The organism is Pseudomonas sp. NFPP24, from assembly GCF_900112095.1.
In the GTDB taxonomy this organism is placed as follows: Bacteria; Pseudomonadota; Gammaproteobacteria; order Pseudomonadales; family Pseudomonadaceae; genus Aquipseudomonas; species Aquipseudomonas extremorientalis.
The window spans coordinates 55668-111289 of the sequence record NZ_FOKD01000011.1 but is presented as its reverse complement, the minus strand read 5'-3'; the positions used below and the strand labels follow the sequence as shown (position 1 = coordinate 111289).

The 55622-nt window shown below is 60.4% G+C and carries 58 protein-coding genes and 1 pseudogene (2 of these 59 cut by a window edge); 26 read left to right on the top strand and 33 right to left on the bottom strand.

Annotated elements, in window-relative coordinates:
• From BM026_RS22430 to sdhC, 5 genes are all read right to left on the bottom strand, one after another.
• On the bottom strand, window positions 1–1524 hold the 5' portion of the coding sequence (locus BM026_RS22430; protein WP_092247832.1) for a 2-oxoglutarate dehydrogenase E1 component. Its footprint begins 1308 nt before the window's first position; 1524 of the gene's 2832 nt are visible here — the first part of the coding sequence; its start codon is at window positions 1522–1524; the stop codon falls past the left edge of the window.
• Window positions 1525–1786: 262 nt separating this feature from the next.
• Entirely contained in the window at window positions 1787–2491 is a 705-nt protein-coding gene (locus BM026_RS22425; RefSeq protein WP_003172807.1) for a succinate dehydrogenase iron-sulfur subunit, read from the bottom strand.
• Between the two features lie 11 nt (window positions 2492–2502).
• Window positions 2503–4275 (bottom strand): succinate dehydrogenase flavoprotein subunit, encoded by a 1773-nt coding sequence (sdhA, locus tag BM026_RS22420; protein ID WP_010211741.1) that lies wholly within the window; start codon window positions 4273–4275, stop codon window positions 2503–2505.
• Window positions 4276–4278: 3 nt separating this feature from the next.
• Window positions 4279–4647: a succinate dehydrogenase, hydrophobic membrane anchor protein gene (gene sdhD / locus BM026_RS22415; RefSeq protein ID WP_003172805.1), complete on the bottom strand. Its 369-nt coding sequence runs from the start codon at window positions 4645–4647 to the stop codon at window positions 4279–4281.
• Complete coding sequence (sdhC, locus tag BM026_RS22410) at window positions 4641–5015, bottom strand: succinate dehydrogenase, cytochrome b556 subunit (protein WP_003172804.1); 375 nt, start codon at window positions 5013–5015, stop codon at window positions 4641–4643. Before sdhC ends, sdhD begins: the two co-directional genes overlap by 7 nt.
• A 365-nt stretch (window positions 5016–5380) precedes the next feature.
• Here sdhC and gltA point away from each other — a divergent pair, with 365 nt between their 5' ends.
• The gene (gltA, locus tag BM026_RS22405) at window positions 5381–6670 is read left to right on the top strand and encodes a citrate synthase (RefSeq protein WP_092247829.1); all 1290 of its coding nucleotides are present in this window, start codon (window positions 5381–5383) and stop codon (window positions 6668–6670) included.
• 253 nt (window positions 6671–6923) lie between these two features.
• Here gltA and BM026_RS22400 read toward each other — a convergent pair whose 3' ends face one another.
• The 3 genes from BM026_RS22400 to BM026_RS22390 form a co-directional block, all read right to left on the bottom strand.
• Window positions 6924–8582, bottom strand: a complete 1659-nt coding sequence (locus tag BM026_RS22400) for a cation acetate symporter (protein WP_071489586.1) — start codon at window positions 8580–8582, stop codon at window positions 6924–6926.
• On the bottom strand, window positions 8579–8890 hold the full coding sequence (locus tag BM026_RS22395) for a DUF485 domain-containing protein (RefSeq protein WP_016972153.1): 312 nt from the start codon (window positions 8888–8890) through the stop codon (window positions 8579–8581). The genes BM026_RS22400 and BM026_RS22395 overlap by 4 nt, the downstream gene beginning before the upstream one ends.
• Window positions 8891–9145: 255 nt before the next feature.
• Window positions 9146–9997 carry a glycine betaine ABC transporter substrate-binding protein gene (locus BM026_RS22390; RefSeq protein ID WP_025857941.1) on the bottom strand — a complete coding sequence of 284 codons (852 nt, stop codon included), beginning with the start codon at window positions 9995–9997 and terminating at the stop codon, window positions 9146–9148.
• 331 nt (window positions 9998–10328) lie between these two features.
• On the opposite strand from BM026_RS22390, the gene BM026_RS22385 reads away from it, so the two are divergent.
• On the top strand, window positions 10329–11882 hold the full coding sequence (locus tag BM026_RS22385; RefSeq protein WP_093530108.1) for a glycoside hydrolase family 17 protein: 1554 nt from the start codon (window positions 10329–10331) through the stop codon (window positions 11880–11882).
• A gap of 80 nt (window positions 11883–11962) precedes the next feature.
• On the opposite strand, the gene BM026_RS22380 is transcribed toward BM026_RS22385, so the two are convergent.
• Window positions 11963–12331 carry a hypothetical protein gene (locus BM026_RS22380; RefSeq protein WP_093123166.1) on the bottom strand — a complete coding sequence of 123 codons (369 nt, stop codon included), beginning with the start codon at window positions 12329–12331 and terminating at the stop codon, window positions 11963–11965.
• Between the two features lie 236 nt (window positions 12332–12567).
• Between BM026_RS22380 and BM026_RS22375 the strand changes: the two genes are divergently transcribed.
• From BM026_RS22375 to BM026_RS22365, 4 genes are all read left to right on the top strand, one after another.
• Window positions 12568–13866 (top strand): serine/threonine protein kinase, encoded by a 1299-nt coding sequence (locus BM026_RS22375; RefSeq protein WP_071488466.1) that lies wholly within the window; start codon window positions 12568–12570, stop codon window positions 13864–13866.
• Window positions 13859–14647: an MlaA family lipoprotein gene (locus tag BM026_RS22370; RefSeq protein WP_092247818.1), complete on the top strand. Its 789-nt coding sequence runs from the start codon at window positions 13859–13861 to the stop codon at window positions 14645–14647. Before BM026_RS22375 ends, BM026_RS22370 begins: the two co-directional genes overlap by 8 nt.
• A gap of 125 nt (window positions 14648–14772) precedes the next feature.
• Window positions 14773–15366, top strand: a complete 594-nt coding sequence (locus BM026_RS29010) for a hypothetical protein (RefSeq protein WP_139217572.1) — start codon at window positions 14773–14775, stop codon at window positions 15364–15366.
• 310 nt (window positions 15367–15676) lie between these two features.
• Entirely contained in the window at window positions 15677–16555 is an 879-nt protein-coding gene (locus BM026_RS22365; RefSeq protein ID WP_093530106.1) for a hypothetical protein, read from the top strand.
• Between the two features lie 223 nt (window positions 16556–16778).
• Here BM026_RS22365 and BM026_RS22360 read toward each other — a convergent pair whose 3' ends face one another.
• On the bottom strand, window positions 16779–17693 hold the full coding sequence (locus BM026_RS22360; RefSeq protein WP_093514422.1) for a DUF808 domain-containing protein: 915 nt from the start codon (window positions 17691–17693) through the stop codon (window positions 16779–16781).
• Window positions 17694–17827: 134 nt separating this feature from the next.
• On the opposite strand from BM026_RS22360, the gene BM026_RS22355 reads away from it, so the two are divergent.
• Window positions 17828–18433, top strand: coding sequence for a TetR/AcrR family transcriptional regulator (locus tag BM026_RS22355; protein ID WP_093530104.1), 606 nt, complete (start codon window positions 17828–17830; stop codon window positions 18431–18433).
• A gap of 45 nt (window positions 18434–18478) precedes the next feature.
• Here the strand turns inward: BM026_RS22355 and BM026_RS22350 are convergent, their stop codons facing one another.
• Window positions 18479–18919, bottom strand: coding sequence for a GlcG/HbpS family heme-binding protein (locus BM026_RS22350; RefSeq protein WP_092247807.1), 441 nt, complete (start codon window positions 18917–18919; stop codon window positions 18479–18481).
• A gap of 256 nt (window positions 18920–19175) precedes the next feature.
• On the opposite strand from BM026_RS22350, the gene gcl reads away from it, so the two are divergent.
• The 8 genes from gcl (at window position 19176) to BM026_RS22310 (ending at window position 28415) form a co-directional block, all read left to right on the top strand.
• Entirely contained in the window at window positions 19176–20951 is a 1776-nt protein-coding gene (gcl, locus tag BM026_RS22345) for a glyoxylate carboligase (protein WP_093514421.1), read from the top strand.
• A 10-nt stretch (window positions 20952–20961) separates the two neighbouring features.
• Window positions 20962–21744 (top strand): hydroxypyruvate isomerase, encoded by a 783-nt coding sequence (gene hyi / locus BM026_RS22340; RefSeq protein ID WP_071488471.1) that lies wholly within the window; start codon window positions 20962–20964, stop codon window positions 21742–21744.
• 18 nt (window positions 21745–21762) lie between these two features.
• The gene (locus BM026_RS22335; protein ID WP_071488472.1) at window positions 21763–22653 is read left to right on the top strand and encodes a 2-hydroxy-3-oxopropionate reductase; all 891 of its coding nucleotides are present in this window, start codon (window positions 21763–21765) and stop codon (window positions 22651–22653) included.
• 116 nt (window positions 22654–22769) lie between these two features.
• Entirely contained in the window at window positions 22770–24050 is a 1281-nt protein-coding gene (locus BM026_RS22330) for a glycerate kinase type-2 family protein (protein ID WP_093530102.1), read from the top strand.
• Window positions 24040–25455 carry a pyruvate kinase gene (gene pyk, locus BM026_RS22325; RefSeq protein WP_093514418.1) on the top strand — a complete coding sequence of 472 codons (1416 nt, stop codon included), beginning with the start codon at window positions 24040–24042 and terminating at the stop codon, window positions 25453–25455. Before BM026_RS22330 ends, pyk begins: the two co-directional genes overlap by 11 nt.
• 118 nt (window positions 25456–25573) lie before the next feature.
• Window positions 25574–26449, top strand: a complete 876-nt coding sequence (locus tag BM026_RS22320; RefSeq protein WP_093530100.1) for an urea transporter — start codon at window positions 25574–25576, stop codon at window positions 26447–26449.
• Window positions 26450–26480: 31 nt separating this feature from the next.
• Window positions 26481–27305 (top strand): ion transporter, encoded by an 825-nt coding sequence (locus BM026_RS22315; protein ID WP_092247791.1) that lies wholly within the window; start codon window positions 26481–26483, stop codon window positions 27303–27305.
• Between the two features lie 105 nt (window positions 27306–27410).
• The gene (locus BM026_RS22310) at window positions 27411–28415 is read left to right on the top strand and encodes a sulfate ABC transporter substrate-binding protein (RefSeq protein WP_093530098.1); all 1005 of its coding nucleotides are present in this window, start codon (window positions 27411–27413) and stop codon (window positions 28413–28415) included.
• A gap of 53 nt (window positions 28416–28468) precedes the next feature.
• Here BM026_RS22310 and BM026_RS22305 read toward each other — a convergent pair whose 3' ends face one another.
• Window positions 28469–29083 (bottom strand): DUF5666 domain-containing protein, encoded by a 615-nt coding sequence (locus BM026_RS22305; protein WP_093530096.1) that lies wholly within the window; start codon window positions 29081–29083, stop codon window positions 28469–28471.
• A 175-nt stretch (window positions 29084–29258) separates the two neighbouring features.
• On the opposite strand from BM026_RS22305, the gene BM026_RS22300 reads away from it, so the two are divergent.
• Complete coding sequence (locus BM026_RS22300; RefSeq protein WP_093123209.1) at window positions 29259–30455, top strand: MFS transporter; 1197 nt, start codon at window positions 29259–29261, stop codon at window positions 30453–30455.
• A 96-nt stretch (window positions 30456–30551) separates the two neighbouring features.
• On the opposite strand, the gene BM026_RS22295 is transcribed toward BM026_RS22300, so the two are convergent.
• From BM026_RS22295 to BM026_RS22280, 4 genes and pseudogenes are all read right to left on the bottom strand, one after another.
• Window positions 30552–32216, bottom strand: coding sequence for a M10 family metallopeptidase C-terminal domain-containing protein (locus BM026_RS22295; protein ID WP_093530094.1), 1665 nt, complete (start codon window positions 32214–32216; stop codon window positions 30552–30554).
• 262 nt (window positions 32217–32478) lie between these two features.
• Window positions 32479–34008, bottom strand: a complete 1530-nt coding sequence (locus BM026_RS22290) for a M10 family metallopeptidase C-terminal domain-containing protein (RefSeq protein ID WP_256575543.1) — start codon at window positions 34006–34008, stop codon at window positions 32479–32481.
• A 373-nt stretch (window positions 34009–34381) separates the two neighbouring features.
• Window positions 34382–34786: a type II toxin-antitoxin system HicB family antitoxin gene (locus BM026_RS22285; RefSeq protein ID WP_092247779.1), complete on the bottom strand. Its 405-nt coding sequence runs from the start codon at window positions 34784–34786 to the stop codon at window positions 34382–34384.
• Window positions 34787–34806: 20 nt separating this feature from the next.
• A pseudogene (locus BM026_RS22280) lies at window positions 34807–34986 on the bottom strand (type II toxin-antitoxin system HicA family toxin); the annotation flags it as partial.
• Between the two features lie 190 nt (window positions 34987–35176).
• On the opposite strand from BM026_RS22280, the gene BM026_RS22275 reads away from it, so the two are divergent.
• On the top strand, window positions 35177–36055 hold the full coding sequence (locus BM026_RS22275; protein ID WP_092247774.1) for a LysR family transcriptional regulator: 879 nt from the start codon (window positions 35177–35179) through the stop codon (window positions 36053–36055).
• Between the two features lie 29 nt (window positions 36056–36084).
• Here BM026_RS22275 and phnN read toward each other — a convergent pair whose 3' ends face one another.
• The 11 genes from phnN to ccmA all read right to left on the bottom strand — a co-directional run bounded on the left by phnN (window position 36085) and on the right by ccmA (window position 44391).
• Entirely contained in the window at window positions 36085–36657 is a 573-nt protein-coding gene (gene phnN / locus BM026_RS22270; protein ID WP_092247771.1) for a phosphonate metabolism protein/1,5-bisphosphokinase (PRPP-forming) PhnN, read from the bottom strand.
• Between the two features lie 389 nt (window positions 36658–37046).
• A complete protein-coding gene (locus tag BM026_RS22265; RefSeq protein ID WP_071488485.1) occupies window positions 37047–37439 on the bottom strand; it encodes a hypothetical protein in 393 nt (130 codons plus the stop codon).
• A gap of 15 nt (window positions 37440–37454) precedes the next feature.
• Window positions 37455–38639, bottom strand: a complete 1185-nt coding sequence (gene ccmI / locus BM026_RS22260; protein ID WP_092247768.1) for a c-type cytochrome biogenesis protein CcmI — start codon at window positions 38637–38639, stop codon at window positions 37455–37457.
• Window positions 38632–39105 (bottom strand): cytochrome c-type biogenesis protein, encoded by a 474-nt coding sequence (locus BM026_RS22255; RefSeq protein WP_071488487.1) that lies wholly within the window; start codon window positions 39103–39105, stop codon window positions 38632–38634. The genes ccmI and BM026_RS22255 overlap by 8 nt, the downstream gene beginning before the upstream one ends.
• A complete protein-coding gene (locus tag BM026_RS22250) occupies window positions 39102–39638 on the bottom strand; it encodes a DsbE family thiol:disulfide interchange protein (RefSeq protein WP_071488488.1) in 537 nt (178 codons plus the stop codon). Before BM026_RS22250 ends, BM026_RS22255 begins: the two co-directional genes overlap by 4 nt.
• On the bottom strand, window positions 39635–41623 hold the full coding sequence (locus BM026_RS22245) for a heme lyase CcmF/NrfE family subunit (protein ID WP_093123229.1): 1989 nt from the start codon (window positions 41621–41623) through the stop codon (window positions 39635–39637). The genes BM026_RS22250 and BM026_RS22245 overlap by 4 nt, the downstream gene beginning before the upstream one ends.
• A 3-nt stretch (window positions 41624–41626) precedes the next feature.
• Window positions 41627–42082 carry a cytochrome c maturation protein CcmE gene (gene ccmE / locus BM026_RS22240; RefSeq protein WP_092247762.1) on the bottom strand — a complete coding sequence of 152 codons (456 nt, stop codon included), beginning with the start codon at window positions 42080–42082 and terminating at the stop codon, window positions 41627–41629.
• A complete protein-coding gene (ccmD, locus tag BM026_RS22235; protein ID WP_061435869.1) occupies window positions 42079–42255 on the bottom strand; it encodes a heme exporter protein CcmD in 177 nt (58 codons plus the stop codon). The genes ccmE and ccmD overlap by 4 nt, the downstream gene beginning before the upstream one ends.
• Entirely contained in the window at window positions 42252–43007 is a 756-nt protein-coding gene (locus tag BM026_RS22230) for a heme ABC transporter permease (protein ID WP_071488491.1), read from the bottom strand. Before BM026_RS22230 ends, ccmD begins: the two co-directional genes overlap by 4 nt.
• An 83-nt stretch (window positions 43008–43090) precedes the next feature.
• Window positions 43091–43759 (bottom strand): heme exporter protein CcmB, encoded by a 669-nt coding sequence (gene ccmB / locus BM026_RS22225; protein WP_092247759.1) that lies wholly within the window; start codon window positions 43757–43759, stop codon window positions 43091–43093.
• Window positions 43756–44391, bottom strand: coding sequence for a cytochrome c biogenesis heme-transporting ATPase CcmA (gene ccmA / locus BM026_RS22220; protein WP_092247756.1), 636 nt, complete (start codon window positions 44389–44391; stop codon window positions 43756–43758). Before ccmA ends, ccmB begins: the two co-directional genes overlap by 4 nt.
• Before the next feature lie 200 nt (window positions 44392–44591).
• Between ccmA and BM026_RS22215 the strand changes: the two genes are divergently transcribed.
• The gene (locus BM026_RS22215) at window positions 44592–46169 is read left to right on the top strand and encodes a flagellar hook-length control protein FliK (RefSeq protein ID WP_093530092.1); all 1578 of its coding nucleotides are present in this window, start codon (window positions 44592–44594) and stop codon (window positions 46167–46169) included.
• The gene (locus BM026_RS22210; RefSeq protein WP_092247750.1) at window positions 46166–46495 is read left to right on the top strand and encodes an EscU/YscU/HrcU family type III secretion system export apparatus switch protein; all 330 of its coding nucleotides are present in this window, start codon (window positions 46166–46168) and stop codon (window positions 46493–46495) included. The genes BM026_RS22215 and BM026_RS22210 overlap by 4 nt, the downstream gene beginning before the upstream one ends.
• Window positions 46496–46512: 17 nt before the next feature.
• Here the strand turns inward: BM026_RS22210 and glp are convergent, their stop codons facing one another.
• Together glp and moaB are read right to left on the bottom strand one after the other, a co-directional pair.
• Window positions 46513–47739 (bottom strand): molybdopterin molybdotransferase MoeA, encoded by a 1227-nt coding sequence (gene glp / locus BM026_RS22205; RefSeq protein WP_093530090.1) that lies wholly within the window; start codon window positions 47737–47739, stop codon window positions 46513–46515.
• On the bottom strand, window positions 47723–48262 hold the full coding sequence (moaB, locus tag BM026_RS22200; protein WP_056857153.1) for a molybdenum cofactor biosynthesis protein B: 540 nt from the start codon (window positions 48260–48262) through the stop codon (window positions 47723–47725). The genes glp and moaB overlap by 17 nt, the downstream gene beginning before the upstream one ends.
• Window positions 48263–48338: 76 nt before the next feature.
• Between moaB and mobA the strand changes: the two genes are divergently transcribed.
• Together mobA and BM026_RS22190 are read left to right on the top strand one after the other, a co-directional pair.
• Window positions 48339–48941 (top strand): molybdenum cofactor guanylyltransferase MobA, encoded by a 603-nt coding sequence (gene mobA / locus BM026_RS22195; protein WP_093530088.1) that lies wholly within the window; start codon window positions 48339–48341, stop codon window positions 48939–48941.
• 79 nt (window positions 48942–49020) lie between these two features.
• Complete coding sequence (locus BM026_RS22190) at window positions 49021–49242, top strand: YgdI/YgdR family lipoprotein (RefSeq protein WP_010211805.1); 222 nt, start codon at window positions 49021–49023, stop codon at window positions 49240–49242.
• A 55-nt stretch (window positions 49243–49297) separates the two neighbouring features.
• Here the strand turns inward: BM026_RS22190 and BM026_RS22185 are convergent, their stop codons facing one another.
• From BM026_RS22185 to BM026_RS22175, 3 genes are all read right to left on the bottom strand, one after another.
• Complete coding sequence (locus tag BM026_RS22185) at window positions 49298–50188, bottom strand: pseudouridine synthase (RefSeq protein ID WP_092247741.1); 891 nt, start codon at window positions 50186–50188, stop codon at window positions 49298–49300.
• A gap of 71 nt (window positions 50189–50259) precedes the next feature.
• The gene (locus BM026_RS22180) at window positions 50260–50595 is read right to left on the bottom strand and encodes a hypothetical protein (RefSeq protein ID WP_010565034.1); all 336 of its coding nucleotides are present in this window, start codon (window positions 50593–50595) and stop codon (window positions 50260–50262) included.
• A 73-nt stretch (window positions 50596–50668) separates the two neighbouring features.
• Complete coding sequence (locus tag BM026_RS22175) at window positions 50669–50905, bottom strand: glutaredoxin family protein (protein WP_058427940.1); 237 nt, start codon at window positions 50903–50905, stop codon at window positions 50669–50671.
• 155 nt (window positions 50906–51060) lie between these two features.
• On the opposite strand from BM026_RS22175, the gene BM026_RS22170 reads away from it, so the two are divergent.
• Window positions 51061–52785 (top strand): cation:proton antiporter, encoded by a 1725-nt coding sequence (locus BM026_RS22170; protein ID WP_139217570.1) that lies wholly within the window; start codon window positions 51061–51063, stop codon window positions 52783–52785.
• Here BM026_RS22170 and BM026_RS22165 read toward each other — a convergent pair.
• On the bottom strand, window positions 52772–53980 hold the full coding sequence (locus BM026_RS22165) for an ammonium transporter (protein WP_071488501.1): 1209 nt from the start codon (window positions 53978–53980) through the stop codon (window positions 52772–52774). The genes BM026_RS22170 and BM026_RS22165 overlap by 14 nt on opposite strands.
• A 346-nt stretch (window positions 53981–54326) precedes the next feature.
• Between BM026_RS22165 and BM026_RS22155 the strand changes: the two genes are divergently transcribed.
• The 4 genes from BM026_RS22155 to BM026_RS22140 all read left to right on the top strand — a co-directional run.
• The gene (locus tag BM026_RS22155) at window positions 54327–54641 is read left to right on the top strand and encodes an ElaB/YgaM/YqjD family protein (protein WP_012723021.1); all 315 of its coding nucleotides are present in this window, start codon (window positions 54327–54329) and stop codon (window positions 54639–54641) included.
• A 2-nt stretch (window positions 54642–54643) separates the two neighbouring features.
• Entirely contained in the window at window positions 54644–55027 is a 384-nt protein-coding gene (locus BM026_RS22150) for a phage holin family protein (RefSeq protein ID WP_012723020.1), read from the top strand.
• Window positions 55024–55365 (top strand): hypothetical protein, encoded by a 342-nt coding sequence (locus tag BM026_RS22145; protein WP_092247738.1) that lies wholly within the window; start codon window positions 55024–55026, stop codon window positions 55363–55365. The genes BM026_RS22150 and BM026_RS22145 overlap by 4 nt, the downstream gene beginning before the upstream one ends.
• A 93-nt stretch (window positions 55366–55458) precedes the next feature.
• On the top strand, window positions 55459–55622 hold the 5' end (the start) of the coding sequence (locus BM026_RS22140) for an EAL domain-containing protein (protein WP_093530086.1). 1000 nt of this gene lie beyond the right edge of the window; only the first 164 of its 1164 coding nucleotides appear in the window; it begins with the start codon at window positions 55459–55461; its stop codon lies beyond the right edge, outside the window.

Sequence of the window (55622 nt, the reverse complement as noted above, 5' to 3'; positions counted from 1 at the left end):
AACACGCGCATCGTCAACCACACCGGCCTTGGTCAGGCTCTCGGCGTACAGTTCACGAGTGGTGCGCTGCTTGGTGATCTGCTGGTACATCAGCGGCTGGGTGCCGCTTGGTTCGTCGGCTTCGTTGTGACCGCGACGGCGGTAGCAAACCAGGTCGATCACCACGTCACGCTTGAACTGCATGCGGTAGTCGACAGCCAGTTGGGTCACGAACAGCACGGCTTCCGGATCATCCCCATTCACATGGAGGATCGGCGCCTGGATCATCTTGGCAACGTCGGTGGCGTACTCGGTGGAGCGCGCATCCAGCGGGTTGCTGATGGTAAAGCCAACCTGGTTGTTGATGACGATGTGAACGGTACCGCCGGTCTTGAAGCCGCGGGTCTGCGACATCTGGAAGGTTTCCAGGACCACGCCTTGACCGGCGAATGCCGCGTCACCGTGGATGGAAATCGGCAGGACCTTTTCACCCGTGGTGTCGTTGCGACGATCCTGGCGGGCACGCACCGACCCCTCGACCACTGGAGAAACGATTTCCAGGTGGGATGGGTTGAAGGCCATGGCCAGGTGAACTTCACCGCCGGTGGTCATCACGTTGGACGAGAACCCTTGGTGGTATTTAACGTCACCGGAGCCCAGCTCGACCTTCTTCTTGCCTTCGAACTCGTCGAACAGCTCACGCGGGTTCTTGCCGAAGGTGTTGACCAACACGTTCAGGCGACCACGGTGGGCCATGCCGATCACGATTTCCTTGGTGCCGTAGGAACCGGAACGCTGGATCAGCTCGTCGAGCATCGGGATCAGGCTTTCGCCGCCTTCCAGGCCGAAACGCTTGGTGCCCGGGTATTTGGTACCCAGGTATTTTTCCAGGCCTTCGGCAGCGGTGACGCGCTCGAGCAGGTGGCTGCGTACATCGGCGGACAGCACCGGACGGCCACGCACACCTTCCAGGCGATGCTGGAACCATTGGCGTTGCTCGGAATCGGTGATGTGCGTGAACTCAGCGCCGATGGTGCGGCAATATGTCTGCTGCAACGCTTCGTGAATTTCGCGTAGGCTCGCTTCCTCTTTGCCGATGAACAGGTCGCCGGCACGGAAGGTCGTATCAAGATCGGCATTGGTCAAGCCGTAATGATTGATCGACAGGTCTGCAGGTGCAGGACGCTGCCAGAGCCCCAGCGGGTCAAGCTGGGCCGCCTGGTGGCCGCGCATCCGGTAGGCCTGGATCAGTCGCAATACTTCAACTTGCTTCTTCTCGTGCTCACTGCTCACGCTGCCGGCGGAAACCGGTTGGGCGCGGCGCTGGTTCTTTGCCAGCAGCACAAACTGATCGCGAATTGTTGCGTGCGATACATCGGTGGCAGCGTTGCCGTCTGAAGACAACGTCTGAAATTTGGTGCGCCATTCTTCTGGCACAGCGTTAGGGTCGTGCAGGTAGAGCTCATAAAGCTCTTCCACATAGGCAGCGTTACCACCTGAAAGATAGCCGCTGTTCCACATGCGCTGCATCACGCTTTCTTGCATGCTTGGTCACCCTCGATTTGGGGACACCACCGGCGAAAACACCGAGTTTGCTTGCAAAAGGCCAAGTGCAGCGACCAAAACAAGCCACTTAGGATCACGCTGATAGTTCGGGTACCAACCCGAATGCCCCTGCTTGTCTCATTTCTTCAAAATAAGAGCCGCGGCTTTGTAAGTCGCTGCTCAAGTTAAAACTACGGCGCCGGTTGAAGCCTGCGCCGTAGCATTTACGGGCACAACGGTCCTGCTTTTACTACAACGTCAGTTACACGCCGCTCTGCAGCAGCATGTTACGGATGTGACCAATGGCCTTAGTCGGGTTCAGGCCTTTGGGACATACGTTGACGCAGTTCATGATCCCGCGGCAGCGGAATACGCTGAACGGGTCATCCAGCGAAGCCAGACGCTCGGACGTCTTGGTGTCACGGCTGTCTGCCAGGAAGCGGTACGCTTGCAGCAGGGCAGCTGGGCCCAGGAACTTGTCCGGGTTCCACCAGAAGGACGGGCACGACGTCGAGCAGCAAGCGCACAGGATGCACTCGTACAGACCGTCGAGCTTCTCGCGCTCTTCCGGGGACTGCAGACGCTCGATGGCCGGAGCCGGCGTGTCGTTCTGCAGGAACGGCTTAACTTTCTCGTATTGCTTGTAGAAGATGCTCATATCAACGACCAGGTCACGGATAACCGGCAAACCTGGCAGAGGACGAACGATCAGCTTGTTGCCTTTGACCACGGCGGACAGCGGCGTGATACACGCCAGGCCGTTTTTGCCGTTGATGTTCATGCCGTCGGAACCGCATACACCTTCACGGCAAGAGCGACGATAGGAGAAACCTTCGTCCTGCTCTTTGATCAGTGCCAGTACATCCAGCACCATCAGGTCTTTACCACCGGTATCGACCTGGAATTCCTGCATGAACGGCGCAGCGTCCTGATCAGGGTTGTAGCGATAAACACTGACTTTCAACATGGCAGCCACCCTTAGTAAGTCCGAATCTTCGGTTCAAACGTCGGAACCGTCTTCGGCGAGAAGTTCACGGCACGCTTGGTTACGCGCTTGTCACCCGGGAAGTACAGGGTGTGGCACAACCAGTTTTCGTCGTCGCGATCTTCAAAGTCTTCACGGGCGTGGGCACCACGGGATTCCTTGCGAACCTCGGCAGCGATGGCAGTCGCTTCGGCCACTTCCAGCAGGTTCTGCAGTTCAAGGGCTTCGATACGAGCAGTGTTGAACGCCTGGCTCTTATCGTTGATCTTGACGTTGGCGATGCGCTTGCGCAGATCGGCCAGTTGGGCAATACCCTTCTGCATGTATTCGCCGGTACGGAACACACCGAAGTAGTTCTGCATGCAGCTTTGCAGCTCGCGACGCAGGGTTGCCACGTCTTCGCCATCGGTACGCTCGTTCAGAGCGTTCAGGCGTGCCAGGGCAGCCTCGATGTTGGCGTCGGTCGCGTCATCGTATTCGATGCCGTCGGTCAGCGCTTTTTCCAGGTGCAGGCCGGCAGCACGGCCGAAGACCACCAGGTCGAGCAGCGAGTTGCCACCCAGGCGGTTGGCACCGTGAACCGATACGCACGCCACTTCGCCTACGGCGAACAGACCGTGGATGATCTCGTCCTCGCCTTCGGCATTCTGGGTGATCGCCTGGCCATGGATGTTGGTCGGCACGCCGCCCATCATATAGTGGCAAGTCGGGACAACCGGAACCGGAGCAACCACCGGGTCAACGTGAGCAAAGGTCTTGGACAGCTCGCAGATACCTGGCAGGCGGCTGTGCAGTACTTCTTCGCCCAGGTGATCGAGTTTCAGCAGTACGTGGTCGCCATTCGGGCCACAGCCGTTGCCGGCGATGATCTCTTTAACCATCGAACGGGCCACAACGTCACGACCAGCAAGGTCTTTCGCGTTCGGCGCATAACGCTCCATGAAACGCTCGCCGTGCTTGTTGATCAGGTAGCCACCTTCACCACGGCAACCTTCGGTCACCAGTACGCCGGCGCCGGCGATACCGGTCGGGTGGAACTGCCACATTTCGATGTCTTGTACCGGCACGCCCGCACGCAGTGCCATGCCGACGCCGTCACCGGTGTTGATCAGGGCATTGGTGGTGGACGCGTAGATACGACCTGCACCGCCGGTCGCCAGCACGGTAGCCTTGGCGCGGATGTAGGTGGTTTCACCGGTTTCGATGCAGATCGCGATCACACCGACGAACTCGCCTTGTGCGTTCTTGACCAGATCAACGGCGTAGTACTCGTTCAGGAACGTGGTACCGGCTTTCAGGTTGCCCTGGTAAAGGGTGTGCAGCAGCGCGTGACCGGTACGGTCGGACGCGGCGCAGGTACGGGCAGCCTGCCCGCCTTTGCCGTAATCCTTCGACTGGCCGCCGAACGGACGCTGGTAGATACGGCCTTGCTCGGTACGGGAGAACGGCAGACCCATGTGGTCCAGCTCGAACACTGCAGCCGGGCCTTCCTGACACATGTATTCGATCGCGTCCTGGTCACCGATGTAGTCGGAACCCTTGACGGTATCGTACATGTGCCAGCGCCAGTCATCGTTCGGGTCGGCGGAGGCGATGGCGCAGGTGATGCCACCCTGGGCCGATACAGTGTGGGAACGGGTCGGGAACACCTTGGTGATCACGGCAGTCTTGTGACCGCCCTGGGCCAGCTGCAGCGCAGCGCGCATGCCAGCGCCGCCGCCACCAATAATGATGGCGTCGAATGAAATAGTTGGAATGTTAGCCATGAATCAGATACCCCAAAGAATCTGCACACCCCAGACGAAGTAAGCGAACATCGCGACGCCGCAGACTGCCTGGAAGAGGAAACGTACTGCAGTCGCGGACTTGCCCAGCGCCATCGGCGTCAGGTAGTCGGTCGCGATGGTCCACATGCCTACCCAGGCGTGTGCGCCCAGGGCAACAAGGGCCAGCAGACTGAAGATTCGCATCGCATTGTGGGAAAACAGGCCGTGCCATTGCTCATAGCCAATGCCCGGATTTGCGACGAGGTATCCGATCAGGAAAATGAAATAAGCCGCGAGAACGACCGCAGACACACGCTGTGCCATCCAGTCATAGAGGCCCGAACGCGACAGATTCGTAACGCTGGTTACCATATCCAAACTCCTGCCAGAACGATCAGCACCACGGAAATGGCGATGATGATTTTCGAGCCCAGGCGGCCGCCTTCCAGCGTCTCACCGATGCCCATGTCCATGATCAAGTGGCGCACACCGGCTACCAGGTGATACAGCAGAGCGGACAGGAGGCCCCATGCTACGAACTTGGCCAGCGGGCTGGTCAAGCATGCCTTCACCTCGGCGTATCCTTCCTCGGAACCCAGGGATTTGCTCAATGCATAAAGCATGATGCCCAAGCCCAGGAACAGGATGATGCCGGAAACACGGTGCAGGAACGACGTAACGCCGGTGATGGGGAGTTTGATGGTCCTTAGGTCTAGGTTTACAGGTCGTTGGCTATTCACGGCTTTTTTTCACACTGAAGAGCCCCTAACAATCAGGGCAAAGTTGTTGGGGAGTGCGACTGGTCAGGTAAGCACCACCCAGGGAGTGCGACCCCCAATGAAAGCAAGCCCAAAAGCCCTTGGCGGTCGGTGGCCGAGTATAGACAGTTAGGTTACTAATGACAACGCGCACTCCTCACCCTAATAGCGGATTGCGCTGGGGGAATAAAAGGCGTAAATGGCAGGCAATTTCGAGGAAAAAGTACGGTTAAAGCCTTCTGGTGCAAGACTTTAGGCAAATTGACATCTGGATTTATATCAATATAGTGGTGCGGGCCCTGCGTGGGGGGTCTGTCTGATGATTTGAAGCATAAATAGGAGGCCACATGGCTGACAAAAAAGCGCAGTTGATCATCGAGGGCGCAGCCCCCGTCGAGCTGCCCATTTTAACCGGCACCGTTGGTCCCGATGTTATCGACGTACGGAACCTGACGGCCACGGGCCGTTTCACATTCGACCCAGGCTTCATGTCGACCGCCTCTTGCGAGTCGAAGATCACCTATATCGATGGCGACAATGGCATTTTGCTGCACCGCGGCTACCCGATCGAGCAACTGGCCGAGAAATCGGACTACCTGGAAACCTGCTACCTGCTGCTAAATGGCGAACTGCCAACAGCCGAGCAGAAAGCCCAGTTCGTCAGCACCGTGAAGAACCACACCATGGTTCACGAGCAGTTGAAGACCTTCTTCAACGGCTTCCGTCGCGACGCCCACCCGATGGCCGTCATGTGCGGTGTGGTCGGCGCCCTGTCGGCCTTCTATCACGACTCCCTCGACATCAATAACCCGCAGCATCGCGAAATCTCCGCGATCCGCCTGGTTGCCAAGATGCCGACCCTAGCCGCCATGGTCTACAAGTACTCCATGGGCCAACCCATGATGTATCCGCGCAACGACCTGACGTACGCGGAAAACTTCCTGCACATGATGTTCAACACGCCGTGCGAGATCAAACCGATCAGCCCGACGCTGGCCAAGGCCATGGACCGGATCTTCATCCTCCACGCCGACCACGAGCAGAACGCCTCTACCTCCACCGTACGCCTGGCCGGTTCTTCGGGTGCCAACCCGTTCGCCTGTATCGCCGCCGGTATCGCCGCACTGTGGGGCCCTGCCCACGGCGGTGCGAACGAAGCGGTATTGACCATGCTCGATGAAATCGGCGATGTGTCCAACATCGACAAGTTCATCGCAAAAGCCAAGGACAAGAACGATCCGTACAAGCTGATGGGCTTCGGTCACCGGGTCTACAAGAACCGCGACCCGCGCGCCACCGTGATGAAGCAGACCTGCGACGAAGTGTTGAAGGAACTGGGCATCAAGAACGACCCGCAACTCGAACTGGCCATACGCCTGGAAGAGATCGCCCTGACCGACCCGTACTTCATCGAACGCTCGCTGTACCCGAACGTCGACTTCTACTCGGGGATCATCCTCAAGGCGATCGGCATTCCAACCAGCATGTTCACCGTGATCTTCGCCCTGGCGCGGACCGTGGGCTGGATCTCCCACTGGAAAGAAATGCTCTCCAGCCCGTACAAGATTGGCCGTCCGCGCCAGCTGTACAGGGGCTACAAGTCGCGTGACATCACCCAGTTGGAAGATCGCAAGTAAGCATCGCTGAGTTGCACCGAAGACGGCCTCCCCTAGTGGAGGCCGTTTTTGTTTGTGCCGACTGGGCGACCGCTATCGGGGGCAAGCCCCCTCCCACACTGGGCTCGGTTTACACATGTCTATTTGTGAATACAGTCAAATGTGGGAGGGGGCTCCCCCCCCCGCCGATGACGCGGGTACCCATAACGCAGAACACCAGGTAAAAAAATGCCCCGGCCTTTCGACCGGGGCATTTCCTTATCGGGCTACAACCTTAGTGATTCACCGCCCCACTCGCCCCCAGGCCAGTCTGCGAACGCACAAACTGCGGGAAGTACAGCGCACGCTCTTTCTCTGCCGCCGCCGACTTGTCGGTGATGGAGAAGAACCAGATGCCGACGAACGCAATGATCATCGAGAACAGCGCCGGGTATTCGTAAGGGAAGATGGCTTTTTCGTGGTGCAGGATCGAGACCCAGATGGTCGGGCCAAGGATCATCAGACCAACCGCACTGACCAGGCCCAGCCAGCCGCCGATCATCGCGCCACGGGTGGTGAGGTTTTTCCAGTACATGGAAAGCAGCAACACCGGGAAGTTACAGCTGGCGGCAATGGAGAACGCCAGGCCGACCATGAACGCGATGTTCTGGCTTTCGAACAGGATACCCAGGCCGATCGCCAATACGCCCAACGCGATGGTGGTGATCTTCGAGACGCGAATCTCATCCTTGTCGTTGGCCTTGCCTTTCTTGATCACACTGGCGTACAGGTCATGGGACACCGCCGACGCACCAGCCAGGGTCAGGCCTGCAACCACCGCAAGGATGGTGGCAAAGGCCACGGCCGAGATGAAGCCCAGGAAGATACTGCCGCCCACCGCGTTGGCCAGGTGCACCGCCGCCATGTTGTTGCCGCCAAGCAAGGCACCAGCCGCATCCTTGAACGCCGGGTTGGTGCTCACCAGCAGGATCGCGCCGAAACCGATGATGAAGGTCAGGATGTAGAAGTAGCCGATAAAGCCAGTTGCATACAGCACGCTCTTGCGCGCTTCCTTGGCGTCGCTCACGGTGAAGAAACGCATCAGGATGTGCGGCAGGCCGGCGGTACCGAACATCAGTGCCAGGCCCAGGGAGAATGCCGAGATCGGGTCTTTCACCAGGCCGCCAGGGCTCATGATCGCTTCACCTTTAGGGTGAACCTTGATCGCCTCGGAGAACAACATATTGAAGTCGAAGTTGACGTGCTTCATCACCATCAGCGCCATGAACGAGGCACCGGACAGCAACAGCACCGCCTTGATGATCTGCACCCAGGTGGTCGCCAGCATGCCGCCGAACAGCACGTACATGCACATCAGGATCCCCACCAGGATCACCGCTACATGATAGTCCAAGCCGAACAGCAGCTGGATCAACTTGCCCGCGCCCACCATCTGCGCGATCAGGTAGAACGCCACCACCACCAGCGAGCCACAGGCCGAGAGGCTGCGGATCTGGGTCTGGCCCAGGCGATAGGACGCCACGTCGGCAAAGGTGTACTTGCCCAGGTTACGCAGGCGCTCGGCGATCAGGAACAGAATGATCGGCCAGCCCACCAGGAAGCCGATCGAGTAGATCAGACCGTCATAGCCGGAGGTGTAGACCAGTGCGGAAATCCCCAGGAAGGACGCCGCCGACATGTAGTCGCCGGCAATGGCCAGGCCGTTCTGGAAACCGGTGATCTTGCCGCCGGCCGCGTAGTAGTCGGCTGCCGATTTGTTGCGCTTGGAAGCCCAGTAGGTGATGCACAGGGTCGCACCGACAAACGCGATAAACATCACGATGGCCGATATGTTCAGGGGTTGCTTGTGCACTTCACCGGTCAATGCGTCTGCCGCCCAGACGGCCGGAGCAAAGAGCGAAGCGCCGAATATTGCCAGTAGACGACGGATCATTGCGCAGCCTCCTTGAGAATCGCATTGTTCAGGTCGTCAAACTCGCCATTGGCCCGGCGCACGTAGATGCCGGTCAGGATGAAGGCGGACACAATCAGCCCGACGCCCAGGGGAATGCCCCAGGTAATCGACGAACCAGGGCTGAGCTTGGCCCCCAGCACTTGTGGCCCGTAGGCGATCAACAGGATGAAAGCGGAGTAAAGCCCTAGCATGATCGCCGAGAGAATCCAGGCGAACCTTTCCCTTTTTCTCACCAGCTCCTTGAAACGCGGGCTGTTTTGAATCGAGAGGTAAATGCTGTCGTTCATTGTTTTTATCCTCGCAGCACAGCTTTTTTATTATTGGAACGTATCCACTGTATGCGGCTGCCGTAGAGGTTCCAGACGACCTTAGTCTTAGATCGAGTGTAGCGAGGGTTTGCGGGGGCGCAGGGAGATTTGCGGGAGGCAAAATTAATGTGGGAGGGGGCTTGCCCCGATAGCAGTGTGTCAGCCAGTACATCGATAGCTGACAGATCGCTATCGGGGGCAAGCCCCCCTCCCACAAGGGCATATCAGGGGCTGTTACTTACCGGTCCACTCGGCTACGCGCTCAGGGTGCTTGGCGACCCAATCCTTGGCCGCTGCATCAGGCTTGGCGCCTTCTTGGATAGCCAGCATGACTTCGCCGATTTCGTCCTTGGAGGCCCACTGGAATTTCTTCAGGAAGGCCGCGACTTCCGGCGCTTTCTTCTCCAGGCCCTTGCTGCCGATGCTGTTGACGGTTTCAGCAGCACCATAAATCCCTTTTGGATCGTCCAGGAAACGCAGTTTCCACTTGGCGAACATCCAGTGTGGCACCCAACCGGTGACCGCAATGGATTCCTGTTTGTCTTCGGCGCGGGTCAGCTCGGCGATCATCGCCGCACCCGAGCTGGCTTGCAGTTTGTAGTCGAGGCCGTACTGCTTGATGGCTTCGTCGGTCTTGAGCATCACGCCCGAGCCGGCGTCGATACCGACGATCTTGTTCTTGAAGGTGGTGTCGGTCTTGAGGTCTTCGATGGACTTGGCCTTGACGTACTCCGGCACGATCAGGCCGATCTTGGCATCCTTGAAGTTGGGGCCGTAGTCGACCACCTTGTCCTTGTTCTTGGCCCAATACTCACCGTGGGTCACCGGCAACCAGGCGGACAGCATGGCGTCGAGCTTGCCGGTGGCCACGCCCTGCCACATGATCCCGGTGGCTACCGCTTGCAGTTTCACGTCATAACCGAGCTTGGCCTTGATCACCTCTGCCGCCACGTGCGTGGTGGCAACGCTGTCGGACCAGCCGTCCACATAGCCGATGCTCAGGGTTTTGCTGTCGGCGCTGGCCAGTGTGGAGCTCATCGCAACTACCAGAGTGGCAGCTGCGCCCAAGAGTCGTCGCATCTTCATCGTACTTCCCCGAAAGTGCTGCGCCCGACGGATGCCGAGCGACGTCAACCTGTTGTTATGTGGTGCACCGCGCCCCCGTCACGCGCATCGATCCGGTGTCTGCGGCATCAGTGGAGTGCTGACAGTTCGATCATCAACCTGCCGCGCCCTTCGACCTGCTCTGTCAGCGACCTCATACAAGCAAGAAACGACATCACATAGCCAGCAGGGCATTTTGTAGGACTTGACGCCAAAATCCCGCCCGAACTTTGCATGTCAAAATTATGCGGCCCCACTGGGACGGCCCAAATCCGGGTAAGATGCGCGCCTTTGCTCTCCAGATAAGCCGACCATGCTCGCGACTGCCCGCTTCCCTGCCCTGCCCTATTTCTGCGCCCTGCTCCTCGGCCTGCTGGCCCTGATCGGCTACTGGTATGGCCTCGGCCGCCCCGTAGTGCTGCCCGATGTCGCCAGCGCCACGCACAAGATGCAGTGCGCGTCCTACACGCCGTTCGATAAAGACCAATCCCCGTTTGACCAGCCCTTCACACTGCGCCCGGAACGCATGGACGCCGACCTGGCCCTGCTGGCTACCCGCTTCGAATGCATTCGCACCTACTCCATGACCGGCCTGGAAGCCTTGCCGGAGATGGCACGCAAGCATGGACTGAAGGTGATGGCCGGCGCCTGGGTCAGCAGTGACCCGGTGGCGACCGAGAAAGAAATCGAAGAGTTGATCGCCGCAGCAAACGCCAACCCTGACGTAGTGACCTCGGTGATCGTCGGCAACGAAGCGCTGCTGCGTAAAGAAGTCACCGCCAAACAGCTGGTGACGCTGATCCAGACCGTGAAAAGCCGGATCAAGCAGCCGGTGACCTATGCGGATGTGTGGGAATTCTGGCTGCAACACCCGGAAATCGCGCCGGCGGTGGACTTCCTGACCATCCACCTGCTGCCGTACTGGGAAGATGACCCTTCCGGCATCGACCAGGCGCTCAAGCACGTGGGCGATGTGCGCCAGACGTTCGGCAACAAATTCGCGCCCAAGGACATCCTGATCGGTGAAACCGGCTGGCCCAGCGAAGGTCGCCAGCGCGAAACCGCCGTGCCGAGCCGGGTCAACGAAGCCAGGTTCATGCGGGGTTTCGTGGCCATGGCCGAGGCGAATGGCTGGCGCTACAACCTGATCGAGGCCTTTGACCAGCCGTGGAAGCGTGCGAGTGAAGGTGCCGTCGGTGGTTATTGGGGCCTGTTCGATGCCAATCGGCAGGACAAGGGCATCCTCGCGGGGCCCGTGACCAATGTGCCGTACTGGCCGCTGTGGCTCGGCGTGGGCGGGATCATCCTGCTGGGCACCCTGGTTCTGGGTGGCCGTGTGTGCAGCACGCGCACCGCGATCGCCCTGCCGTTGCTGGGCGCCGTGGCAGCCTGCTCCATCGGCACCTGGGCCGAGCTGACCCGCGTCACCGCGCGGTTCAACGATGAATGGGTGTGGGCAGGCTTGCTGGTGGTGTTGAACCTGCTGGTGCTGGCTCATGCCGCCCTGGCCTTGAGCGCACGGCAAGATTGGCGCGCACGCGCATTCAACTGGCTGGAGCAGCGCGCTGGCTGGCTGGTGGCGACTGCCGGTTTTGCGGGGGCGGTAATGATGCTGGCGCTGGTGTTTGACCCGCGCTACCGCAGCTTCCCGAGCGCCGCGCTGGTGTTGCCAGCCCTGGTGTACCTGGTGCGTCCGGTGACCGGACCGCGCCGGGAGATTGCCTTGCTGGCCTTCATCATCGGTGCGGGTATTGCGCCGCAGTTGTACCGTGAAGGGTTGTTGAACCAGCAGGCTTGGGGTTGGGCGGTAGTGAGCCTGCTCATGACGGCAGCCTTGTGGCGCTGCTTGCGAGTGCGCAAGGTCTAAAACCGCTATCGGGGGCAAGCTTCCTCCCACAGGTGAATGCATTACCAATGTGGGAGGGGGCTTGCCCCGATGAGGCCCTATCAGGCAACGCGGGGCTTCCTGACCAACCGCAACCCCGCGATTACCACCGCAAACACCGCAAACGTGGTGTTATACAACGCCAATGCCGGCAACCCGAACGTCATCCCCAGCACCGCCAACCCCCAGCCCACGCGGCCAGGCACAAAAAACGCCAGCACCGACGTGATCAGCGCGGTCCAGCCCAGCACCTTGAAGTGGATCATCAGGCCAAGGTTCGAACGCAATTGGCATTCCCAGCGGCTGGCTTCATCCACGCAAATGCCCACCCACTGGCCGTCCTCCATAAAGCCATAGCGCGCACCGTAACTGGCAGCCAACCATAGTGGCAGGGCAATAAGCAGCAAAATCAACGGTAAACGACGGGACATGGGCCACTCCGATAGGCAAAAACGGCGCTCAGCTTAATGCTCCGACAGCCGTTAGCAAGGCGCATACACACAATTAGTATTCATCAAAGCGCGGCAAAGTGTATCTTCTCGCTACTATTACCCCGATTCCGACGTTATTTACCGACTTTTCGTGCCGAGTGCTGGCACTTCGGCGACGACGCGGTGGTCATAGCCTGCGAACTTCATTAAGCACGTTTCCTCCTAGGGATTAAGTCATGCTCCGTTCCTTGCGCTGTGCTGCCCTGCTGGGCAGCCTATTTCTGAGTGCGTCAGCACTGGCCGTCGATATTGACCAGGCCAGCTATGGCTACCCTTTGACCAACCCGTTTGAAGCGACCATCGCCACCACACCGCCCGATCTTCGGCCAAAGTTGCCGAGCGATGACGAGATCAACCAATCCGACTACACCCTGAACATGCGCCCCGAGCGCGAGTTCAGCCTGCCGGACAACTTCTGGGCGGTGAAGAAACTCACCTACCGCATCGCCAAGCAGGACCGAGCGGCGCCGCTGATCTTCCTGATCGCCGGTACTGGCGCGCGGTTTGACAGCAGCCTCAACGAATACCTGAAGAAACTGTATTACCAGGCCGGCTACCATGTGGTGCAACTGTCGTCGCCCACCAGCTTCGACTTCATCAGCGCCGCCTCGCGCTTCGCCACCCCCGGTATCACCCAGGAAGACGCGGAAGACATGTACCGCGTGATGCAAGCCGTGCGCGCGCAGAACGCCTCGTTGCCGGTCACCGACTTCTACCTCACCGGCTACAGCCTGGGCGGCCTGGATGCGGCGTTTGTGGCCAAGCTCGACGAGACCCGTCGCAGCTTCAACTTCAAGAAAGTCTTGCTGCTGAACCCGCCCGTCAACCTCTATACCTCGATCACCAACCTCGACAAGCTGGTACAGACCGAGGTCAAGGGCATCAACAACACCACCACCTTCTATGAGCTGGTGCTGAACAAGCTGACCCGTTACTTTCAGCAAAAGGGCTACATCGACCTCAACGACGCCCTGCTGTACGACTTCCAGCAGTCCAAGCAGCACTTGACCAACGAACAGATGGCCATGCTGATCGGCACCTCGTTCCGTTTTTCAGCGGCCGACATCGCCTTTACTTCGGACCTGATCAACCGCCGTGGCCTGATCATCCCGCCGAAGTACCCGATCACCGAAGGCACCAGCCTTACGCCGTTCCTCAAGCGTGCGCTGCAATGCGACTTCGATTGCTACCTCACCGAACAAGTGATCCCGATGTGGCGCGCGCGCTCCGATGGCGGCAGCCTGTTGCAACTGGTCGACCAGGTCAGCCTGTACGCCCTCAAGGACTACCTGCACAACAGCCCGAAAATCGCCGTCATGCATAACGCGGACGATGTGATCCTCGGCCCTGGCGACCTCGGTTTCCTGCGTAAAACCTTCGGCGATCGCTTGACCGTCTACCCGCTGGGCGGCCACTGCGGCAACCTCAATTACCGCGTCAACGCCGACGCCATGCTGGAGTTCTTCCGTGGCTAAATATCTTCTGCTGCTTGCCGCCTTGATGTGCGCAGGCGTGGCCAATGCCGACAACAGCAAGGCCCATGAGCCGGTCAACGTGGATGCCGACGGTTTCAAGGAACCGCTGAGCAAGCTCAAGTTCAACCCAGGCCTGGACCAGAGGGAGTTCGAGCGCTCATCGCTCACCGCACTCAACGTGTATGACCCGCTGGAGTCGTGGAACCGCCGCGTGTACCACTTCAACTACCGCTTCGACCAATGGGTGTTCCTGCCGGTGGTCAACGGCTACACCTATGTGACCCCCAGCTTCCTGCGTACCGGCGTCAGCAACTTCTTCAATAACCTGGGCGACGTGCCCAACCTGTTGAACAGCCTGCTGCAACTCAAGGGCCACCGCTCCCTGGAAACCACCGGGCGCCTGCTGGTCAACACCACCCTCGGTATTGCCGGCCTGTGGGACCCGGCCACCGCCATGGGCCTGCCGCGCCAGAGCGAAGACTTCGGCCAGACCCTGGGCTTCTACGGCGTGCCTGGCGGGGCGTATCTGGTGCTGCCGATCTTCGGTCCATCCAACCTGCGCGATACCACTGGCCTGATCGTCGACTACGGCGCGGAAACCCAGATCAACTTCCTCAACGTGTCGGAAGTCAGCTCCAACCACCCGGAAATATGGGCGTTGCGTGCGGTGGATAAACGCTATCAGACCAGCTTCCGGTACGGGCAGATGAACTCGCCGTTTGAATATGAGAAAGTGCGGTATATATATACTGAGTCTCGAAAGTTACAAATAGCCGAATAACATAAATTCAGCAAATACAGGGCTACCCGGTTATTCGGGGAGCCCTTTTTTATTGCCAAAGAATTTCAACATAACCAGTAAAAACCTCGCCTCGCGCCGTGCTGTTTTCATGGAACCGCCCAGCCATGCAACGCACTAATACTGCGCAACCGATACATTTTTCGGTCTCGCCAGAAAAACAGAAAATATACTTAATCAAATGGAGTTGTTTATTTATGACCACTATTAGAAACGACCACAGCGCATCCAGTTTTACCCCTCCACCTCCGGCTACGATTTCAACAGCCCCAGTTCATCTCGGGCATGTGACCAGTCATGACCAAGACACATTCCATCTTCGTCTCCTTAAACAGGTCCTTGAACACCCTCTTTTTTCAACTCTAGACAAAAGCGGAAAACCAGAGGGGGCTCACTTCCTGGACCTTAATAAATTTTATAAACAATTGGGTGGCAATTGGAACGACAAATCTCTAAGTCCGCTTCAGCGATTAAGCCTTGCGTTCAAGGCACTGGTTGTGCTTGAAAGTATTGACAGCATGGGCGGCGCTCACTCCAAGCAAAACGACAATAAAATCGATGGCGTCATGCGCAATCGACAGACGTTAGAGTCTCGCTATATTTCCAATACCGTACACGCAAATTCGGAATTCATGCGTTTATTGGATTATTGCGAAAGGGGAGAAGAAGCGTTGTCGGGCGATATCGTTAACCGGCGATAAGACTTCGCGAAGCATAACTTACAGACGGTAGAGCAAACACTTCTTAGAAGGCCATTCGATTGAATGGCCTTTTTATTGCAAACAGAACACCCTACAACCAATACCTCTCACGCCTAATAGCTTTACATTCTTCCCACGACTGCAACGACACATTCCATACGAGGGAAAATGCCTTTCTTATAAATATTACAAACCATACACGTCAGGAACTGTCGCCGCCTCATCCACCAATCACTTTGCGAGGACAGCAAATGGACTCCAGCTTGACCTTCAATATCCGCTACATTCAAAATCACACAAGGATTATCACATGCCGTTTTCTATAGCCCCCGCCGCTCAAAAGTTTTTTTATACGGAACCCTCATTGCCTTCACAGCCTTCGAATCGTTGCGACCACGTAAAAAATGAGAAAGCAGAAAAAACCCCTTATCTTTCGTCTCTACGCCACGAACTCTCCTATCCCATCATTCACTTTGATCCGGTGACTAAAAAGTATGCGGTATCCAAACCCATCGACTTGTTAAAGAGGCAGGTAGGTGACTGGGATGATAAGAGTCGCAGCGTTGAAGAGAGGGAGACTTCCCGTCAGAAAGCCAACGAAACAATCAAACATTTTGATCAAAACGGTAATCAAAAAATCGACGGAGGTCGAACGTTTATTAACGCTGGGCCATATCACTTAGTGTCTGAATTGGCTAAACCGGGCTCTGAACTTGAAAAGTTCTATGAATACCTCACCTCCAAAGAACTACCAAAAGATCACCCACCCGCGACTGCCCCCAAAGAAAGACTCCGCAGCCCTGAACAAATAAAAAACGGGCCTTATTATTCGTCAATCAAGCACCGTATGAACGAGGAAATCGAGTACATAGATCCTCAAACAAAGAAATTAACAATAATTCGTTTAATCGACGCGATTAAGGCGCGAATAGGTGACTGGGACGCGACGGGGCTCAGCAAGAAGGCGCAGGCGAAAATATTGGACCGATTTGAAAAAGAGATTCTTATCCCAATCGATAAAAAAGGCGGAACGTCTTCTACCGCAGGTAACCAAGAAATCGACTTCCCTCCTCCGAATAGACTAATAGACAGAAAGATACGTCCCCACAGTATTGACGAACTGACCCTGCCGGGCTCAGAAGCAGATGTTCTTATGAGCTGGGCGATTTTTGGTGACCCTGTAAAGTAACGCCAGACGACTTCTTAACACCAATGGAGTTTTACTCTTTATTTGGCAGGTCCGGTTGTGAAGCTGAAAAACTCCTTGAATGGGTCCCCCACCAGGATTGAGCGCGTCCCGTCTTGATGAGTAGAAGCCTGCGCCAGCAACACCTGACGGGTTCAGCACGCCACTCAGAAAACCTGTCCGCCAGAAAGGCCATTCGATTGAATGGCCTTTTATTGCCCACGGATCAAGCCCTCGCGGCGTTCCAGAGCTTGCCCACTGCGCTGACCACCGCCAGCACCACCGCTCCCGCAACAATTCCCGCAATGCCGTTGAGCACCACCGGCACCAACCACGCCACCCCGCCCGCACCCTGGCTGACCGTTTCAATCCAGTGATGCACCACCGGCACGCCATGAGTAAGAATCCCACCGCCGACCAGGAACATCGCCGCCGTTCCGATCACCGACAGGCTTTTCATCATGTACGGTGCCGCTTGAAGGATGGCACCGCCGATACTGCGCGCCACCTGACCGGGCTTGCGGGTAAGCCACAGGCCCAGGTCATCCAGCTTGACGATACCGGCCACCAGTCCGTAGACGCCCACCGTCATGACGATGGCAATGCCGGACAGCACGATCACCTGCTGCATCAGCGGCGCATCGGCCACTGTGCCGAGGGTGATGGCGATGATTTCGGCGGAAAGGATGAAGTCGGTACGAATGGCACCCTTGATCTTGTCCTTTTCGAAGGCCACCAGGTCGGTTGCCGGATCGACCACGGCCTCGACCAACTGCGCATGTTCAGCCTGGTCCTGATCCTTGCTGTGCAGAAACTTGTGCGCGAGTTTCTCGAAACCTTCGAAACACAGGTAGGCACCGCCGAGCATCAATAAGGGCGTCACCGCCCACGGCGCGAACGCACTGATCAACAGCGCTGCGGGCACCAGGATCAACTTGTTGACGAAGGAGCCCTTGGCCACCGCCCACACCACGGGGATTTCCCGTTCGGCGCGCACGCCGGAGACCTGCTGGGCATTGAGCGCGAGGTCATCGCCCAGCACCCCGGCGGTCTTCTTCGCCGCCATCTTGGTCATCAGGGCAACGTCATCGAGTACCGCGGCGATATCGTCGATCAACACCAACAAGCTGCTTCCTGCCATGAATCGGGCTTCCGTAAGAGTGAGATGGCGCGAGCATAACGCGGCGCAAGGCCCGACGGGCAGATTGTTGAGGCGCGCGGATAGCCGGTGCTACCATGCGCAACCGCCAGTCTTGGCAAGGAAACTCCAGGTTTATGAGCACCATTCGCGAGCGCAACAAAGAAAAGATCCTGCGGGCGGCGAGCGAGGAGTTCGCCGACAAGGGCTTCGCCGCGACCAAAACCAGCGACATCGCCGCCAAGGCCGGCCTGCCCAAGCCCAACGTCTACTACTACTTCAAGTCCAAGGACAACCTCTACCGCGAGGTGCTCGAAAGCATCATCGAGCCGATCCTGGCCGCCTCCACGCCATTCAATCCGCAGGGCGACCCCAAGGAAGTCCTGAGCAACTACATCCGCTCGAAAATACGCATTTCCCGCGACCTGCCGTTTGCCTCCAAGGTGTTCGCCAGCGAAATCATGCACGGCGCGCCGCACCTGAGCGCTGATCAGGTCGAGCAACTGAATGCCCAGGCCAAACACAACATCGCGTGCATCCAGGATTGGGTGGATCGTGGCATGATCGCGGCGATTGACCCCAATCACTTGATGTTCAGCATCTGGGCGGCCACACAGACCTACGCGGATTTCGACTGGCAGATCTCGGCAGTGACCGGCAAGGCCAAGTTGGATGAAGCGGATTACGAGGCGGCGGCGCAGACCATTATCCGGTTGGTGCTCAAGGGCTGTGAGCCGGAATGACACACCGTGTGTGTGTGTGCCAATCGGGGGCAAGTCAACACAAAATCAAGCTGACACCCCGGCATCCGCCATCAACCCCACCCCCTCGATCGCCGTGATCGCACACTGCTCATCAATATCCGACGTATCCCCGCTGATCCCGATCGCGCCCAGCACCACACCTTCCTGACTTCGAATCAACACCCCACCCGGCGCTGGCACCACACTGCCCTGCCCCAGGCTGTTCAATGCGGCGATAAAGGCCGGGCGTTGCTGCGCGTCCAGCGCCAGCAGGCGTGACCCCTTGCCCAGGGCAATCGCCCCCCAGGCCTTGCCAATGGCGATCTGCGGGCGCAGCAAGCTCGCGCCGTCCTCCCGTTGCAGGGCGATCAAGTGACCGCCGCTGTCGAGTACCGCGATGGTCAGCGGCGCCGCCGCAACACTGCGCCCTGCAGCAAGGGCCTGACTGGCCAGTTGGGTGGCAATTTTCAAGGTTAAAGCGCTCATGGTGCCGTCCTTCTTTTGTTATTGGGAACGCGGTGCAGGTCTGAATGATCAGATGCTCCACCCGGCAAATAGAACACAATGACTTTTATTTTTGTATACAATATTTTCGCACAAAAGCTCCATACGTCGAAAAAAGCCGTTCCGACGAACGCAAAGGCCAGTTTATAAAATGCATTGACCTGCGCAGCCCGCCGTGAATACACTTTGGACAGACACCACTTGTATACAATTACAAAACGCAAGAGGCACCAAAATAATGAGCAAAATGAGAGCAATCGAAGCCGCCGTCCTTGTCATGCGCCGTGAAGGCGTAGACACCGCCTTCGGTATCCCAGGCGCCGCGATCAACCCGCTGTATTCGGCCTTGCAGAAGGTGGGTGGCATCGATCACGTCCTTGCTCGCCACGTTGAAGGCGCCTCCCACATGGCCGAGGGCTACACCCGCACCAAGGCCGGCAACATCGGCGTGTGCATCGGCACGTCGGGCCCGGCGGGCACCGACATGGTCACGGGTCTTTACAGCGCCTCGGCCGATTCCATCCCGATCCTGTGCATCACCGGGCAAGCGCCCCGCGCCCGCATGCATAAGGAAGATTTCCAGGCCGTGGACATCACCAGCATCGTCAAGCCGGTGACCAAGTGGGCAACCACTGTCCTGGAGCCCGGCCAAGTGCCGTATGCCTTCCAGAAAGCCTTCTATGAAATGCGCTCCGGCCGCCCCGGCCCGGTACTGATCGACCTGCCCTTCGACGTGCAGATGGCCGAGATCGAATTCGACATCGACGCCTACCAGCCGCTGCCCCTCGCCAAGCCTTTGGCCACCCGCTTGCAGGTGGAAAAAGCCCTGGCCCTGCTGGACCAGGCCGAGCGCCCGCTGCTGGTGAGTGGCGGTGGCGTGATCAACGCCGACGCCAGCGAGCTGCTGGTGGAATTCGCTGAGTTGACCGGCATCCCAGTGATCCCGACCCTGATGGGCTGGGGCACCATCCCTGACGATCATCCGCAGATGGTCGGCATGGTCGGCCTGCAAACCTCCCACCGGTATGGCAACGCGACGCTGCTCAAGTCGGACGTGGTGCTGGGCATCGGTAACCGCTGGGCCAACCGTCACACCGGTTCGGTGGAGGTGTACACCGAGGGCCGCACGTTCATTCACGTCGACATCGAGCCCACGCAGATTGGCCGCGTCTTCACCCCGGACCTGGGCATCGTCTCCGACGCCGGCTCCGCCCTGACAATGTTCATTGAAGTGGCCCGCGAGTGGAAAGCTGCCGGCAAACTCAAGGATCGCAGTGCCTGGCTGCACGACTGCCAGCAGCGCAAGGCCACCCTGCACCGCAAGACGCACTTCGACAACGTACCGGTCAAGCCACAACGTGTGTATGAAGAAATGAACCAGGTGTTCGGCAAAGACACCTGCTACGTCAGCACCATCGGCCTGTCGCAGATTGCCGGCGCGCAGTTCCTGCACGTGTACAAGCCACGCCACTGGATCAACTGCGGCCAGGCCGGCCCATTGGGCTGGACCATCCCCGCCGCCCTCGGCGTGGTCAAGGCCGACCCGAGCCGCAAGGTGGTGGCGCTGTCCGGCGACTACGACTTCCAGTTCATGATCGAAGAACTGGCCGTGGGCGCGCAGTTCAAGCTGCCGTATATCCACGTGGTGGTGAACAACTCCTACCTGGGCTTGATCCGCCAGGCCCAGCGTGGGTTTGAAATGGACTACTGCGTGCAGCTGTCCTTCGACAACCTCAACGCCCCGGAGCTCAACGGTTATGGCGTAGACCACGTGGCCGTCGCCGAAGGCCTGGGTTGCAAGGCCCTGCGCGTATTCGAGCCAGGCCAGATCGCGCCGGCACTGCGCCGCGCCGAGGCAATGATCGAAGAATTCAAGGTGCCGGTGATCGTTGAGATTATTCTGGAGCGCGTGACCAATATTTCCATGGGCACCGAGATCAACGCCGTCAATGAATTCGAAGATCTGGCGCTGGTCGGCAATGATGCTCCGACTGCCATTTCCCTGCTCGATTAAGGAGAACCCTATGCCGCGTTTCGCCGCCAACCTGTCCATGCTGTTTACCGAACAGGACTTCCTTGCCCGCTTCAAAGCGGCTGCCGATGCCGGTTTCCAAGGGGTCGAATACCTGTTCCCGTATGAATTCAGTTCCGCTGAAATCAAGGCGCAGCTCGACGCCAACGGCCTGACCCAGGTGCTGTTCAACCTGCCGGCCGGTGACTGGGCCAAGGGTGAACGCGGCCTGGCGTGTCACCCGGACCGCGTCGAAGAGTTTCGCGCCGGGGTCAAGCTGGCCATCGCCTACGCCCAGGTGCTGGGCAACACCCAGATCAACTGCCTGGCAGGCATCCGCCCACACGGCGTTGATGACGAAACCCTGGAAAAAACCTTCGTCGCCAACCTCAAGTACGCCGCTGAAAAACTGCAAGCGGTGGGCATCAAGCTGGTGATGGAAGCGATCAATACCCGCGACATCCCTGGCTTCTACCTGAACAACACGGCGCAGGCCCTGTCGATTCGCGAACAGGTCGGCAGCGACAACCTGTTCCTGCAGTACGACATCTACCACATGCAAATCATGGAAGGCGACCTGGCCCGCACCATGGCCGCGCACCTGGGCGAGATCAACCATATCCAGTTGGCGGACAACCCGGGGCGTAACGAGCCGGGCACCGGTGAGATCAACTACCGCTTCCTGTTCGAGCATCTGGACCGCATCGGCTACACGGGTTGGGTCGGCTGTGAATACAAGCCGTTGACCACCACCGAAGCGGGTTTGGGTTGGTTGAAGACCCATAACGCCATCTAATAAAAAGAGGATTCTTTCATGGCTAAAATCGGATTCATCGGCACCGGCATCATGGGCCAACCCATGGCCGCGAACCTGCAGAAAGCAGGCCACCAACTGTTCCTCTCCGAGCACCACGGCAAGGCCCCGCAAGCGCTGATCGACGCTGGCGCCGTGGCCCTGGCCAACCCGCAGCAGGTGGCGCAGGAAGCCGAGTTCATCATCGTGATGGTGCCGGATACACCTCAGGTGGATGACGTGCTGTTCCGCAAGGACGGCGTCGCCGCAGGCCTGTCGCCGAACAAGGTGGTGATCGACATGAGTTCGATCTCCCCCACTGCCACCAAGGCATTCGCCGCGAAGATCAACGAGACCGGCGCGCAGTACCTGGACGCGCCCGTGTCCGGTGGCGAAGTCGGCGCCAAGGCCGGCACCCTGAGCATCATGATCGGTGGCGAGCCGCAGACCTTCGAACGCGCCTTGCCGCTGTTCCAGGCCATGGGCAAGAACATCACGTTGGTGGGCGGCAATGGCGATGGCCAGACCGCCAAGGTCGCCAACCAGATCATCGTGGCGCTGAATATCCAGGCGGTGGCCGAAGCATTGTTATTCGCGTCCAGGAACGGTGCCGACCCGGCCAAGGTGCGTGAAGCCCTGATGGGCGGCTTTGCCTCGTCGAAAATCCTCGAAGTGCATGGCGAACGCATGATCAAGGGCACCTTTGATCCGGGCTTCCGTATCAACCTGCACCAGAAAGACCTCAACCTGGCACTGGCCGGGGCCAAGGAGCTGGGCATCAACCTGCCGAACACCGCCGGTACGCAACAGGTGTTCAGCACTTGCGCCGCGATTGGCGGCGGCAACTGGGACCATTCGGCGCTGATCAAGGGCCTGGAGCATATGGCGAACTTCTCGATTCGCGATAAATAACCCCTGATGAGCTGCAGTCAAATTGTGGGAGGGGGCAAGCCCTCTCCCACATCTGGTCGCATATCAAGCCTGAAATTGACGCACCTCTAATAACAAAAATCCCCGGGAGCCCGCTTATGTCGGTCGATCCGCAACACCTGCTTCGCGCGCTGTTTGCCACAGCCATCGACGCCGCCCACCCCCGGCAAGTCCTCGAACCCTACCTGCCCGCCGACCGCAGCGGCCGTGTGATCGTGATCGGCGCCGGCAAGGCCGCCGCCGCCATGGCGCTGGTCGTGGAGAACTGCTGGCAGGGCGACGTCAGCGGCCTGGTGGTCACCCGTTACGGCCACGGCGCACCCTGCAAAAAAATCGAAGTGGTCGAAGCCGCGCACCCGGTGCCCGATGCGGCGGGCCTCGCGGTGGCCAAGCGCGTTCTGGCATTGATCGGTAACCTCAGTGAAGACGACCGCGTGATCTTCCTGCTGTCCGGTGGCGGTTCCGCCTTGCTGGCACTGCCCGCCGAAGGCATCACCCTGGCCGACAAACAGGCCATCAACAAAGCCCTGCTCAAATCCGGCGCCACCATCGGCGAGATGAATTGCGTGCGCAAGCACCTCTCCGCGATCAAGGGCGGCCGCCTGGCGAAAGCCGCATGGCCGGCGACGGTCTACACCTATGCGATTTCCGATGTGCCGGGCGATCAGGCCACGGTGATTGCCTCCGGCCCCACGGTGGGCGACCCGAGCACCTCGCAACAGGCCCTGGCGATCCTCAAGCGCTACCACATCGGCGTTCCCGCCTCGGTGCGCAATTGGTTGCAGGACCCGGCCTCGGAGACCGTCAAGCCAGGCGACCCGGTGCTCTCGCGCAGCCACTTCCAATTGGTCGCCCGCCCGCAGCAATCTCTCGAAGCCGTGGCCGTGAAAGCGCGCCAGGCCGGGTTCAGCCCATTGATCCTCGGCGACCTGGAAGGCGAAGCGCGGGACGTGGCCAAGGTACACGCCGGCATTGCCCGGCAAATCGTGCAACACGGCCAGCCGCTGGCGGCGCCATGCGTGATCCTCTCCGGTGGCGAAACCACCGTCACCGTGCGCGGCACTGGCCGTGGCGGGCGCAACGCGGAGTTCCTGCTGAGCCTCACCGATAGCCTCAAGGGCCTGCCCGGCGTATACGCCCTGGCCGGTGATACCGACGGTATCGACGGCTCGGAAGACAACGCCGGCGCCATCATGACCCCCTGCAGTTACCGCCGCGCCGAAGCCCTCGGCCTGTCGGCCAGCGACGAATTGGACAACAACAACGGCTACGGCTATTTCGCCGCCCTCGACGGGTTGATCGTCACCGAGCCGACGCGCACCAACGTCAACGACTTCCGCGCCATCCTGATCCTTGAGACTGCCCAACATGACGCCTGACAAGAAGGTCAAAATCCTCGCCACCCTGGGCCCGGCCACCGACGGTATCGATGACATCCGCGAACTGGTGGAAGCCGGGGTGAATATCTTCCGGCTCAATTTCAGCCACGGCGACCATGCCGACCACGCCCAGCGCTACCAATGGATCCGCCAGGTCGAGCGCCAGCTGAATTACCCGTTGGGCATCCTCATGGATTTACAGGGGCCGAAGCTGCGAGTCGGGCGTTTTGCCGAGGGCAAGGTGCAACTGGTGCGCGGCCAGGCCCTGCGCCTTGACCTGGATCCGACGCCGGGCGACCAGCGCCGGGTCAACCTGCCCCACCCGGAAATCATCGCGGCGCTGGAGCCGGGCATGGACCTGCTGCTGGATGACGGCAAGCTGCGTCTGCGGGTCATCACCAAACATACTGACGCCATCGACACCACCGTGCTCAATGGTGGCGAACTGTCGGACCGCAAAGGCGTGAACGTCCCACAAGCCCTGTTGGAACTCAGCCCACTGACCGCCAAGGATCGGCGCGACCTGAGCTTCGGCCTGGAACTGGGCGTGGACTGGGTGGCGCTGTCGTTTGTGCAGCGCCCGGAGGATATCCGCGAAGCCCGCGAGCTGATCGGCGACAAGGCCTTCCTGATGGCCAAGATCGAAAAGCCCTCGGCTGTGCAGCACCTGCGGGAAATCGCCGAACTGAGCGACGCCATCATGGTGGCCCGGGGCGACCTGGGCGTGGAAGTGCCGGCCGAGAGCGTGCCGCAGATCCAGAAAGACATCATCCGTACCTGCCGCCAACTGGGCAAACCGGTGGTGGTGGCCACACAGATGCTGGAGTCGATGCGCTTCTCGCCGGCGCCGACCCGTGCCGAAGTCACCGATGTCGCCAACGCCGTGGCCGAAGGCGCGGACGCGGTGATGCTGTCGGCGGAAACGGCGTCCGGCGAGTACCCGCTGGAAGCCGTGCAGATGATGAGCAAGATCATCCGTCAGGTGGAAAACGGCCCGGACTACCAGACCCAGCTCGACGTCAACCGGCCCAAGGCGGATGCCACGGTGTCGGACGCACTCAGCTGTGCGATCCGCCGCATCAGCAGCATCCTGCCGGTGGCGGTGCTGGTGAACTACAGCGAGTCGGGCAGTTCCAGCCTGCGCGCGGCCAGGGAGCGGCCAGTGGCGCCGATCCTCAACCTTACGCCGAACCTGTCCACGGCGCGGCGCTTGAGCGTGGCGTGGGGCGTGCACTCGGTGGTCAATGACCGCCTGCGCCAAGTGGATGAGGTGTGCTCCACGGCACTGGAGATAGCCCAGGCACAGGGCATGGCGGAGCGTGGGGATACGTTGGTGATTACGGCAGGGGTGCCGTTCGGGCAACCGGGGTCGACCAACTCGCTGCGTATCGAGACGCTGATTTAGCGTCTGTAAGGCCCTCATCGGGGGCAAGCCCCCTCCCACATTTGAATCTGTGAACCCAATCAAGTGTGGGAGGGGCTTGCCCCCGATGGGAACAACTCGGTCCCACTGATTAATCACCATGCACAACCCATCCTGCCCTGACTGGGCCGAAGCGCTGCTCAACGGTTTCAGCCAGATCTTCCTGCAGCGCCAGCCGCTGTGCGGCCTGCTGTGCCTGCTGGCGATCCTGATCGGCGCCCCGGCCTTGTTCGGCGGGGCGCTGCTGGGTGGCGTGGCGGGGTTGCTCACGGCCCAGCGTCGCGGTTATCCCAAGGCCGAACGCCAGGCCGGCCTTTACAGCTACAACGGCGTTCTGCTGGGCTTATTGATCAGCCAGCACTTTGCCTGGTCGGCGTTGTTGCCGCCGCTGATCCTGGCGTGCGGCGGACTGGCGGCGATGTTGACACGGCAATGGTTGAAACACGCCGACCAGCCCAATGACTTGCCCGCTTACACGGTGCCTTTTGTCGGCCTGGGCTGGTTGTTGCTGGGCATGGTGCCGCAGAACACGTTTGCCCTGGGCGAACCCGACACCTTGGCTATCCTCACGGCGCCTTTTACCGGGCTTGCGCAGATCATGCTGCTGGACCAACCAGTGGCGGGCGCGCTGATTGCACTGGGTCTGTGGCTGGCCAACCGCCGCGCCGCTGTATGGGCGCTGATCGGTGCCAGCGTCGGTGTGCTGCTTGCGCTGTGGCTGGACGAACCTGCGGGCGCCCTCCTCGGCCTGCACAGCTACAACCCGGCATTGGCGGCCATGGCATTGAGCCAGATGCGTCGCCAACCCTGGTTGCCGCTGCTCGGTATCCTGCTGGCGATCCTCCTCACACCGGGCTTTGCGGCCCTGCACCTGCCCGCGTTGACCGCGCCATTCATACTCGCCTGCTGGCTGATACGCGCAGGTGTTCGAGTGCTTCAGAAACCCCGCATGGACAGCCCCTTCGAATCCCCCTAGGCTTGCTCGATATTCGATTCAGGCGGGCTTTATGGACAGCAACAACGACTGGCGCCAACGGCTCTACGTCATGGTTTTTCAAAGTGACACAGTCGCCGGGCGGCGCTTCGATGGCATCCTGCTGCTGATCATCCTCGCCAGCCTGGTGATCGTGATGCTCGACAGCATTGACCAGATCCACCAGAACTACGCCGACGTGCTGGCGTACATCGAGTGGGGGTTTACCCTCATCTTCCTGATCGAGTACGGGCTGCGGCTGTACTGTTCGCCCAAACCCTTGCGCTACGCCTTCAGCTTTTATGGGTTGGTGGATTTGCTGGCCATCGTGCCCGGTATCCTTGCGCTGTATTACAGCGACGCGCAGTACCTGCTGATCGTCCGCATCATCAGGATGTTGCGGATCTTCCGCGTGCTCAAGCTCAGCCCCTACCTCAAGCAGGCCAACTACCTGATGGCGGCGCTGCGCGGCAGCAAGCAGAAGATCGTGGTGTTCCTGGTCAGCGTGTGCACCCTGGTGACGGTGTTCGGCACCCTGATGTACGTGATCGAAGGCCCGGAGCACGGCTTTACCAGTATTCCCAAGGGCATCTACTGGGCCATCGTGACCCTGACCACGGTGGGCTTTGGCGACATCGTGCCCAAGACCCCGCTGGGCCAGGTGATTTCGTCCCTGGTGATGATCACCGGTTACTCGATCATCGCCGTGCCCACCGGGATTTTCACCGCCGAACTGGCCAGTGCCATGCGCGGTGAACAATTGCAGCATGACTGCCCGGTGTGCAAGAAAGACAGTCATGAGCCAAACGCAGCGTTCTGCTCACGCTGTGGCAGTCATCTTTTCAAGAAAGTGGAATAAGCAAAGTTCGTTTTAATCTTTAAGCGTCTATGCGACGCCAGCTATAGTCGCTGGCAAATTGCCCCCACTCAATCAGCAACCTTCTCGAACAACAAGGAATGAGCAGTGAAAAAACTCCTTAGCGCCTCCCTTCTGGCCGCCGGCCTTGCCCTGGCGGGCGCCGTCCAGGCTGCCCCCGTCACACTGCTCAACGTCTCCTACGACGTGATGCGCGACTTCTACAAGGACTACAACGCCGCCTTCCAGAAACACTGGGAAGCCGAGCACCCGAACGACAAACTGACGCTGCAGATGTCCTTCGGTGGCTCCAGCAAGCAAGCACGCTCGGTCATCGACGGCCTCCCGGCCGATGTGATCACCATGAACATGGCCACCGACATCAACGCCCTGGTGGACAACGGCAAACTGGTGCCGGACAACTGGGTCACCCGCCTGCCGAACAACAGCGCGCCGTTCACCTCGGCCACCGTTTTCATCGTGCGCAAAGGCAACCCCAAAGCCCTGAAAGACTGGCCGGACCTGTTGAAGGATGGCGTTCAAGTGATCGTGCCCAACCCGAAAACCTCGGGTAATGGCCGCTACACCTACCTGTCGGCCTGGGGTTATGTGCTGAAGAACGGCGGTGACGAAAACAAGGCCAAGGCCTTTGTTGGCAAGCTGTTCAAGCAAGCGCCGGTACTGGACACCGGTGGCCGTGCCGCCACCACCACCTTCATGACCAACCAGATCGGCGACGTGCTGGTGACCTTCGAGAACGAAGCGGAAATGATCGCCCGCGAATTCGGCCGTGATCAGTTCGAAGTGATTTACCCGAGCGTCTCCGCCGAAGCCGAGCCGCCGGTGTCGGTGGTCGACAAAGTGGTCGAGAAGAAAGGCACCCGCGTGGCGGCCGAAGAATACCTGAAGTACCTGTGGTCGCCGGAAGGCCAGGAAATCGCGGCCAACAACTACCTGCGCCCGCGTGATCCGAAGGTGCTGGCCAAGTACACCGACCGGTTCCCGAAAGTCGACTTCCTGTCGGTGGAGAAGACCTTTGGTGACTGGCGTACCGTGCAGAAGACCCACTTCAATGATGGTGGGGTGTTCGACCAGATCTACAGCGGCCAGTAATTGATATGTGGGAGGGGCAAGCCCCCTCCCACATTTGGCTCTGTGTCTGGCCGTTACATCGGTGGTGTCACGCCATCCTTACCGGCGGAGATTGCCTGGGCCGTGATCGTCCCATCCGCGCCCTGCGCGGCAAACAGTACCACCTTCACGCCCGGCTTGAGCAGGCTGCGGTCACCCGGCTCCAGGTTCACGATCGGCACATCTTCCGGCACCACGATCTTCTGCTCGCCGCCTTTGTATTTCACCGTCAGCGTGCGCCCGTTGCTCACTACCAGGTCGCCGACGGTGCCGTTGGTCATGCTGCTGCCTTCTTTCAAATCAAACGCGCGGTGCCCGTCGCCGGTGCCGACCATGGCTGGCGGGAACACGTGCACTTCCAGCGCGGTAAGGCTGCCATCGTCGTTGGGCATCGCGGCCGAGCCGATGTAGCTGCCCGGCTTGATCTCATCGATTTTGGCCAGGGTGACCGCGCGCACCTGGGTGTCTTTGGTCAAGTGCACGACCACCTCTTCGCCGCTGTTGACCTTGACGTGCATCGCATCGCCGTCCATCGCCGTGATGGCGCCGCGTACGCCCATGCGAGGTGTCTCGGCAGCCTGGGCCAGGCCCACGGCCATGGCAGCGGCCAGCGTGGAAGCCAGGAGCATCTTGTTCAACGTGATCTTCATTGCAATGGATTTCCTGTTTCAGCAGTGGTGCCTGAATGTATCATCAGCCTTCGCGCAGAAAGTTAACGATTCACTCATCATTACCGGGCATGAGTGTTATCACTGCCAGCGGCCTACCCGGGCTACGGTGTTGTCTTTAGGCTCGCCCCACTTCCTTCGCTTTTATGAGAACACCATGAACGCTACTTCCCACGCTACAAGCACCATGACCCGGAGCATGGTGATGCTGTTTGCGTTTTGCTGCGGCGCCATCGTTGCCAACATCTACTACGCGCAACCCATCATCGAGCTGATCGCGCCGGACATCGGCCTTACGCCGGCCATGGCCAGCCTGATCGTTTCACTGACGCAAATCGGCTACGCCCTGGGGCTGTTTTTCCTGGTACCCCTGGGCGACCTGTTGGAAAACCGCAAGCTGATGATCGCCACTACCGTGATCGCTATCGCCAGCCTGCTGGGCGCAGCGGTCACCGAGCAGCCGAACCTGTTCCTGCTGGTGTCGCTGCTGATCGGCTTCAGTTCGGTGTCGGTGCAGATCCTGATTCCGCTGGCCGCGCACCTGGCGCCCGCCGAATCCCGGGGCCGTGTGGTCGGCAGCATCATGGGTGGCCTGTTGCTGGGCATCCTGCTGGCGCGGCCGGTGTCCAGCGTGGTCGCGGACCACTTCGGCTGGCGGGCGATGTTCATGGCGGCGGCGGCGCTGATGGCGTTTATCAGTGTGGTGTTGATGCTGACCATTCCCAAGCGTCAGCCGGATCACTCTGCCAGCTATGGTCAACTGCTGCGCTCCCTCGGCACCTTGCTGCGTGAGCAACCGGTGCTGCGTCAACGGGCGTTCTACCAGGGCTGCATGTTTGCCACCTTCAGCCTGTTCTGGACCGCCGCCCCACTGGAACTGGCGCGTAACCATGGCCTGAGCCAAAGCGAGATCGCCCTGTTCGCCCTGGTCGGCGCACTGGGCGCCATAGCCGCACCCATCGCCGGTCGCCTGGCCGATGCCGGTCACACCCACCGCGCTTCGCTGCTGGCCATGTTGTTCGCCGCGTTGAGCTTCCTGCCGGCCTTCGTGCACCCGCTGTACAGCGTGATTGGCCTGGCCGTGACTGGCGTGGTCCTGGACTTCTGCGTGCAGATGAACATGGTGCTCGGCCAGCGCGCCATCTACGCCCTCGACGCCAACAGCCGCAGCCGCCTGAACGCGCTGTACATGACCAGCATCTTCATCGGCGGTGCCTTCGGCTCGGCGATTGCCAGCAGCGTGTATGAACACGGCGGCTGGATGGGTGTAATGCTGGTGGGCAGTGCGTTCCCCTTGATCGCGCTATTACGGTTCCTGAGCGCTTCACGCGAAGCCTCGGTGGCCACTGCCTGAGGCGCTTGTTTCGCTATGCCAAAGCCGTCCGCCAGCAATGACGGACGGCTTTGACTGGATGCCGTTTCAAACGGCGACGCGCCTTTTGCAAGACCATCAGTTGCGTCGGGATAACTGCTGATCGTAGGCCTGGTTCACCTTCATACCCACCACGTCTGCGGCGCTTATCACGTTAGGGCTATTGACGACAAAATCACTGCATTTGTCCCCGTCCATGTCAACGGCTACCCAGTACAGGCCATCACAGTCTGATTTCATGATGAATGCCTCACCGGCCTTTCCCGTGAACCTGTCTACCTGTGTCAGCGAAACACCCGACTTTTCAAGCATCCTGGATAAATCGATTTTATCCTTGCCACTGGTGAAATCCTCCAAGGTGTCGACCTTTTGGCAGTTCGATTCAGAAGCCGAACTGTAAGAGTGCGTTTTGCCGCCCCCCTGCTCTTTTGCTGCGTTCTCTCTTTTAGTCCTCGGCGGGCTGGGCTCTGGTTCCTGAGCTGTCGTCAAATCGGGCTCTGGTTCAATTGAGGTGGGAGGTTCAGGGTTGACCATCAAATCCTTGTAGTGGATTTTCCCGTTACAGCTCACCAGAAAATCAGGCTTCCCATTACCTGTCAGGTCAAGCGCCAGGCGTCCCTGCCCGTTGCTCGCGTCGTGGCTCAATACCGCCTCGCCCGCACGCCCGCTGAATCGGTCAACAATGTAGAGGACCTTCACAGCAGCGCGCTTCAATAGCGTGGAGATGTCGACTCTGTCAGTACCGCTGGCAAAATCCATGATCAAATCAGGGGACTCAGGCGTGGAGTCTGCGATGCTGTCATAGACAAACGTATCCGCACCGCCGCCGCCCTCGAGCTTGTCCGCCCCGCCACCGCCCTTGAGGCGGTTGCCGATAGGGTTACCGATCAGGCTGTCATCACTGGAACCACCCACCGCATTTTCCAACGTGACGCCCTTGGCGATGGAGACGTTGTTTTTCAGGCCGCCAACATCCGAAAAGGACTCAGCATTCAGATTGATTTTCTGTTTCTGGCGGAAACCGGAAAAGTCCAGGGTATCGGTTCCACCTGCATCCCAGACGCAAAAAACAGGTTTGTCCTTGGCGCTCTTCAGGCTGTAGAAATCTCGACCGGTGTTGGAGTTGAAGCCGTAGACCGTGTTGGTTTTTCGGGTGTGGGTGTTCGCCCCGTACAATCTCTGCGCCGCGGCGATATCATGCATCATGGGGGCCGCGATTTTTTTGCCGCCGTAAGGATAATCGCCAAAGGACGAATCGTGGTAGCTCATGGCGGTGTAGGTGGTTGAGTCCTCTCGGTAAGCCGGACCGTCGTCGTGGGGATGCTCAAGACCGATGGAATGGCCAATTTCATGGACTGTTACCTTATCAAACAAAGTCCCGTGTTCCAGCTTTCCATCAGCCCCCTGAGTGCCGATGTCGACCGTACCGATCGAAAAGCTATTGGGCAGACTCGCTACTCCCCCTCTATCTCCCGCTAAGGGTGAGATACGGAGGGAGGCATCGGCCCCCTTGGCATTTTCCTTGAACGACAGGTTGGTCACCTCCGCCCAGGACCGAAGCCCCTCCTTGATCCGCGATTTCTGGTGAGGGGTGAATCTGGAATCCAAGGTATACGAAAGATCTATTTTCCCGTCGTTATTCCGATCTCGCCATTTGTAACCGCCTCGCGTGAGATGTTTCGCCGCTTGATCCGTCGTGTATGAAGTGAGATGACCATCTGTTTTTAAATTGTCAGAACCCATAATCCTGCTACTGCTCGCAACAGGGGAAACATTTGATATCTTCATGAGCAACTCGCTAGACTTTTAAAAAAGGAAACAACAACTAATACTCACACCAATTACTTGCAAACAAACAAACCATGAACACACAAGCAAAATCGCACAGAGAAGTACGCCAAGCAAGTACGTGAGTCATACCAACTGAAACGCCGTGCATGCGCCATAAACAAACCTATAAAAACTCACACTCCAATACTTGCAATTGACAACAGTTTCCAAGCGTTCACCGGAACCAGCTGAATATCCAGTTCGCGAAGCGCGAGACCCCTGAAACGATCTGTTTGCCCACCCGCGATCCAAACCAGGGTGTGGGCCCGGGCGTTGGAAGCGGATCCGGCTCTGAAGTCGAGTCAAGCACAGGATCCTGTTCAGGCTCCGGCGCGGGGTCAGTGGCTGGAGTGGACGTCACCGCCACGACCTCTCTCTCACCGCTCCAGATCACGTCTTCCTGTTTGATTTGGCCTTGGCTGCTGATCAACAGATCTGCCGTGCCATCTCCCGTGGTATCCACCGCCAGTGTGGAGCGCCCGGTTGCCGTGTCATGCCTGAGCACCGCGTCGCCGGCACGACCACTGAAGCTATCCGTGAAGTTCAGCGACGTGAGCCCCGCCTCGCGCAGTACGCCGGCCACGTCGATTTTGTCGCTACCGCTGGTGAAGTCCTGAATAAAGTCGGGAGCCTGGGGCGTTGAGTCGCTGACGCGGTCGTATACAAAGGTGTCGGCGCCGGCACCGCCGCGCAGCGTGTCGCTGCCGCCAGCCCCTTTCAAGCGGTTATTGGCGCTGTTACCCGTCAACACATCGCTGTTGGAGCCCCCAATAGCGTTCTCAACGATCACGCCCTTGGCGATCGACACATTACCCCGCAGCCCCCCCACATCGGAAAACGCCTCGGCATTGAGGTTGATGTTTTGTTTATTGCCAAAGCCGGAAAAATCCAGAGTGTCCTCGCCTCCACCATCCCAGACGCAGAAGACGGGCTTGTCGCGGGCGCTCTTGAGGCTGTAGTGCGCACGATCGGTGTTGGAGTTGAACCCATACACGGTATCGGTGGCACGGGTGCGCGTATTCGCCCCGTATGAGCGCTGGAGCGCCGCGATATCGTCCATCATGGGCGCTGCGGGTTGTTGTTCGTTGAAGTCATGACCCGGTTGCTTGCGCTCCGACCAATAGCTCATGACACTGCGGGCCTTGGTGTCCTGCGTATAATCGGCATTGGCCTCGTAAGTGCCACCGCCGTCGTAACCGCCCGGATGTTGCAGGCCCAGGGTGTGCCCCAACTCATGGGCCAACAGGAACATGAAATGACTGCCCACTCCAGGATTGGCGCCCGCGCCTGCCGTCCCAACTTTCGCCGTTACGTTCGATTGGTATCGGTTGGGAAATTCTCCGTGGCCCGACCAGGAGCCTGGCATGCCTCTGATGACGATAGAGCCATCGACCTGGGCACCGTTTTCAACAAAGGAAATGTTGGCGACATCGGCATAAGCCTTCAATGCCTGCCTGGCGCGCTCTTTCTGGGCCGCAGTAAAGACGCCGGAAAAACTAAAGCCCACCACGACTTTATTGTCTCGATCTCGATCATGAAACTTGAAGTTACCTCGAGTGATATGTTTCGCTGCCTGCGCGGTGCTGAGCGACCTCTTTTTGCTGGTCCAGTACGAGGCGCCGTTATCGAACGCAGACAAAAGGGAATGCGACGAGTGAACAGGGGGTTGCTGTGAAGTTTGTCGGACAGGAAAGTGCATGATCATGAATACTCTGAACAGTGAACAGCCATTCGTCCATGTATGAGAAATATCAACGCTGACCAGTCCATTGGCAGCCCATTAAATTCTCAAATTAACGACTTCTTCACCAGCGCGAGTTCTTTTCAACAATACTTAATGAACACACCTGTAAAGTAAACACACAAAATCAGTTAACAGCCGACTATTCCCGACATACCAACAACACTATGAAGTTGATTTTTCTAGGCAAAAATCTTGTAAAACACCCCTTTAACTTAATCAAAATCTTAATTTAAAACATGAGGAAACTCACTCAAACATGCCTGAAAAAAGGCGGGCAAAAAAAACGTGCTCATCCGACAACGCACGCTTCCAACCCTGACACCGCCTGATAGCCCTAGGATCGCACCAGTTTTTCCAACGCCGCGTCCGCCAGGAATGACGAGCGGCTTTTGACCTTGTGCTCCCGCACATAGCGGTCGATGCGCTGGATGACATAACCGGGCAGGGTCACATTGACCTTCTCGGTCTTACCCAGGTAGGGCGTGACGTCCAACTCCAACATGCCCCAGCCCATCCCGGCGTAGTCCTCATGGGCATGATAACGGGCGACCGACGTTGGCATCGGAATCGTCCCACCTTCTGCGGCGATCTCTTGCAGCATGATGTGCGCAACTTCCACGGCGGCTTTGTAGGCCTCTTCAAAACTGTCCCCGGCGGTGACTGCACCGGGGATATCGGGGATCTGGATACCGGTGGCGGTGAAGTCATCGCCCCATTCGATACAGATTGGGTATTGCATGAATGCTCTCCTTGAAAATCAAACAGCCCGGCGCGTTTCCTGATGCTTCTGAGGGTGCCCAGTGGCAGGTCCTTCTTGGGGTGGGGTACCGGGATTGTGTACGGGCTATAACGATGGATAAAAATGTGATGACTGCCCGTTACCCGATCCAAAACCCAACCCGCCTCTTGCAGTTCCTTGATCAATAGCCTGCTTTGCACCCCAGCCTCCTTGGCTTGGCCCGAATAAAAGTAACTCTAGAGTTATCTTTACTCAAGCACAAAATGCGCATGTCTGACTGACGGCTGTTTTACCGAATATTGAAAACTCAACGGCTCCCCACGGGAAACGCATGACACCGCTAGCCCAGCGCCTTAGGCTTGAGCGCCGCCCAGTCAACAGGAACATCCGATGGACCGTCTCACTGCCATGGAAACCTTCGTTCACGTCGTCGAGACCGGCTCCTTCTCGGCCGCCGCCAAACGACTGGGCGTAGGCCAGCCCGCCGTTTCCAAAAGCATCGCGCAGTTGGAAGCCCGCCTGGCCGTGCGGTTGTTACTGCGCTCGACCAGGGGCCTGACCCCTACCGAGGCAGGCCTGGCATTTTTCGAGAAAGCCAAGAGCGCCATTTTCGAAGCCGACGAAGCTGACGAGGCCGCCCGTGGCGCAGGCGCTGGCTTGACGGGCAACCTGCGGGTCAGCGCCGGCGTGACGTTCTCCCGCATGCGGATCATTCCCAACCTGGGACCGTTCCTGGACCAACACCCCGGCCTGAACATCGACGTGTTGCTTGACGACCGCCTCCTCAACCTGGTTGAAGACGGCATCGACGTTGCTCTGCGTATCGGCAACCTGAGCGATTCCGGCCTCACTGCTCGCCGGCTTGGCCAAAGCCCGAGCCGGGTGTTCGGTACACCGGCCTACTTCGAACGTTTCGGCGAGCCACAAAGCCCGGCGGATATCCTCAACCACCAGGCCGTGATCTACAGCCTCGGGGAAAGCCCGCTCTGGTCGTTCAAACAAGGCCCACACGAACACACCATTGCCGCTCGCGGGCGCTTGCGTGTCACCTCTTCCGAAGGCTTGCGCGCAGGCGTACTCGCCCACCATGGCCTGGCGATGACGTCCGAATGGATGTTCTCGCCGGAATTGGCCAGGGGGGAGGTGAAAGCTGTGTTGACCGATTGGGAACTGCCTCCCAAGGATCTCTGGGCGGTATTGCCGACGGGTCGGATGCCGAGTGCCAAGGCCAAGGCGTTTATCAGCTATGTTGAAGGGTTAATGACCTAGCGCCATCCGTAGGCCGGTGCAGCGCGAGGTCAAGCGCATGCCGAATGCCCGTGGTCGAGGCAGCACAGCAGGCGCTCGACCGTGTGGTCCAGCGGCCCGGAGTTATCCAGCACGAACAACCCCGCGCCATTACCGGCGATCAGCTCGGCGGTGAACCGCGCATTGCGTGCCAGGCGCGCTTCGATATCCGCCAACGCCTCACGGCCCCGTGCGATCAAGCGTTGGCGCAACACGGCCTGGTCCACCGTCAACAGCAACACCAGCGACGTCGGATAGCGCTCGCGGGTCTGCGCCAGGTGTGCACGGGAGCCGTTGACCAGTACGTCGTCCCCCGCTGCCAGCCAGTCGTCAATCACCCTGGGAATGCCGTAGGACAAGCCATTCGCCTGCCAACTGAGGGCAAACGCACCCTCGGCCTGCATCTGCGCAAACCGCTCCGGGCTCACCCCTTGCGCCGCTTCGCCCACCGACTCCGGCGAGCGAGTGATCACGCGGCGTACAATGCGGCAGCCGCGCTCGGCTAAACGTGGGCGTGCGGCATCCAGCAGGCTGTCCTTGCCCGAGCCCGAAGGCCCGATGAGATAGATCAACCTGCCTGGCATCAGAACACCCTCTTCGCTTGTCGTCATACGTATTGCGCTACAGGCGACCCTTCGCGGCTGCGGGCCTGGACCCGGTCTTCGCGCGGGCCGAGGGCAGTCTCGCCACGGTCCTTCAGCCCTGCCGCTAAGTATATCCAGCAAGCCCCCGGCCGCCAGCCCGGAGGCAGTCACATTACCGAAGAGCGACGCGTCGCGCACCACGTTCGGCGCCCCCCCTCGACACTTTCATGTTCAGCGTCTGGCAGCCCTTCGCCGCCTCAGGCGTAGTGGGGTGCCGCATTCTTTCCATCGGGGGCAAGCCCCCTCCCACCTTTCTTTGATCTCCAGTGTTTGAAAGAGCGGATTTCAAAGCGCAAAAAAAGGCGACCTGTGTAATAGGTCGCCTTTTGTCATTGCGCGTACTGCTTGCTCAACCCCGGCGGCACACCCTGCACATCGGTGTCTTCCCACGGCCCGTTCGGGCTGATCGAGCGGCTCCAGCCGTTGCTCCAGCGGTAATACGTGCGCTGGCGATAGAAGGTGTCGGGCTGGTCGTCCAGTACATACACCTGCATCTTGCCGTCCCAGTGGCTGGCAGCGCCTGGAGGTGGCGCAAACGTCGGCGACTTGGTCGGCACGGGCTTCGGCGGCGGGGTCACCGGGCCGGACGGTTTGGTGCTCGGTTGGGTCGACGGGGACGGTGGAATGGTCGGGCCGGTAGGTGCCGGAGGTGGGCGGTGGACCGCACAAGCGCTCAGGCCCAATACCAGGCTGAGCAGGGTGATGCGTGCAAATGCGGTCATGGGCGTTTCCTCGATTTACTGGTCCGGACTGTCGATGGTCAGCTGCTGCAAGGCAGTGGTACTGCTGGCCAGGGGTTGGCTGCGGCCGATCCACTCGCCAGTGGTCGGCTGACCGGCCCGGGATATGCGCGCAACCAGTTGGACTTCGGGGAAGTTGGACAGTTTCAATTGCGGCATCATCGCGTCGGCATCGCCCAGTTCGACGGTGATCGGCAGTTCGGCGACAGTGACGCGCTTGGCCGCCAAGGGGGCCGGCGGGCCACTGACGGCGCGAGCGAAGATGAACACGCTGTCGGTGGGCAGGGCTTTGGCCTTCGCCTCGGCGGACAGGTCCACGCGGACTTTCATCACGGTCTTTTGCGCAACCGTGCCGCCGCTTTCCTTGAGCTTCTCGGCCGCGCGGTCGATACCGCCTTGCAGGGCGGCGCGGGAGTTGTCTTGCGGTGGCAGTTGGGCCAGCAATCGATTCCAGTAGTCGATCGCCTCTTGATAACGCTGACCTTCAAAGGCGGCGATACCCAGCAGGCCGAGGCTGGTGACTTCCTTCGGATCGAGCTTCAAGGCTTCGTCGGTCAGGGCCTGGACCTTGGGCGACCACTGTTTGTTGTCGGCAAAGTACTGCGCCTGGGCCCACTGGCCGAGCAACTCCGGTTGACGCCCGGCCAGGGCCACGGTGCGCTCGAAGACTTTAGCGGCATCGGCGGAGCGGTCCTGGGCCATGTAGGCGCGACCGAGGAAGTACAGGCCTTCCGCCGAATCAGGCTGGGCAGCGGCGGCCCGTTCCAGGCGCTGGGTCATGTCTTCCATGGACACCGGCGGCTGGGAGAATTCGCGGGTCAGTTCGACCTTGTCGCTGGCCCCATAGTGCAAGTACAGGGCAACGCCAAGGACCGGCACCAGAAACGCCGCCAACAAGGGCAGCGGCTTGCCCAGGCGCGACTCACGGGGCTTTTCCACGCCTTCGGTATCGGCCAGCAATTCGCGGGCAGCTTCGGCGCGGCCGGTGTCGAGTTGCGCAGGATTCAATACGCCTTCGTCCTGCTGCACTTGCAGCTCGGCGACGCGTTCCTGGTACAGCGCCACGTTCAGCGCGGTGCGGTCCTCTTCACGTTGGGCACGGCGACCGCGCAGGACAGGGATCAACAGGAAACTCAGGGCAATCAGAAGCAGCAGGCCGGCTGCGAGCCAGAAATCAATCATCAGTCTTGGTGTCCAGCAATTGGTCGAGGCGTTTACGCTCATCCAGGGACAGCGCGTCGGAACCATCGGTTGGCGCGGCGCGGCGGCGGCGCACGATCACGGCCATTACGACAACGCCGGCCAGCAACAGCCCGGCAGGGCCGAACCAGAGCAGCGCGGTCTTGCCGGTGAGGGCCGGTTTGTAGCGCACGAAATCACCGTAGCGGTCGACCATGAAATCGATGATCTGCTGGTTGTCCTTGCCCTCCCCCAGCATGCGGAAAATCTCTTTGCGCAGGTCGGCGGCAATCGGCGCGTTGGAGTCGGCGATGTCCTGGTTCTGGCACTTGGGGCAGCGCAGTTCCTTGGTCAGGTCGCGAAAACGCTCGCGCTCGGCGTCGTTGGCGAATTCGTAGGTGTCGATGGCGGCGTGGGCCACACCGGCCAATCCGAGCGCCAGGACCGCAGCAGCTAACAGACGCTTCATGGCTTGGCCTCATCGACCAGGGCCTGGTACTTGGCGGCCAGTTGCTCGCGCCAGACCACCTCGTCGATCACGCCGACGTACTTGTCGCGGATCACGCCCTTGGCATCGATAAAGAAGGTTTCCGGAGCGCCGTAAACACCGAGGTTCAGACCGAGGTTGCCGTCTTCATCGCGGATATCCAACTGGTACGGGTTATGGAACTCCGCCAGCCATTTCAAGGCGGCGGCATTGTCGTCCTTGTAGTTGATGCCGTAGATCACCACGCCCTTCTCGGCCAGCTTGTTCAGCACCGGGTGTTCGACGCGGCAGGAGATGCACCAGGTGCCCCACACGTTGACCAGCGCCGGTTTGCCCAGCAGGTCGGCCTGGGTCAAGGTCTTGTCGCCCTGCACGGTCGGCAGGCTGAACGCCGGGAACTGTTTGCCGATCATCGCCGAAGGCAGCTCGGCCGGGTCCAGGTACAGCCCGCGATACAGGAATACCGCCACCACCAGAAACATCGCCAGCGGTACCACCATCAACCAACGCTTCATGCCGCCGCTCCTTGCAGGCCGAGGGCTTCACGCACCCGGCTTTTCACTTTGACCCGATAACGCCGGTCCAGCGCGGCGAGCAAACCACCAAAGCCCGTGAGCAAACCGCCGAACCAGATCCAGCGCACAAACGGCTTCACATGCACCCGCACGGCCCAGGCGCCGTCGCCCAGCGGTTCACCCAATGCGACGTAGAGGTCACGGGTGAAACCTGCGTCAATCCCGGCTTCGGTCATCATCGAGCTCTGCACGGTGTACAGGCGTTTTTCCGGGTGCAGCACCGCCACCTCCTTGCCGTTGCGCACGACGCGCACGGTGCCTTTGTCGGAGGTGAAGTTCGGCCCTTCGAAGTGCCTGGCGCCTTCGAAGATGAAGTGGTAACCGGCCAGGTCCATGGACTCGCCCGGCGCCAGGCGCAGGTCGCGTTCAGCGCTGTTCTGGCTGGACAGCACCACACCGAGGGCGCACACGGCGATGCCGATGTGGGCGACCTGCATGCCCCAGTAGCTGCGGGTCAGGGTTGGCAGGCCCTTGATCAGGCCTTTGTGGCGGGTTTTGTCGAAGATATCGCGCACGCCGGCCAGCAACACCCAGGCGGCGAGCAGGAAGGTGGCGAGCACCGCCCAGTTGAAGTCGCCGTAGGCAACCCCTGCGATCACCGCCAGGGCCACACTGCCCAGCAGAACCGGCATCAGCATGCCGGCCAGCCATTTGACCGGGGTGTCTTTCCAGCGCACCAGCACGCCGACCGCCATTACCACCATCAGCAGGCCCATCAGTGGGATGAACAATGCGTTGAAGTACGGCGGGCCGACCGACAATTTGGCGCCACTCAGGGCATCCAGCACCAGCGGATACAAGGTGCCGAGCAGGATCATCGACGCGGCTACCACCAGCACCAGGTTATTGCCCAGCAGCAGGGTTTCCCGCGACCATAGGTTGAAGCCGACCTGGCTCTTGACCACCGGGGCGCGCAGGGCGAACAGGGTCAGGGAGCCGCCGACCACAAACAGCAGGAAGATCAGGATGAACACGCCGCGCTCCGGGTCGGACGCAAACGCATGCACCGACGTCAGCACCCCCGAACGCACGAGGAAGGTGCCGAGCAGGCTGAGGGAAAACGCGGCGATGGCCAACAACACGGTCCAGCTCTTGAACACGCCACGCTTCTCGGTGACGGCCAGCGAGTGAATCAGCGCCGTACCCACCAGCCAGGGCATGAAGGAGGCGTTTTCCACCGGGTCCCAGAACCACCAACCGCCCCAGCCGAGTTCGTAGTAAGCCCACCACGAACCCAGGGTGATGCCGATCCCGAGGAACGCCCAGGCGACGATGGTCCAGGGCCGCGACCAGCGCGCCCAGGCCGCATCGAGGCGCCCACCCAGCAAGGCGGCAATGGCGAAGGCAAAAGCCACGGAGAAACCCACGTAGCCCATGTAGAGCATCGGCGGGTGCACGATCAGGCCGATGTCTTGCAGCAAAGGGTTGAGGTCATGCCCGTCCGCCGGGATCTGCGGCAGGATGCGGCTGAACGGGTTGGAGGTCATGATCAGGAACAACAGAAAGCCGATGCTGATCATGCCCATCACCGCCAGCACCCGGGCCAGCATCACTTGCGGCAGTTGGCGCGAGAACACCGACACGGCAAAGGTCCAGCCGCCGAGGATCAGCGCCCACAGCAGCAGCGAGCCTTCGTGGGCGCCCCACACGGCGCTGAACTTGAAGTACCAGGGCAACGCGCTGTTGGAGTTGTTGGCCACATAGGCGACGGAAAAGTCGTCGGTCATGAAGGCATAGGTCAGGCAGCCAAACGCGAACAGCAGGAAAGCAAACTGGCCCCAGGCCGCCGGCTGCGCCAGGCTCATCCACAAACGGTCGCCACGCCAGGCACCGAGCAACGGCACCACGGCCTGGACGATGGCAAAGCACAGGGCGAGGATCATCGCCAACTGGCCCAACTCCGGAATAAACAGTGCGGACGTCATGGCTTAGCCCTCCTTGGCAGGTGTTGGAGCCGACTGGCCGCTGTCTTTCAACGCCTTGGTGACTTCCGGCGGCATGTATTTCTCATCGTGCTTGGCCAGCACTTCATCAGCCACCACTACACCATCCGCGTTGAGCTTGCCCAGGGCGACGATGCCCTGGCCTTCGCGGAACAGGTCCGGGAGGATGCCGCGGTAGGTGATGGTCACGGCTTTATTGAAGTCGGTGACCACGAAGGTGACGTCGAGGGAGTCGGCAGAGCGTTTCAGCGAGCCCTTCTCCACCATGCCGCCGGCGCGAATCCGCGTGTCCACCGGCGCTTCGCCGTTGGCGATCTGAGTCGGGGTGTAGAACAGGTTGATGTTCTGTTGCAAGGCGCTCAAGGCAAGGCCCACGGCAATGCCGACGCCCACCAGGATGGCAAGGATGATCAACAGACGCTTTCTACGCAGCGGATTCACTTTTCGGTCTCCCGGCGCAGACGACGCGCCTCTTGTTGCAGGTAACGCTTGCGGGCCAGGATCGGCGCGGCGACGTTGAGGGCCAGCACCGCCAGGCAGATGCCATAGGCGGTCCAGACGTACAGGCCGTGATGGCCCATGGCGAGAAACTCGCTGAAAGAAGCAAAACTCATCCACGCGCTCCCAGGCTGCTTTGCACTTCGGCCTTGACCCAACTGGTACGGGCTTCACGCTTGAGCACTTCGAGGCGCATGCGCAGCAGCAGCACGGCGCCGAAGAAGCAGTAGAACCCCAGCACCATCAGCAGCAGCGGCGCCCACATCTCTACCGGCATCGCCGGTTTTTCGGTGAGGGTGAAGGTGGCGCCCTGGTGCAGGGTGTTCCACCACTCCACCGAGTATTTGATGATCGGGATGTTGATCACGCCGACAATCGCCAGCACCGCGCAAGCCTTGGCGGCGCTGTCACGATTGCTGATCGCGTTGCCCAGGGCAATCAGACCGAAGTACAGGAACAGCAGGATCAACATGGACGTTAGTCGCGCATCCCACACCCACCACGAGCCCCAGGTGGGTTTGCCCCAGATCGCGCCGGTGACCAGCGCCACGGCGGTCATCCAGGCGCCGATGGGCGCGGCGCATTGCAGGGCCACATCCGCGAGCTTCATCTTCCACACCAGGCCGACGATGCCGCACACCGCCAGCATCACGTAGCAGGACTGGGCCAGCATCGCGGCAGGTACGTGGATATAAATGATGCGAAAGCTGTTGCCTTGCTGGTAATCCGGCGGCGCGAAGGCCAGGCCCCAGACCAGGCCGATGCCGATCAGCAACACGGCGGCTACGCTCAACCACGGCAACAGCTTGCCGCTGATGCCATAGAACCATTTGGGCGAGCCGAGCTTGTGAAACCAGGTCCAGTTCATTGCTGTTTCCATCACGGTTGCTTTTCGTCGTTGCGAAAAGCTTAGGGTCTTTACTGGTTAAGACAACGCTTAACCAGACCTCATTATTCGCCGACGCTGATCTTCAGGCCGGCCGCTATAGCAAAGGGTGTCAGGGTGACCGCCAGGGCGGTCAGGCTACCCAGCCACAACAGGTAACCGGTCGCTGGCATGCCCATGAGCGCGGCTTGCAAGGCACCGCTGCCCAGGATCAATACCGGGATGTACAAAGGCAGAATCAACAGGGCCAGCAGCAGGCCGCCCCGCTTCAAACCCACGGTCAATGCCGCGCCTACCGCGCCCAACAGGCTGAGCACCGGCGTACCGAGCAACAGGCTCAGCAGCAGGATCGGCAGGCATTCGGTGGGCAACCCGAGCATCATCGCCAGCAGCGGCGAGAGCAAGACTAGCGCGAGGCCGGAAAAAGCCCAGTGTGCCAGTACCTTGGCCAGAACCAGAAGTGGCAGGGGGTGCGACGAAAGGACCCACTGTTCCAGGGAACCGTCTTCGAAATCACTGCGAAACAGCCCGTCCAGCGAGAGCAGGACCGATAAAAGCGCGGCCACCCACACCAGTCCTGGGGACAAGGTTTGCAACAGTTTAGTCTCGGGGCCAACCGCCAGCGGGAACAGCGCGATGACAATCGCAAAGAACACCAGCGGGTTGGCCAGTTCGGCCGGTCGACGGCAGAGCAAGCGTGCTTCGCGGGCAACCAACAGGCCGAATACGCTCATAGCGACCACCGCCCCAGGTCCAAGTCACGATAACCGGCGGGCACGCGATTGAGGGTGTGATGAGTGGTGAGAACGACCAGACCGCCCTGCTCGCAATGCCGGGCCAGGTGCTCTTCCAACTGGGCGACGCCCTGTTTATCGAGGGCGGTGAAGGGTTCGTCGAGAATCCACAGCGGCGGGCCGGGCAGATACAAACGCGCCAGGGCCACGCGGCGCTGCTGGCCGGCGGACAAGGTGTGACAGGGAACGTCCTCGAAACCCTTGAGGCCGACAGCGGCCAGGGCCTGCCAGATGGCATCGCGGGAAGCGGGATGATGCAGGGCGCTGAGCCAACTGAGGTTTTCCTCGGCGGTCAGTACATCCTTGATGCCGGCGGCGTGGCCGATCCACACCAGGTTGCGGGCAAGTTCGCTGCGTTGTTCGTTGAGGGGCTTGCCGTTGAGTCGAACCTCACCGGCGGTCGGCTGCATCAGCCCGGCCAGCAGGCGCAGCAAACTGGTCTTGCCGCTGCCGTTGGGGCCGCTGATCTGCACCATGTCGCCGCCCTTGAGCCGCAGTTCGAGGTGCTCGAACAGCAGGCGCAGGTCGCGTTCACAGGCAAGCGCTACGGCTTCAAGAAGAGGGCTGGTCAAAAGATCGCGGGCCTTTACGGTTCAAGTCGGCGGTGCAGCGGCCGTTAAAGAGAAATGCACAATAACGGCTTTGGCGACCGATTTTAGAGAGCTGGATCAAATAGTTGTGAGGTTTTTACCGCTCTCGTTGCAGACGGGCGGCATTATACATGTGATGCCCTACTCTAAAGAGGGCAATTTCCCCAGAGACGACGCGCGCGATGACCGGTGAGATCAACCTTCCTACGCTTGCACCCGCCCCGACAGCCGGGCCTGGCCCCGCACCCGCGGCCGGCGAGCTGCTGAAACTGCTGGAGCCGCAGATCGGCCTGATCGACCCTGGCAAAACCGCGAACGCTGAAGTCATCGCCCTGAAACAAGGCGGGGAAGCCTTCCAGTTGCTGCTCAAATTGACCCTGGAAGGCGGCCGCCAGACCCTGGTACAGGCCAGCAGCCCCCAACCACTGCCGCTGGGCAGCAATGTGGCAGTGAGCCAGACGACTGCGGGCAACCTGACCCTCAGCCTGCAGCAGGCCTTGAGCGCCAATGTCGCCGCCCTCACCCGTATTGACACAAACCAGATGCCGGTAGGCACGCTGTTGCAGGCCAAGGTGCTGACCACCCAGATGCTGCCTCAGGGCACGGCGCAGCCGGCGATCTACCGCTCGCTGGTCACTGTGCTCAACAACGCCCTGGCGGGCGCGACCCTGACCGTGGAAAGCCCTCAGCCCCTGCGCGTCGGCAGCCTGCTCAGCGCCGTGGTGCAGAACGCGCAGACCCTGAGCTTTGTGCCGCTGAGCGGGCTCAAGGATCAACTGGCCGTCAGCCAGCAACTGTCGACCCAACAGAGTCGCCAGGGCTCGCTGGATGCAGTCGTCACCGCCCTGCAAAACCTGCCACGCGGCGACAGTACTTCCGCCGACCTGCGCGCCGCCGCCGACCGCCTGCTGGCCGCCCTGCCGGACCTGGCGCAGGTCAGTAACCCCAAGGTACTGGCGCAAGTCATCCAGAACAGCGGCGCCTTCCTTGAAGCCAAGCTGCTCGCCGGGCAGAACCCGCAAATTCCGCCGTTGGACATGAAGGGTGCGTTGCTGCGCCTGGTCGCGGACCTGTTGCCCGCCCTGCCCGCCAGCACCAACATGACAGCGATCCTCGCCGCCAACACCCTGGCCCAGGCGCTGCCCAACTTCGTGCGCAGCCCTTTGAATACCCTCGGCCAAGTCAGCGCCCGCCAGATACCTGCCAGCTTCCCGCTGCCTGAACGGCTGATGGCGAAACTGGAAGGCGAAGGCGACCTGGAAAACCTGCTGCGCCTGGCCGCCGGAGCCATCTCACGCCTGCAAAGCCATCAGCTGTCGAGCCTGGAACAGACCGGCACGACTGCCGACGGCCGCTTGCAAACCACCTGGCAACTGGAAATCCCCATGCGCACGCTGCAGGACATCGTGCCGTTGCAGGTCAAGTTCCAGCGCGAAGAACCGGCACCGGACAAGGACCAGCCCGAACGCAAGGAGAAAAAGGACGCCAAGCAGATGCTCTGGCGCGTCGAACTGGCTTTCGACATGGAGCCGCTCGGGCCGTTGCAGGTCCAGGCACAATTGAGCCAGGGCAAACTCTCCAGCCAGCTGTGGGCCTCCCGCCCCTTCACCGCCAGCCTGATCGAAAGCCACCTGGGCACCCTGCGCGAACGCCTGGTGACCTCGGGCATCAACGTCGGCGACCTCGATTGCCACCTCGGCATCCCACCGCGCGGGCCGAAAACCGGACTGGAACAACGCTGGGTGGATGAAACCGCATGAAGAACCCGACACCGCCGCGCCAGGCGATTGCCCTCAAGTACGACGGCCAGCAGGCACCCACGCTGACGGCCAAGGGCGATGACGCCCTGGCCGAAGCAATCCTGAAGCTGGCGCGGGAAAATGAAGTACCGATCTACGAAAACGCCGAACTGGTCAAGCTGCTGGCACGGATGGAGCTGGGCGACAGTATTCCCGAGGAGCTGTACCGCACGATTGCCGAGATCATTGCGTTTGCCTGGACGTTGAAGGGCAAGTTCCCGGTGGGGTATGACCCGGATGCGGGGCCGGTGGAGCGCGACATCACCGAACGCGGCGACGATTACTGAGGCACATTTGGATTGGGTCAGTTCAGGACTTCACTGAGCGGGATGAAGTTGACCCGATCGCCGATCGCCAGCGTCGTGCCTTCCAACACCTCGACAAACCCCTCCGCCCACGCCGCGCTGCGCAGCACACCAGAGCTCTGGTTGCGGTAGATGATCGCCTTGCCCTGTTCGATGCGACCACGCAGGTACTCGCGACGGTTGCCAGGTTTAGGCCAGGTGAAGCCCACCGGCACTTCGAAACGCAACGGTTCGACATCCTGCACACCTTGGCGGCGCAGCAGATAAGGCCGGGCCAACAGCGCAAAGGTCACCAGCGTCGACGCCGGATTGCCTGGCAGGCCGATCACCGGCACGCCACGAAAATGCCCGAACGTCAGCGGCTTGCCCGGTTTGATCGCCAGTTTCCACAGGGCCAGTTCGCCCTCTTCGCGAAGGGCAATGCCGAGGAAATCCGCCTCGCCCACCGACACGCCGCCGGTTGACAGGATCAGGTCGACACTGCCCAGGTCGCCCAGGCGCGTACGGGTTTGCTCAAGGTCGTCGGGCAGGATGCCGGCGTCGATCACTTCACAGCCAATACGGGTCAACCACGAGCACAGCACCCGCCGATTGCTGTTGTAGATCTGTCCCGGCCCCAGTGGCAGGCCCGGCTCGATCAATTCGTCACCGGTGGACAGCACCGCCACACGCGGGCGGCGCACCACGTCCAGGCGGTCACGACCCAGGGAGGCGGCAAGTCCGAGTTCAATCGGACCCAGGCGCGTACCTGCCGACAAAACCAGCTCGCCTGCAGTGGTTTCCTGGCCTTGTGGACGGATGTTCTGGTCGAGGTGCAGGGGTTCGGTGAAGCTCACGCGCTCGTCGGCATGGACCACGGCGTTTTCCTGCATCTCCACGCAGTCGGCGCCTTCGGGTACCGGGGCGCCGGTAAAGATGCGCGCGCAGGTGCCCGCAGCCAAGGGTTGCGGCGCCTGGCCTGCGAAGATGCGCTGACTGACCACCAGGGGCTCGCCGGTCCAGTCCGACAGACGCACGGCATAGCCGTCCATGGCGCTGTTCGGCCAGGGTGGCAGGTCGAGGGTGGAGACCAGGTCCAAGGCCAATACACGCCCGTCGCAGTGCGCAAGGGGCAAGGTTTCCTGCTCGCGGATCGGTGCGGCTTCGGCCATGGCCAGCAGTTGCGCCAACGCGTCTTCCACCGGCAGCAGGGCGCCGGTCTTGCCCGGCTTACCCACGGGATTCACAAGGCTCGGCCTGTTTCAGGTGCGGGACGAAGTTGCATGGGCGGTGACGGTTGTCCAATTGCTCGGCGAGGATACCGTCCCAACCGGTGCGCACGGCATTGGTGGAACCTGGCAGGCAGCACACCAGGGTGCCATTGGCCAGGCCGGCCAGGGCGCGGGACTGCACCGTAGAGGTGCCGATGTCCGCCACGGAGATCTGGCGGAACAGTTCGCCAAAACCATCGACCTGCTTGTCCAGCAGGCAGCTCACGGCTTCGGGGGTGCTGTCACGGCCGGTAAAGCCGGTGCCGCCGGTGATCAGCACGACTTGCACCACGTCTTCGGCGATCCAGTGGGCGACCTGGGCGCGGATCTTGTAGAGGTCGTCCTTGAGCAGCACGCGTTCGGCCAGGTTATGGCCGGCAGCGGTGAGGCGGTCGACAAAGACCTGGCCGGAGGTATCGGTGTCGAGGGTGCGGGTGTCGCTGACGGTCAATACAGCGATATTCAGAGGTACGAAGGGCGCATCTGCCTTGGCTTTCATGGCACGGTCCGGTTGTCGAAGGAACAGCCCGATGTTATATCACAGCCCCCCCTTTTACTGCCGCTGCGGAACCGCCATGCCTATCGATTCATCATCACTGCCCTGTTCGGTCTTGCTGCTGTCCGGTGGGCGTGGCCAGCGTATGGGCGGCCAGGACAAAGGCCTGCTGGAATGGCATGGCCAGCCCTTGATCGCCCATCTGCAGCGCCTGGTGCGGCCGCTGACGGATGACCTGATCATCTCGTGCAACCGCAACCTGGAGCACTACGCCGCGTACGCCGACCAACTGGTGAACGACGACAGCCCGGATTTTCCCGGCCCGCTTGCCGGTATCCGCGCAGGACTCGCCGCTGCGCGCCACACACACCTGTTGATACTGCCGTGCGATGTGCCGCATATCGACGCAGGGTTGCTCGCCGGCCTGTGTGACACTGCACGGCGCAACCCTCGGCTGCCGGTGATGGTACGCCATGGTGAGTTCTGGGAGCCGCTGATCTGCATCCTCCCCACCGCCCTGCGGAACGCGGTGGAGAGCGCCTGGCAAGCCGGTGAGCGCAGCCCGCGCAAGCTCTTCCTGCAACTGGGCGGCGTGGGCCTGGAGTGCCCGGCGGATGACCCGCGCCTGGCCAACCTTAATACGCCGGAGCTGTTACAGACGCGCCCGGGCGTGTCAGAATGAACCTCGCAGCCGGAACTTTGTCGACGCCGTGAGCGTCACAAGGTCAGCTATTCAAAAGAATTATCTCGGAGACAAACTCATGACTCAACGGACCATCGCCGCTCTCATGCTTGCACTGGGCCTCGCCACCCTCGCCGGTTGTGCCTCGCCGACAGTGATCACCCTGAATGACGGTCGCGAAATCCAGGCCGTCGACACCCCTAAATACAACGAAGATTCGGGTTTCTACGAATTCGAACAGCTTGACGGCAAGCGCACCCGCATCAACAAAGATCAGGTTCGCACCGTCAAAGACTTGTAAGTCTTAGCGTTTGCCATCAAGGCCCGCCTCGCGCGGGCCTTGTCGTTTCTGGCAGTTACCAGTCGAGGGTGATCTGGCTGCGCAAGTTGCGCTCGACACCTGTGACCGGGTCGATAAACCGTACGCCCTGGGCCAACAGTTTGAGGGGGTTGGCGTAATCGTCCACGGCGTCCTTGATCACGTCCGGGTAGAACGGGTCGTTGCAGATACTCGCACCGAGTGCGGTCATGTGCACACGCAACTGGTGTTTCTTGCCGGTTACGGGAAACAGGCCATAGCGCCATAGATCACCGTTTTTTTCCCGCACTTCCACCGCCGTTTCGGTGTTACTCGCGCCAGGCCCTTCCTGCATGCGAAAGAACGGCTCGCCATCGACCAGGCGGCTTTTATGCACCAGCGGGAACGTCAGGTTCGGCAGGGCCGGAGCGATGGCTTCGTAGAACTTGTCGATCTGGCGTGTGGGAAACAGTTGCTGATACGCCGAGCGGCTGGCCGGGTTGGCCGAGAACAGCACCAGCCCCGCCGTATGCCGGTCGATGCGGTGCAGGGGCACCAGCGATGGGTTATCCAACTGGCGAATCAAGCGCCGCAGCAGCGTTTGCTCGACGTATTCACCGGCGGGGGTCACGGGCAGGAAGTGCGGTTTGTCAGCGACCACCAAGTGCTCGTCGGCGTACAGGATGGTTTCCTGCACCGGGATGACTTTCTCGTTGGGCACTTCGCGGAAGTAATAGATGCACAGGCCTTCCTTGTAGGCCAAGTCCAGCCTGATGGGGCTGCCGTTGATGTCCAGCACCCTGCCACGGGCGATGCGGTCAAGCCACTGTCCACGGCCGATCGCCGGGAAGTGCTCGCAGAGGCAATCGAGCACCGTCGCCCAAGGACCGGGCGGCAAATACAGGGTGCTGGCTTGGTGCTCGGAGGCGATAAAAACGGAAGTGGACATGAAATGCTCGAAGCCTGGGAAAACCGGCGGGCATTATCCCGCATCGGGCGGGCTTGAGCCTAGGGCGGATCTCAAGCCTTGGCCAGCTCCGCCCGCAGAATCGGCGAGGCACTGGCGGCCTCGGTGAATTCCTTGAGCCAGCGCAGCACGTCCACCGCTTCCCAGCGGCCTGGATCGTACAACGCGTACAACAAGCCCTGGTAACCCACCACATCCAATTGCTTGTGGTAACCGGCACGCTGGAACAGCGCCTCGATCTCGGCAAAGCAGGTATTGAAATGCACCTTGTTAAAAGGCGTCTTGCCTTCTGTGACCAGGCCATCGAGGCGCAGCTCGTTCACCGCGTCGCGCACGACATCGGCGGACATGCGATTGACGCTGCTTTTCAGTTGTTCAACATTCACCACGGGCGTTCCCTCTACTCAATCGCTGTACAAACATACAGTAACTTAATATTTGGAAACCTGCCATCGCATAAACTCAACGAAGGAAGGCCACGACCTGTTGTGAGTCAAATGGCCAATCCAGTTCCGCCCCGGTGTCCACTCTGCGAAGTACCGGAATCCGCAGGCCGTAGGCTTCGGTCAGGTCGTCGGGGTCGGCGATATCCACCAGTTCCACCAGCAACCCGTGTTCGACGAGCGGCATGATTTCGGCTTCGGCGATTTCACACAGATGGCAACCCAGGGTGCCGAATAGCTGGCATTCAGGAAGCATGACGAATGGACCTGATCAGAAAGTAGGCCAACATTCTAAGCCTGACGAAAATCTGTGGCGAGAAACCAGCCCCCAAAAACCCTGACCCAGGTCACCATGGCCTATAACTGTTTCAGCGATTCTCGCGGCTTTTTGCCTGCCCCCTTGCAACGGAGATGCGTGTGTTTGCCAACCTGCTGATCATTCTGGCCTCATCCCTGGTGGTGATTGCGCTGTTTCGCCGGCTGCAACTGCCGCCGGTGCTGGGCTACTTGTGCGTCGGCCTGGCCGTAGGACCCACCGCACTGGACTGGGTGAATGACAGCGAAGAGCTGCCCGACCTCGCCGAACTGGGCGTGGTGTTCCTGCTGTTCTCCCTGGGCCTGGAGTTCTCCCTGACCAAGATGCTCGCCCTGCGCCGCGTGGTGTTTGGCCTGGGCAGTTTGCAGGTATTGGGCTGCGGGGCGCTGCTGGGCATCTTGTTGATGATCCTGGGTGTGGCGCCAGGCGTCGCGTTGTTACTGGGCGCAGGGCTGGCGCTGTCATCCACGGCCATCGTCAGCAAGGAGTTGACCAGCCTCGGTGAAATCTTCAGCAGCCATGGCCAGAACGCGATTGGCGTGTTGCTGTTCCAGGATGTGGTAGCGGTGCTGTTGCTGACCCTGGTGCCGGTGTTTGCCGGCACCGGTGAACAAGCCTGGTACTGGGCGCTGCCACTGACCCTGGGCAAGACCGTGGTGTTGTTTGTCGGCTTGCTGCTCGCCAGTCGCTGGTTGTTGCCGCGCTTGTTTCATGAAGTCGCCGCCTCCCATTCGGCCGAGTTGTTTGTACTGCTAGCGCTGGTGATTGTGTTGCTGACCGCCTGGCTCACCCACCTGCTGGGGCTCTCCCCTGCCCTCGGCGCGTTCCTGGCCGGCATGCTGCTGGGAGAAAGCCACTACCGCCATCAGATCGAGGCAGATATCCGTCCGTTTCGCGACATCCTGCTGGGGCTGTTTTTCGTCAGCATCGGTATGCTGATCGACCTGCAACTGTTCGTCAGCCACAGCCTGTTGATCCTCGCCCTGACCCTCACCTTGATGCTGGTCAAAGGCTGTGTGGTCGCCGCGCTGGTCAAGCTGCGCGGCAGCGACAGCGAAACCGCCTGGCGCAGCGGCCTGGCGCTGGCCCAGGGCGGCGAGTTCTGCTTTGCATTGATGGCACAGATGCAACAGAGCCGGTTGATCCCGGATGAATTCAACGGCTTGCTGCTCGCCGCCACCTTCTGCTCGATGCTACTGACGCCGCTGCTGCTGCGTGCCGCGCCGGGCATTGCCCTGCGCCTGCACCGCAAGCCCAACCAGCAAGTACAACTGGAAGCCATCACCGCGCTCAACGCCGAGCTGCACGGCCATGCGGTGATCTGCGGCTATGGTCGCGTCGGCCAATCCATCGGGCGCTTTCTGCGCCAGGAACAACAGGCATTCATCGCTCTGGATGACGACCCGGAACGGGTACAGGAAGCCGCCACCGAAGACAGCAGCGTGCACTACGGTGATTGCCGGCGTGGCGCCTTGCTCAGTGCGGTCGGCCTGGAACGCGCGCGGTTGGTGGTGATTGCGGTGGACAACACCGATGTCGCGCTGGTGGTGTTGAAGGAAGCACGCCGGATCAACACCGAAGTGCCGATCCTGGTGCGCACCCGCGATGACAGCCAACTGGCTGAACTGAAGGCCGCAGGCGCCAGCGAAGTGGTGCCCGAACTGTTGGAGTCAAGCCTGATGCTCGCCTCCCACGCCCTGATCCTGCTGGGCCTGCCGGACCAACAGGTGCAGGCGCGGGTTGACGATGTGCGACACAACCGCTACCGCCTGCTGCACGGTTTTTATCGCCAGGCAGACCAGCCGATCAATCCTGACTGACCGCGCCGATCTTGTGGATCGACAGGTCCGCGCCGTAATACTCCTCTTCCTGGCTCAGGCGCAGCCCGTGCACGCGCTTGATCACGCCGTACACCAGCAGGCCACCGACCAGCGCGACCAGCACACCAAGGGCAGTGCCGATCAGCTGGCTGACCAGGCTGACACCGCCCAGGCCACCCAATGCCGTCTGGCCGAAGATGCCGCAGGCAATGCCACCCCACACGCCGCACAGGCCGTGCAGCGGCCACACGCCCAGCACGTCGTCGATCTTCCAGCGATCCTGGGCGGCGATAAAGAACCACACGAACAAACCACCGGCGACTGCGCCAGTGACCAGTGCGCCCACCGGGTGCATCAGGTCGGAACCCGCACAGATGGCCACCAGCCCGGCCAGCGGGCCGTTATGCAGGAAACCCGGATCGTTGCGGCCGATGATCAAAGCCGCGACGGTGCCGCCAACCATGGCCATCAGCGAGTTGACCGCCACCAGGCCACTGACGCCATTCAACGTTTGCGCACTCATCACGTTGAAACCAAACCAGCCGACAATCAGGATCCACGACCCCAATGCCAGGAACGGAATGCTCGACGGCGCGAACGCCACCAGGCGCCCTTCGCGGTAGCGCCCGTTGCGCGGGCCAAGCAGCAACACCGCCGCCAGCGCCAGCCAGCCGCCCATGGCGTGGACCACCACGGAGCCGGCGAAATCATGGAAGCTGGCGCCGAAGGTTGCGAGCAGCCAAGCCTGCAGGCCGAAATTGCCGTTCCACACCACGCCTTCGAAAAACGGGTAGATAAACGCCACGATCAACGCGGTTGCGCAGAGTTGCGGCGCAAACCGTGCACGCTCGGCAATCCCCCCGGAAATGATCGCCGGGATTGCTGCCGCGAAGGTCAGCAAGAAGAAGAACTTCACCAGGCCGTAGCCATGGTCGGCGCTGATCACCGCCGCCGGTTGCATGAAGCTCACCCCGTAGGAGATCCAATAGCCTATAAAGAAATAGGCCAAGGTGGAGATGGCGAAGTCGCTGAGGATCTTCGACAGGGCGTTGACCTGGTTCTTCTGGCGCACCGTGCCGACTTCGAGGAACGCGAAGCCAGCGTGCATGGCCAGGACCATGACCGCACCGATCAGGATAAACAGGGTGTTGGAGCTGTGGACAAGCGTGTCCACTGCACTTTGCACATTTTCCATGGAAGTTGGCAGGCCTGCAGTAGGGCAAAAAGCACCAAAGCGGTTCAAGCCCGGGTTGCGCGCACTAAATTGGCACCGCCGGTCCCGCCCCTCTGCAGAGGGCATGAACCGATTTAGCGCAGCGATCAACACAACAGGCCGTTGCCGACAGGGTTTTTCCGCGAGTTTCAGTTATTTAGGGTAAGGTTTTTCAAGGCTTCCTGCCCGACCGCCCGGATTCGGCGCAGGCCCCGGGGCCTGCGCACCAAGGCAAAGCAAAAGCTGTACCACACAATTGCACTGAACCTTCACCGACGCCGGTGACTCGAAACCACTAAGTACAAAACAGCCCATCAAGGAGATAACCATGGCCAGAAGAACTGCAAAGACTGCTCAAGAAATATTGATGGCGGATTTTCAAACCCTGGTGACTGATACCGAAAGGTTGCTGGACGACACCAAAGTGCTCGCCGGTGACCAGGCTGATGAGCTACGGGCCAAGATCCACGATACCCTGCTCCAGGCCCGCGAAACCCTCAAGCAGACTGAAGACTCGCTGCGTGAACGCGGCCAGGCGGCGGTCACTGCGACTGAAGATTACGTGCAAGCCAACCCTTGGCAGTCGGTGGGCATTGCCGCCGGCGTGGGCTTTCTGATCGGCCTGCTGGCCACAAGGCGCTAATCATGTCTATCGGCGAAACCGGCTCGTCCACGGGGACGACTTCAAGGCGCCTGGGCGCAGCCGTGCTGGGCTTGCTGCACAGCCACGTCGAGTTGTTCGGCATCGAATTGCAGGAACAGAAGGCTCGCACCGTCAGCCTGCTGCTGTTTGCCGGCCTGGCGCTGGTGTTTGCACTCCTGTTGCTGGTGGGGTTGTCGACACTGGTGATGATCCTGGTCTGGGACACCGGCTACCGCCTGACCGGAATCATCTGCCTCTGCGTGTTCTACAGCCTGGCCGCAGCCTTTTGCGGGGTGCGCTTGAAAGCGGCGGTGTTCGATGAGTCCACGCCATTCCACGCCACCCTCGAAGAGCTGGCCAATGACCGGGAGCGTCTGCTGCCATGAGCCTGACTGAAATGCCAAAAAACACGTCACGGCGGGAAATGCGCAAAGCGTTGATCAGGCTGCGCATGGAAATGCACCGTCAGGAAATCCGCCACGAGTCCCAGCAACTGATGCTGCCGTTGAACAAGGTGCGCAACCTGGGCAGTAACTGGCAGGACAGCCTTGGCATCAAGCACGCGCCGCTGTGGGGCGTGGCTGCGGTGACGCTGATGGGCTTTTTCACCGGCAAAGGCGCCAAGGGCGGCGGTATCAGCAGCCTGACACGCCTGGTGCGTCTCGGTGCCGGGTTGATCCCGCTGATCAAATTGGCCATGCAGGGCACTTCGCGCAAAAGTTGAGCCTGGCTGGCTGCATTCTTGCTAACAGAATCGGCCCGGCCCTCGTTTTCGAGGGCCGGGCCTTTTTTCAGCCACCTCGCTTAAGGAGGCCCCGTGATCGACGGGCAACCGCTCGCCTGCTTCCAGCCTTTTATCGATACCGCCACCGGCCGCATCGCCGGTGTCGAGGCCCTCGGCCGCCTGCGCCAGGCCGACGGGCGCCTGCAATCGGTGGGGCCGCTGTTCGCCGACCCGCGCACCCCAGGCGTGACCTTGCG

What these genes read in the sequence shown, in the direction of transcription:
- mobA (WP_093530088.1), top strand. Translation starts at nt 48,339, where the DNA reads ATGCCTATCGATTCATCATCACTGCCCTGTTCGGTCTTGCTGCTGTCC.
- BM026_RS22165 (WP_071488501.1), bottom strand. Translation starts at nt 53,980, where the DNA reads ATGGAAAATGTGCAAAGTGCAGTGGACACGCTTGTCCACAGCTCCAAC.
- BM026_RS22320 (WP_093530100.1), top strand. Translation starts at nt 25,574, where the DNA reads ATGCACAACCCATCCTGCCCTGACTGGGCCGAAGCGCTGCTCAACGGT.
- BM026_RS22145 (WP_092247738.1), top strand. Translation starts at nt 55,024, where the DNA reads ATGAGCCTGACTGAAATGCCAAAAAACACGTCACGGCGGGAAATGCGC.
- BM026_RS22265 (WP_071488485.1), bottom strand. Translation starts at nt 37,439, where the DNA reads ATGACCGCATTTGCACGCATCACCCTGCTCAGCCTGGTATTGGGCCTG.
- BM026_RS22175 (WP_058427940.1), bottom strand. Translation starts at nt 50,905, where the DNA reads ATGCTTCCTGAATGCCAGCTATTCGGCACCCTGGGTTGCCATCTGTGT.
- BM026_RS22215 (WP_093530092.1), top strand. Translation starts at nt 44,592, where the DNA reads ATGACCGGTGAGATCAACCTTCCTACGCTTGCACCCGCCCCGACAGCC.
- BM026_RS22400 (WP_071489586.1), bottom strand. Translation starts at nt 8,582, where the DNA reads ATGATCCGTCGTCTACTGGCAATATTCGGCGCTTCGCTCTTTGCTCCG.
- BM026_RS22275 (WP_092247774.1), top strand. Translation starts at nt 35,177, where the DNA reads ATGGACCGTCTCACTGCCATGGAAACCTTCGTTCACGTCGTCGAGACC.
- BM026_RS22155 (WP_012723021.1), top strand. Translation starts at nt 54,327, where the DNA reads ATGGCCAGAAGAACTGCAAAGACTGCTCAAGAAATATTGATGGCGGAT.
- BM026_RS22290 (WP_256575543.1), bottom strand. Translation starts at nt 34,008, where the DNA reads ATGATCATGCACTTTCCTGTCCGACAAACTTCACAGCAACCCCCTGTT.
- pyk (WP_093514418.1), top strand. Translation starts at nt 24,040, where the DNA reads ATGACGCCTGACAAGAAGGTCAAAATCCTCGCCACCCTGGGCCCGGCC.
- BM026_RS22285 (WP_092247779.1), bottom strand. Translation starts at nt 34,786, where the DNA reads ATGCAATACCCAATCTGTATCGAATGGGGCGATGACTTCACCGCCACC.
- BM026_RS22360 (WP_093514422.1), bottom strand. Translation starts at nt 17,693, where the DNA reads ATGGCAGGAAGCAGCTTGTTGGTGTTGATCGACGATATCGCCGCGGTA.
- ccmD (WP_061435869.1), bottom strand. Translation starts at nt 42,255, where the DNA reads ATGAGTTTTGCTTCTTTCAGCGAGTTTCTCGCCATGGGCCATCACGGC.
- BM026_RS22295 (WP_093530094.1), bottom strand. Translation starts at nt 32,216, where the DNA reads ATGGGTTCTGACAATTTAAAAACAGATGGTCATCTCACTTCATACACG.
- gltA (WP_092247829.1), top strand. Translation starts at nt 5,381, where the DNA reads ATGGCTGACAAAAAAGCGCAGTTGATCATCGAGGGCGCAGCCCCCGTC.
- BM026_RS22315 (WP_092247791.1), top strand. Translation starts at nt 26,481, where the DNA reads ATGGACAGCAACAACGACTGGCGCCAACGGCTCTACGTCATGGTTTTT.
- BM026_RS22245 (WP_093123229.1), bottom strand. Translation starts at nt 41,623, where the DNA reads ATGACGTCCGCACTGTTTATTCCGGAGTTGGGCCAGTTGGCGATGATC.
- BM026_RS22300 (WP_093123209.1), top strand. Translation starts at nt 29,259, where the DNA reads ATGAACGCTACTTCCCACGCTACAAGCACCATGACCCGGAGCATGGTG.
- ccmI (WP_092247768.1), bottom strand. Translation starts at nt 38,639, where the DNA reads ATGATTGATTTCTGGCTCGCAGCCGGCCTGCTGCTTCTGATTGCCCTG.
- BM026_RS22425 (WP_003172807.1), bottom strand. Translation starts at nt 2,491, where the DNA reads ATGTTGAAAGTCAGTGTTTATCGCTACAACCCTGATCAGGACGCTGCG.
- BM026_RS22210 (WP_092247750.1), top strand. Translation starts at nt 46,166, where the DNA reads ATGAAGAACCCGACACCGCCGCGCCAGGCGATTGCCCTCAAGTACGAC.
- BM026_RS22230 (WP_071488491.1), bottom strand. Translation starts at nt 43,007, where the DNA reads ATGAACTGGACCTGGTTTCACAAGCTCGGCTCGCCCAAATGGTTCTAT.
- phnN (WP_092247771.1), bottom strand. Translation starts at nt 36,657, where the DNA reads ATGCCAGGCAGGTTGATCTATCTCATCGGGCCTTCGGGCTCGGGCAAG.
- BM026_RS22395 (WP_016972153.1), bottom strand. Translation starts at nt 8,890, where the DNA reads ATGAACGACAGCATTTACCTCTCGATTCAAAACAGCCCGCGTTTCAAG.
- gcl (WP_093514421.1), top strand. Translation starts at nt 19,176, where the DNA reads ATGAGCAAAATGAGAGCAATCGAAGCCGCCGTCCTTGTCATGCGCCGT.
- BM026_RS22375 (WP_071488466.1), top strand. Translation starts at nt 12,568, where the DNA reads ATGCTCCGTTCCTTGCGCTGTGCTGCCCTGCTGGGCAGCCTATTTCTG.
- hyi (WP_071488471.1), top strand. Translation starts at nt 20,962, where the DNA reads ATGCCGCGTTTCGCCGCCAACCTGTCCATGCTGTTTACCGAACAGGAC.
- BM026_RS22185 (WP_092247741.1), bottom strand. Translation starts at nt 50,188, where the DNA reads ATGTCCACTTCCGTTTTTATCGCCTCCGAGCACCAAGCCAGCACCCTG.
- BM026_RS22170 (WP_139217570.1), top strand. Translation starts at nt 51,061, where the DNA reads ATGCGTGTGTTTGCCAACCTGCTGATCATTCTGGCCTCATCCCTGGTG.
- BM026_RS22385 (WP_093530108.1), top strand. Translation starts at nt 10,329, where the DNA reads ATGCTCGCGACTGCCCGCTTCCCTGCCCTGCCCTATTTCTGCGCCCTG.
- BM026_RS22365 (WP_093530106.1), top strand. Translation starts at nt 15,677, where the DNA reads ATGCCGTTTTCTATAGCCCCCGCCGCTCAAAAGTTTTTTTATACGGAA.
- BM026_RS22255 (WP_071488487.1), bottom strand. Translation starts at nt 39,105, where the DNA reads ATGAAGCGTCTGTTAGCTGCTGCGGTCCTGGCGCTCGGATTGGCCGGT.
- ccmB (WP_092247759.1), bottom strand. Translation starts at nt 43,759, where the DNA reads ATGAGCGTATTCGGCCTGTTGGTTGCCCGCGAAGCACGCTTGCTCTGC.
- BM026_RS22335 (WP_071488472.1), top strand. Translation starts at nt 21,763, where the DNA reads ATGGCTAAAATCGGATTCATCGGCACCGGCATCATGGGCCAACCCATG.
- BM026_RS22355 (WP_093530104.1), top strand. Translation starts at nt 17,828, where the DNA reads ATGAGCACCATTCGCGAGCGCAACAAAGAAAAGATCCTGCGGGCGGCG.
- moaB (WP_056857153.1), bottom strand. Translation starts at nt 48,262, where the DNA reads ATGAAAGCCAAGGCAGATGCGCCCTTCGTACCTCTGAATATCGCTGTA.
- BM026_RS22190 (WP_010211805.1), top strand. Translation starts at nt 49,021, where the DNA reads ATGACTCAACGGACCATCGCCGCTCTCATGCTTGCACTGGGCCTCGCC.
- BM026_RS29010 (WP_139217572.1), top strand. Translation starts at nt 14,773, where the DNA reads ATGCAACGCACTAATACTGCGCAACCGATACATTTTTCGGTCTCGCCA.
- BM026_RS22350 (WP_092247807.1), bottom strand. Translation starts at nt 18,919, where the DNA reads ATGAGCGCTTTAACCTTGAAAATTGCCACCCAACTGGCCAGTCAGGCC.
- sdhD (WP_003172805.1), bottom strand. Translation starts at nt 4,647, where the DNA reads ATGGTAACCAGCGTTACGAATCTGTCGCGTTCGGGCCTCTATGACTGG.
- BM026_RS22390 (WP_025857941.1), bottom strand. Translation starts at nt 9,997, where the DNA reads ATGAAGATGCGACGACTCTTGGGCGCAGCTGCCACTCTGGTAGTTGCG.
- BM026_RS22250 (WP_071488488.1), bottom strand. Translation starts at nt 39,638, where the DNA reads ATGAAGCGTTGGTTGATGGTGGTACCGCTGGCGATGTTTCTGGTGGTG.
- BM026_RS22330 (WP_093530102.1), top strand. Translation starts at nt 22,770, where the DNA reads ATGTCGGTCGATCCGCAACACCTGCTTCGCGCGCTGTTTGCCACAGCC.
- sdhA (WP_010211741.1), bottom strand. Translation starts at nt 4,275, where the DNA reads ATGGCTAACATTCCAACTATTTCATTCGACGCCATCATTATTGGTGGC.
- BM026_RS22150 (WP_012723020.1), top strand. Translation starts at nt 54,644, where the DNA reads ATGTCTATCGGCGAAACCGGCTCGTCCACGGGGACGACTTCAAGGCGC.
- BM026_RS22380 (WP_093123166.1), bottom strand. Translation starts at nt 12,331, where the DNA reads ATGTCCCGTCGTTTACCGTTGATTTTGCTGCTTATTGCCCTGCCACTA.
- BM026_RS22305 (WP_093530096.1), bottom strand. Translation starts at nt 29,083, where the DNA reads ATGAAGATCACGTTGAACAAGATGCTCCTGGCTTCCACGCTGGCCGCT.